Annotated in this window: 51 protein-coding genes and 1 pseudogene (1 of these 52 only partly in view); 31 read left to right on the forward strand and 21 right to left on the reverse strand. The window is 33.1% G+C overall.

The window, feature by feature from the left end:
* The 5 genes in view from AAGD53_RS00250 to coxB are tightly spaced (at most 10 nt apart) and all read right to left on the reverse strand, a layout consistent with a single transcriptional unit that may run on beyond the window.
* Positions 1 to 61, reverse strand: the 5' end (the start) of a protein-coding gene (locus tag AAGD53_RS00250) for a gamma-glutamyl-gamma-aminobutyrate hydrolase family protein (protein ID WP_341763365.1). Its footprint begins 701 nt before the window's first position; 61 of the gene's 762 nt are visible here — the first part of the coding sequence; its start codon is at positions 59 to 61; the stop codon falls past the left edge of the window.
* A 10-nt stretch (positions 62 to 71) separates the two neighbouring features.
* Entirely contained in the window at positions 72 to 512 is a 441-nt protein-coding gene (locus AAGD53_RS00255) for an RDD family protein (protein ID WP_341762832.1), read from the reverse strand.
* A 4-nt stretch (positions 513 to 516) separates the two neighbouring features.
* A complete protein-coding gene (gene ctaD, locus AAGD53_RS00260; RefSeq protein WP_341762833.1) occupies positions 517 to 2,133 on the reverse strand; it encodes a cytochrome c oxidase subunit I in 1,617 nt (538 codons plus the stop codon).
* Between the two features lie 8 nt (positions 2,134 to 2,141).
* Positions 2,142 to 2,759, reverse strand: coding sequence for a CatB-related O-acetyltransferase (locus AAGD53_RS00265; protein ID WP_341762834.1), 618 nt, complete (start codon positions 2,757 to 2,759; stop codon positions 2,142 to 2,144).
* A gap of 10 nt (positions 2,760 to 2,769) precedes the next feature.
* Positions 2,770 to 3,579, reverse strand: a complete 810-nt coding sequence (gene coxB, locus AAGD53_RS00270; RefSeq protein ID WP_341762835.1) for a cytochrome c oxidase subunit II — start codon at positions 3,577 to 3,579, stop codon at positions 2,770 to 2,772.
* A 184-nt stretch (positions 3,580 to 3,763) separates the two neighbouring features.
* Here coxB and AAGD53_RS00275 point away from each other — a divergent pair, with 184 nt between their 5' ends.
* The 3 genes from AAGD53_RS00275 (at position 3,764) to AAGD53_RS00285 (ending at position 5,916) form a co-directional block, all read left to right on the forward strand.
* Positions 3,764 to 4,516 (forward strand): YebC/PmpR family DNA-binding transcriptional regulator, encoded by a 753-nt coding sequence (locus tag AAGD53_RS00275; RefSeq protein WP_341762836.1) that lies wholly within the window; start codon positions 3,764 to 3,766, stop codon positions 4,514 to 4,516.
* A 1-nt stretch (position 4,517) separates the two neighbouring features.
* A complete protein-coding gene (locus AAGD53_RS00280) occupies positions 4,518 to 5,252 on the forward strand; it encodes a sugar phosphate nucleotidyltransferase (RefSeq protein ID WP_341762837.1) in 735 nt (244 codons plus the stop codon).
* A 358-nt stretch (positions 5,253 to 5,610) separates the two neighbouring features.
* Positions 5,611 to 5,916, forward strand: a complete 306-nt coding sequence (locus tag AAGD53_RS00285; RefSeq protein WP_341761934.1) for a hypothetical protein — start codon at positions 5,611 to 5,613, stop codon at positions 5,914 to 5,916.
* A 46-nt stretch (positions 5,917 to 5,962) separates the two neighbouring features.
* Here the strand turns inward: AAGD53_RS00285 and AAGD53_RS00290 are convergent, their stop codons facing one another.
* The 5 genes from AAGD53_RS00290 to AAGD53_RS00310 form a co-directional block, all read right to left on the reverse strand.
* Positions 5,963 to 6,190 carry an HU family DNA-binding protein gene (locus AAGD53_RS00290; protein WP_341761935.1) on the reverse strand — a complete coding sequence of 76 codons (228 nt, stop codon included), beginning with the start codon at positions 6,188 to 6,190 and terminating at the stop codon, positions 5,963 to 5,965.
* A gap of 3 nt (positions 6,191 to 6,193) precedes the next feature.
* Positions 6,194 to 7,108, reverse strand: coding sequence for a signal peptide peptidase SppA (gene sppA, locus AAGD53_RS00295; RefSeq protein WP_341762838.1), 915 nt, complete (start codon positions 7,106 to 7,108; stop codon positions 6,194 to 6,196).
* A gap of 67 nt (positions 7,109 to 7,175) precedes the next feature.
* Positions 7,176 to 7,634 carry an SsrA-binding protein SmpB gene (smpB, locus tag AAGD53_RS00300; protein WP_341758213.1) on the reverse strand — a complete coding sequence of 153 codons (459 nt, stop codon included), beginning with the start codon at positions 7,632 to 7,634 and terminating at the stop codon, positions 7,176 to 7,178.
* Positions 7,621 to 8,517 carry a 4-hydroxy-tetrahydrodipicolinate synthase gene (gene dapA / locus AAGD53_RS00305; RefSeq protein ID WP_341762839.1) on the reverse strand — a complete coding sequence of 299 codons (897 nt, stop codon included), beginning with the start codon at positions 8,515 to 8,517 and terminating at the stop codon, positions 7,621 to 7,623. Before dapA ends, smpB begins: the two co-directional genes overlap by 14 nt.
* Before the next feature lie 25 nt (positions 8,518 to 8,542).
* A complete protein-coding gene (locus AAGD53_RS00310; protein WP_341762840.1) occupies positions 8,543 to 9,445 on the reverse strand; it encodes a branched-chain amino acid transaminase in 903 nt (300 codons plus the stop codon).
* Positions 9,446 to 9,507: 62 nt separating this feature from the next.
* On the opposite strand from AAGD53_RS00310, the gene AAGD53_RS00315 reads away from it, so the two are divergent.
* From AAGD53_RS00315 to AAGD53_RS00350, 7 genes are all read left to right on the forward strand, one after another.
* Positions 9,508 to 10,188 carry a response regulator transcription factor gene (locus AAGD53_RS00315; protein ID WP_341762841.1) on the forward strand — a complete coding sequence of 227 codons (681 nt, stop codon included), beginning with the start codon at positions 9,508 to 9,510 and terminating at the stop codon, positions 10,186 to 10,188.
* The gene (locus AAGD53_RS00320) at positions 10,172 to 11,473 is read left to right on the forward strand and encodes a sensor histidine kinase (RefSeq protein WP_341762842.1); all 1,302 of its coding nucleotides are present in this window, start codon (positions 10,172 to 10,174) and stop codon (positions 11,471 to 11,473) included. Before AAGD53_RS00315 ends, AAGD53_RS00320 begins: the two co-directional genes overlap by 17 nt.
* A gap of 487 nt (positions 11,474 to 11,960) precedes the next feature.
* On the forward strand, positions 11,961 to 13,841 hold the full coding sequence (locus AAGD53_RS00330; protein ID WP_341762843.1) for an LTA synthase family protein: 1,881 nt from the start codon (positions 11,961 to 11,963) through the stop codon (positions 13,839 to 13,841).
* 195 nt (positions 13,842 to 14,036) lie between these two features.
* On the forward strand, positions 14,037 to 14,336 hold the full coding sequence (locus tag AAGD53_RS00335) for a hypothetical protein (protein ID WP_341762844.1): 300 nt from the start codon (positions 14,037 to 14,039) through the stop codon (positions 14,334 to 14,336).
* A gap of 203 nt (positions 14,337 to 14,539) precedes the next feature.
* Entirely contained in the window at positions 14,540 to 16,576 is a 2,037-nt protein-coding gene (locus tag AAGD53_RS00340; protein WP_341762845.1) for a ComEC/Rec2 family competence protein, read from the forward strand.
* A 30-nt stretch (positions 16,577 to 16,606) separates the two neighbouring features.
* Positions 16,607 to 17,449 carry a hypothetical protein gene (locus AAGD53_RS00345; protein WP_341762846.1) on the forward strand — a complete coding sequence of 281 codons (843 nt, stop codon included), beginning with the start codon at positions 16,607 to 16,609 and terminating at the stop codon, positions 17,447 to 17,449.
* A gap of 159 nt (positions 17,450 to 17,608) precedes the next feature.
* Positions 17,609 to 18,199, forward strand: coding sequence for a ribonuclease HII (locus AAGD53_RS00350; protein WP_341762847.1), 591 nt, complete (start codon positions 17,609 to 17,611; stop codon positions 18,197 to 18,199).
* Between the two features lie 136 nt (positions 18,200 to 18,335).
* Here the strand turns inward: AAGD53_RS00350 and AAGD53_RS00355 are convergent, their stop codons facing one another.
* Both AAGD53_RS00355 and lipB read right to left on the reverse strand, forming a co-directional pair.
* A complete protein-coding gene (locus AAGD53_RS00355; RefSeq protein WP_341762848.1) occupies positions 18,336 to 19,664 on the reverse strand; it encodes a DUF2748 family protein in 1,329 nt (442 codons plus the stop codon).
* A gap of 18 nt (positions 19,665 to 19,682) precedes the next feature.
* Positions 19,683 to 20,306, reverse strand: a complete 624-nt coding sequence (gene lipB / locus AAGD53_RS00360; RefSeq protein ID WP_341761903.1) for a lipoyl(octanoyl) transferase LipB — start codon at positions 20,304 to 20,306, stop codon at positions 19,683 to 19,685.
* A 1,197-nt stretch (positions 20,307 to 21,503) separates the two neighbouring features.
* Between lipB and AAGD53_RS00365 the strand changes: the two genes are divergently transcribed.
* Positions 21,504 to 23,657: a hypothetical protein gene (locus AAGD53_RS00365; RefSeq protein ID WP_341762849.1), complete on the forward strand. Its 2,154-nt coding sequence runs from the start codon at positions 21,504 to 21,506 to the stop codon at positions 23,655 to 23,657.
* Between the two features lie 165 nt (positions 23,658 to 23,822).
* Here AAGD53_RS00365 and cyoE read toward each other — a convergent pair whose 3' ends face one another.
* Entirely contained in the window at positions 23,823 to 24,698 is an 876-nt protein-coding gene (cyoE, locus tag AAGD53_RS00370; protein ID WP_341763366.1) for a heme o synthase, read from the reverse strand.
* Positions 24,699 to 24,757: 59 nt separating this feature from the next.
* Positions 24,758 to 26,968, reverse strand: coding sequence for a DNA topoisomerase IV subunit A (gene parC, locus AAGD53_RS00375; protein WP_341763367.1), 2,211 nt, complete (start codon positions 26,966 to 26,968; stop codon positions 24,758 to 24,760).
* Between the two features lie 813 nt (positions 26,969 to 27,781).
* Here parC and AAGD53_RS00380 point away from each other — a divergent pair.
* Positions 27,782 to 33,385 carry an autotransporter domain-containing protein gene (locus AAGD53_RS00380; protein WP_341762850.1) on the forward strand — a complete coding sequence of 1,868 codons (5,604 nt, stop codon included), beginning with the start codon at positions 27,782 to 27,784 and terminating at the stop codon, positions 33,383 to 33,385.
* Positions 33,386 to 33,486: 101 nt separating this feature from the next.
* Here AAGD53_RS00380 and AAGD53_RS00385 read toward each other — a convergent pair whose 3' ends face one another.
* Complete coding sequence (locus AAGD53_RS00385) at positions 33,487 to 34,203, reverse strand: ComF family protein (RefSeq protein WP_341762851.1); 717 nt, start codon at positions 34,201 to 34,203, stop codon at positions 33,487 to 33,489.
* 18 nt (positions 34,204 to 34,221) lie between these two features.
* Complete coding sequence (locus AAGD53_RS00390) at positions 34,222 to 34,401, reverse strand: DUF2706 domain-containing protein (protein WP_341761563.1); 180 nt, start codon at positions 34,399 to 34,401, stop codon at positions 34,222 to 34,224.
* A gap of 187 nt (positions 34,402 to 34,588) precedes the next feature.
* On the opposite strand from AAGD53_RS00390, the gene AAGD53_RS00395 reads away from it, so the two are divergent.
* The 10 genes from AAGD53_RS00395 (at position 34,589) to AAGD53_RS00440 (ending at position 43,721) form a co-directional block, all read left to right on the forward strand.
* On the forward strand, positions 34,589 to 35,875 hold the full coding sequence (locus tag AAGD53_RS00395) for an MFS transporter (protein ID WP_341762852.1): 1,287 nt from the start codon (positions 34,589 to 34,591) through the stop codon (positions 35,873 to 35,875).
* An 89-nt stretch (positions 35,876 to 35,964) separates the two neighbouring features.
* Complete coding sequence (gene ndk / locus AAGD53_RS00400; protein WP_341761565.1) at positions 35,965 to 36,387, forward strand: nucleoside-diphosphate kinase; 423 nt, start codon at positions 35,965 to 35,967, stop codon at positions 36,385 to 36,387.
* Between the two features lie 10 nt (positions 36,388 to 36,397).
* Complete coding sequence (mnmG, locus tag AAGD53_RS00405) at positions 36,398 to 38,245, forward strand: tRNA uridine-5-carboxymethylaminomethyl(34) synthesis enzyme MnmG (RefSeq protein WP_341762853.1); 1,848 nt, start codon at positions 36,398 to 36,400, stop codon at positions 38,243 to 38,245.
* The gene (rsmG, locus tag AAGD53_RS00410) at positions 38,245 to 38,844 is read left to right on the forward strand and encodes a 16S rRNA (guanine(527)-N(7))-methyltransferase RsmG (protein ID WP_341761566.1); all 600 of its coding nucleotides are present in this window, start codon (positions 38,245 to 38,247) and stop codon (positions 38,842 to 38,844) included. The genes mnmG and rsmG overlap by 1 nt, the downstream gene beginning before the upstream one ends.
* Positions 38,819 to 39,583 carry a ParA family protein gene (locus AAGD53_RS00415; RefSeq protein ID WP_341762854.1) on the forward strand — a complete coding sequence of 255 codons (765 nt, stop codon included), beginning with the start codon at positions 38,819 to 38,821 and terminating at the stop codon, positions 39,581 to 39,583. Before rsmG ends, AAGD53_RS00415 begins: the two co-directional genes overlap by 26 nt.
* On the forward strand, positions 39,580 to 40,452 hold the full coding sequence (locus AAGD53_RS00420; RefSeq protein WP_341761568.1) for a ParB/RepB/Spo0J family partition protein: 873 nt from the start codon (positions 39,580 to 39,582) through the stop codon (positions 40,450 to 40,452). The genes AAGD53_RS00415 and AAGD53_RS00420 overlap by 4 nt, the downstream gene beginning before the upstream one ends.
* The gene (gene fsa / locus AAGD53_RS00425; protein ID WP_341762855.1) at positions 40,453 to 41,103 is read left to right on the forward strand and encodes a fructose-6-phosphate aldolase; all 651 of its coding nucleotides are present in this window, start codon (positions 40,453 to 40,455) and stop codon (positions 41,101 to 41,103) included. It begins immediately after the preceding gene.
* A 216-nt stretch (positions 41,104 to 41,319) separates the two neighbouring features.
* Entirely contained in the window at positions 41,320 to 42,987 is a 1,668-nt protein-coding gene (gene ettA / locus AAGD53_RS00430) for an energy-dependent translational throttle protein EttA (protein WP_341762856.1), read from the forward strand.
* Between the two features lie 49 nt (positions 42,988 to 43,036).
* Positions 43,037 to 43,381: a DUF2672 domain-containing protein gene (locus AAGD53_RS00435; RefSeq protein ID WP_341762857.1), complete on the forward strand. Its 345-nt coding sequence runs from the start codon at positions 43,037 to 43,039 to the stop codon at positions 43,379 to 43,381.
* Positions 43,359 to 43,721 (forward strand): TfoX/Sxy family protein, encoded by a 363-nt coding sequence (locus tag AAGD53_RS00440; RefSeq protein ID WP_341762858.1) that lies wholly within the window; start codon positions 43,359 to 43,361, stop codon positions 43,719 to 43,721. Before AAGD53_RS00435 ends, AAGD53_RS00440 begins: the two co-directional genes overlap by 23 nt.
* Positions 43,722 to 44,087: 366 nt before the next feature.
* Here the strand turns inward: AAGD53_RS00440 and AAGD53_RS00445 are convergent, their stop codons facing one another.
* Positions 44,088 to 44,804, reverse strand: a complete 717-nt coding sequence (locus AAGD53_RS00445) for a hemerythrin domain-containing protein (RefSeq protein WP_341762859.1) — start codon at positions 44,802 to 44,804, stop codon at positions 44,088 to 44,090.
* 254 nt (positions 44,805 to 45,058) lie between these two features.
* Between AAGD53_RS00445 and mltG the strand changes: the two genes are divergently transcribed.
* The gene (gene mltG, locus AAGD53_RS00450) at positions 45,059 to 46,027 is read left to right on the forward strand and encodes an endolytic transglycosylase MltG (RefSeq protein WP_375333235.1); all 969 of its coding nucleotides are present in this window, start codon (positions 45,059 to 45,061) and stop codon (positions 46,025 to 46,027) included.
* Positions 46,028 to 46,029: 2 nt separating this feature from the next.
* Positions 46,030 to 46,341, forward strand: a complete 312-nt coding sequence (cyaY, locus tag AAGD53_RS00455) for an iron donor protein CyaY (RefSeq protein ID WP_341762861.1) — start codon at positions 46,030 to 46,032, stop codon at positions 46,339 to 46,341.
* A gap of 35 nt (positions 46,342 to 46,376) precedes the next feature.
* Here cyaY and AAGD53_RS00460 read toward each other — a convergent pair whose 3' ends face one another.
* Positions 46,377 to 47,918 (reverse strand): Npt1/Npt2 family nucleotide transporter, encoded by a 1,542-nt coding sequence (locus tag AAGD53_RS00460; protein ID WP_410521106.1) that lies wholly within the window; start codon positions 47,916 to 47,918, stop codon positions 46,377 to 46,379.
* Positions 47,919 to 48,357: 439 nt separating this feature from the next.
* The gene (locus AAGD53_RS00465; protein WP_341762862.1) at positions 48,358 to 49,398 is read right to left on the reverse strand and encodes a transposase; all 1,041 of its coding nucleotides are present in this window, start codon (positions 49,396 to 49,398) and stop codon (positions 48,358 to 48,360) included.
* Between the two features lie 222 nt (positions 49,399 to 49,620).
* Between AAGD53_RS00465 and AAGD53_RS00470 the strand changes: the two genes are divergently transcribed.
* Positions 49,621 to 50,967 (forward strand): hypothetical protein, encoded by a 1,347-nt coding sequence (locus tag AAGD53_RS00470; protein ID WP_341762863.1) that lies wholly within the window; start codon positions 49,621 to 49,623, stop codon positions 50,965 to 50,967.
* A gap of 8 nt (positions 50,968 to 50,975) precedes the next feature.
* A pseudogene (locus AAGD53_RS00475) lies at positions 50,976 to 51,795 on the forward strand (DNA adenine methylase).
* A 105-nt stretch (positions 51,796 to 51,900) separates the two neighbouring features.
* Here the strand turns inward: AAGD53_RS00475 and AAGD53_RS00480 are convergent.
* On the reverse strand, positions 51,901 to 52,878 hold the full coding sequence (locus AAGD53_RS00480; RefSeq protein WP_341762864.1) for an Rpn family recombination-promoting nuclease/putative transposase: 978 nt from the start codon (positions 52,876 to 52,878) through the stop codon (positions 51,901 to 51,903).
* Positions 52,879 to 53,119: 241 nt separating this feature from the next.
* Here AAGD53_RS00480 and AAGD53_RS00485 point away from each other — a divergent pair, with 241 nt between their 5' ends.
* The 5 genes from AAGD53_RS00485 to AAGD53_RS00505 all read left to right on the forward strand — a co-directional run bounded on the left by AAGD53_RS00485 (position 53,120) and on the right by AAGD53_RS00505 (position 56,958).
* Positions 53,120 to 54,010: a hypothetical protein gene (locus tag AAGD53_RS00485; RefSeq protein ID WP_341762865.1), complete on the forward strand. Its 891-nt coding sequence runs from the start codon at positions 53,120 to 53,122 to the stop codon at positions 54,008 to 54,010.
* A 24-nt stretch (positions 54,011 to 54,034) separates the two neighbouring features.
* A complete protein-coding gene (locus AAGD53_RS00490; RefSeq protein WP_341762866.1) occupies positions 54,035 to 54,550 on the forward strand; it encodes a hypothetical protein in 516 nt (171 codons plus the stop codon).
* Positions 54,480 to 55,019 (forward strand): lysozyme, encoded by a 540-nt coding sequence (locus tag AAGD53_RS00495; protein ID WP_341762867.1) that lies wholly within the window; start codon positions 54,480 to 54,482, stop codon positions 55,017 to 55,019. Before AAGD53_RS00490 ends, AAGD53_RS00495 begins: the two co-directional genes overlap by 71 nt.
* A gap of 4 nt (positions 55,020 to 55,023) precedes the next feature.
* Positions 55,024 to 55,533 (forward strand): hypothetical protein, encoded by a 510-nt coding sequence (locus AAGD53_RS00500; RefSeq protein ID WP_341762868.1) that lies wholly within the window; start codon positions 55,024 to 55,026, stop codon positions 55,531 to 55,533.
* Between the two features lie 96 nt (positions 55,534 to 55,629).
* Positions 55,630 to 56,958, forward strand: coding sequence for an MFS transporter (locus tag AAGD53_RS00505; protein ID WP_341762869.1), 1,329 nt, complete (start codon positions 55,630 to 55,632; stop codon positions 56,956 to 56,958).
* Here AAGD53_RS00505 and AAGD53_RS00510 read toward each other — a convergent pair.
* A complete protein-coding gene (locus AAGD53_RS00510) occupies positions 56,938 to 57,603 on the reverse strand; it encodes an HD domain-containing protein (protein WP_341762870.1) in 666 nt (221 codons plus the stop codon). The two genes, AAGD53_RS00505 and AAGD53_RS00510, sit on opposite strands and share 21 nt — an antisense overlap.
* Positions 57,604 to 57,671: the final 68 nt, after the last annotated feature.

The following is a 57,671-nucleotide window of genomic DNA, read 5'->3' on the forward strand; positions in this document are numbered from 1 at the left end:
CATATTTTTCAGAATTATTAGCCAAATCTAGAGTGATTCCTATTACTGGTTTTTTCTGTATCATAATAACCTTATCTTCTTACCATCCGAGTACCACAAATTATGTCATGTAAACACTTTTTTTCATCAGTACATATCATGCAGACAATACTTATAATCCCCAATATTACAGTACTACTTATTAGTGCTAATATAATAAATCTAATCAACGCTTTTAAAAAGCTTATTCGTGTACCATCCTCGTTTATGATCTTCATGCCCAATATATAACCGCCAAGAGTTGCTTGCATTGAAGATGACTCAAATATTGCCTCATATATAATTGTTAATGATAGCATTATTAATGTCGGAATGGAAGAATAGGCTAGTGCCTCGGCTATTACTGCACCGTCTAGTAGAGAGTTACTTACTAGTATCATAGTCACACAAATTAGAAAAAAAATAATTAAAATTCGATCCAAAACTACAGCAATAGATCTTCGCCAAAAGCCACAATAGATATATCCATTCATAAAATTAGTTTCCTTTATGTGATGTTTCAAAAGTATGAAATGGTGGTGGAGAGGAGATGGTCCATTCAAGAGTATCTGCCCCATCACCCCAAGGATTATTTGGGCATTTTTTCCCATATTTCAGAGTATAAATAACAATAAATACAAAATAAAGAGCTGCAATAAATGAAATACTAGCTCCGATAGATGAAACCATATTCCAGCCGGCAAACGCATCCGGATAGTCCGGTATTCTTCTTGGCATTCCAGCTAATCCCAAAAAATGCTGAGGGAAAAATGTCAAATTAACACCAATAAAGGTAACCCAAAAATGAATTTTGCCCATCATCTCAGGATATTGCCGTCCGGACATTTTACCAAACCAATAATAGAACCCAGCAAATGCAGTAAATAACGCCCCAAGCGACATAGTGTAATGGAAATGTGCTACAACATAATATGTATCATGTAAAATTCTGTCGATTGCTGAATTTGATAATATTATGCCAGTAACTCCGCCAATAGTAAATAGCAAGATAAACCCTATGGAAAATAACATAGGAGTTTCAAAAGTAATTGATCCTCCCCACATTGTGGCAATCCAGCTAAAGATTTTGATACCAGTAGGTACAGCTATAATCATAGTACCAGCAGTAAAATAGATTAATGCATTGTACGAAAGCCCAACCGTAAACATATGATGAGCCCAAACTATAAAACCAACAAATCCGATAATTACCATAGCTACCACCATACCAAAATAACCGAATATTGGCTTACGGGAGAAAGTAGAGATGACCTGACTGACTATACCAAATCCCGGTAATACTACAATATATACTTCTGGATGACCAAAAAACCAAAATAAATGCTGAAATAATACTGGATCTCCGCCACCATCAGGCTTAAAAAAAGTAGTACCAAAATTTCGATCAGTCAGTAACATGGTTATTGCACCCCCTAACACAGGAATTGCCAGTATCAACAAGAAGGCAGTAACCAAAATTGACCAAACAAATAAGGGCATTTCAAATAACCCCATACCATCAGTTCTCATATTAAAGATAGTGACAATCATATTAATTGAACCAAGAATGGAGGAAAGCCCTGTAAGATGTAAGCTTAAAATAGCCATATCCACAGCAGCCCCAGGATGTCCTACTAGACTACTTAGAGGAGGATAAAATGTCCAACCAGTACCAGCTCCTCCATCAACCAAACCTGACAGCATTAATAATATAAAAGCAGTGACAAGTAGCCAAAAACTTATATTATTTAGCCTGGGAAAAGCCATATCCGGGGCACCTATTAAAATTGGTATGAAGTAATTACCAAATCCGCCAAATAAAGCTGGCATAATCATGAAAAATACCATAATTATAGCATGAGCGGTAATTAATACATTGTATAGCTGATAATTACCACCTAGTAGATGCCCGCCGGGTACTGCTAGTTCTAACCTAAAAATAACAGAAAATAATCCACCAACAAGCCCAGCAAATATGGCAAATATAATATACATTACGCCAATATCTTTGTGATTAGTGGAAAAAATCCATCTTTGTAAACCCGTGGGGGGTTCGTGATGATCAGATATTACTTCTGCAAGAGGTCTAGTAGAGGCTTGATCTTTAAGTGTCATAATGGTTACTATTTACATTCTTTAAGTTGATTAATATCTGCCCCTACTATGACCTTGATATTTCTAGTAATTTTATCATAATCCCAATCCCACCATTTTATTTGTACTAACTCATTGATTATATCATCGGAGAATCTTTTTCTAATAATTTTACTAGGATTACCTGCAACGATAGAGTAGGGGGGTACATCCTTGGTAACCACTGCATATGCTCCGATAATTGCTCCATCTCCTATTGTTACTCCTGGCATAATGACTGCATTCGTACCAAACCACACATCATTACCAACGACGGTATTTCTTCTTTTATCAAGAGTTGGCGTATAATTGTTCCAATTCTCGAAAATAAAAAATGGATAAGTAGAAAAGCCATCCATTGGGTGATTCACATCATCCATGATGAAAATGGTTCTCATGGCGATAGAACAAAACTTACCGATAATTAATTTACACTCATGGCATCCTATGATATTATTACGCTCAAAATATTCTGGGTGCTGGTTATCATGATAGTAAGTATAATCACCTACCATTATGTTAGGATTGTGAATAAAATGTTTTAAAAATACGGTTTCTTTAACCTGTTTTGCGTAAAGATGTGGATAATGCTTGTTGAAATGTACCATAGTAACTCCTTTATTTAATTGATTTTAAGGCTAATTTTTTGTTAGTCTTCATATTCATAGAAAATTTTGATTTTGCCATAATCAACCAGTTTTGAAATTCTTCCTTACTTACCACTTCAATGGCAATTGGCATAAAACCATGATTAACACCGCAAAGTTCTGAACATTGACCATAATACACGCCTTTTTTGCTAATTTTAGTCCAAGTTTCATTGATTCTTCCAGGAACCGCATCGATCTTTATACCTAACGCTGGTACTGCAAAACTATGTATGACGTCTCCTGCCGTAATTAGAAATTTCACAGTAGTATTTTCTGGTATGATAATACGGTTATCGACATCTAATAAGCGTTTTTGACCAAGTTTTAATCTTTCATCGGTAATTAAATAACTATCAAATTCGATATTATCGTGATCAGGGTATATATAATGCCAATACCACTGATAGCCCACGACCTTAACAGTCATATCTATTTCAGGAATTTTTTCTGCAAAACGTAAAATACGAAATGATGGTATGGCAATAATAACTAAAATTATTATAGGGATTATCGTCCAAATAACTTCAATTAAGATATTATGAGAAAATTTTGCTGGAATAGGGTTGGCTTTTGCATTAAATCTAATACAAACATAGACTAGTAAAATGGTAATAAAGACAACTATTCCTCCTGATATTAACAGTAGGAAATTGTGAAACCCGTGAAGCTCTTCCATCAGAGGGCTTGCTGGAGTTTGCAACAACATTTGCCACGCCTGAGGTTCTGAGGCTAAGCAATTGTGAGCAAATAAAAGATATAAAATTACAAATTTTTTCATATTTGGTATTAGTGGGTTTGATTCTATATGCTATAGTTAGACAATATAAGACGATATATAGTTTTATTAAAGTAAAAAATAGGGTATAGTGCAAAAACTTGAGGAATTTATCATTGACTTTAAGCTGCCTTCTGATACGATTCGGCTTACTAATAAGTATACTCAAATGATTTAAGATTACAATATGGCAGGTCATTCAAAATTTAAAAATATTCAGCATCGAAAAGGTACGCAAGATAAGAAAAGGGCGAAAGTTTTTACTAAGCTAATTAGAGAAATTATCACTGCTGCTAAAATGGGAACTGATGTAAGCAATAATCCACGCCTGCGGAGTAGCATAGCTGCAGCACGCAGTCAGAATTTGCCAAAGGATCGAATAGATAAGGCAATAAGTGCAGCAAGTGATTCGAATAATAACGAACATTATACAGAGATTAGATATGAAGGCTTTGCTCCGGGTGGTATTGCAATAATAGTAGAGGCTTTAACTGATAATAAAAATCGCACAGCTGCTGAAATTAGGTCGGCTTTTACTAAATTTGGTGGTAATTTAGGTGAGACTGGAAGTAGCAGTTATATGTTTGACCATCTTGGAGTAATACAATACCCAGTGGAATTAACATCGGCAGAATCTATATTGGAAAGTAGCCTAGAGGCTGGGGCAAAAGATGTGATTTCTGAAGAAGATGCGTATTTAATCTATACAGATATTGAGGATTTTGTACAAACTCTTGAATCTTTGACTAATAAATATGGACCTCCTGAGGAATCCTATATCGGTTGGATCCCTCAGAATATCATGATTATAGAAGATAAAGATAAGGCAGAGAAGCTATTAAAATTAGTGGATCTTTTGGAAGAAAGCGATGACGTACAAAAAGTTTTTGGTAATTATGAATTATCTGATGCAATTTATCAAGCTATGAAGGATATTTAATATGGATTGCCAAATTATTGTTCTAGCTGCTGGTAATGGTAGAAGAATGGAATCTTCGTTACCAAAAGTAATGCATGAAGTTGGTGGTAGACCTATGCTTGATAGGGTGCTAACAAATGCCAAAAAAGTGACTAACGATGTTATCTTAGTTCACTCATTGCAATTAGAAAAATATATTTCTTCTTATAAAGAGGTTTGTAAATTTGCATTGCAGCTAGAACGATTGGGTACTGCTCATGCGGTATATACTGCTTTAGACTTAGTTGATGACAATAAAATTGTAGCAGTGCTTTACGGAGATAATCCTTTAATCACCGCAAATATTATTAACGATTTATTAGACCACCTAATTTCTACAAATTCAGCCATTACAACGTTATGCTTTAGACGTGATAACCCCGGACAATATGGACGAATAGTTACTGATGAACTAGGAAATTTTTTAAAAATTGTGGAATTTAAAGAAGCAACGAGTGAAGAACAAGCTATGACAATTTGTAATTCTGGTATTATGGCTTTTGAAGCTGGTATATTAAAAAAATATTTACCTTCTATTTTTTTAGAAGAAATTGATAGAACAAAAGAGTTATATTTGACCGCCCTTGTAAAAATAGCTAAGGATAGCGGAGAAAAAGTATCATATTTGCTATCTTCAGACCACGACATAGTGCTTGGAGTAAATACTAAACAGGAGCTAGAAGAAGCTAATAAAACTATTGCTAAGTTAATGGGCTAGGTAATACACACAAAATTCTTCAACGTCATTGTGAGGAGTCGCGAAAAAGCGGCGACGCGGCAATCTAGGATACGCGAAGCGTATTAGAAAAAACAGCTTCGCTGTTTACCTAGATCGCCACGGCACCTAACGGTGTCTTGCGATGATGGTTATACAAAAAATGTAGGGTGCTATGCCATGTGAGACGCGATACTAAAACATTTTCAATACAAACATATTTCTAAAAAATATAGTTTTTATTGAGTGTTTTAATGTTACAAATTAACCTCAAACGTTAAATTAATTGGCAACTTGGGTTAAAGAATTAGATGTAGACGTTGATTACAGCCTAATTTGAGTAAGTAAAAAGTCAAAAAATATGCCAAACCCAATAACTTACACAATAGAAAACTTAAGCGATGCACGAGAGTTCTTATCCAAATTCCATAATCCGGTTATTTTAACTAACAAAAGTGGTAGCACGAGATATTATGGTATGCTAGTGTGGGATTATATTTTTAAAAAACTAATTGAAGAATTTCCCCAAATCGTAAAAATTATTGTTAATGTAGGAAACGATCACGCAGCTTTATTTACCGCTATCAAACTTAATTACCAAAATATAGTTTATACTGGTAAATCAGCAGAGGCTAGAAAGTTGGCTTTGGCTAATAGTATAACATGAGAACGCGAATTCGGGATAAGAATTATTCCCTCCCTTTTCCAAAAGCCTAGCGATGTCCACGATAATAGACAGTTTTATATGACCGCTCACTATTGGGAAATTTCCGCTCCCTAATTGAGAAGCTACCGAAGCCTCTAATTTCAATACGATTTTGCTCAGCGAGGCTAGACTGTAAATAATCAAATACCAAATCTATAGAATCTTTTATATCTTCCTTAGAAAGATAATTAAGTTCCTTAGATATTTTATCCACTAAATCAGACTTTCTTGCCATAAATTAAAAAATTGCCTTTATCCCTTGAAATTTATTTTTAAAAAAACTTGGTAAAACACTATCAAAATCCTCCATGATAATTTCAAGAAATTTTGATTTCGGTTTTATTTTAAATTCTTTTACCTTCAAATCTTTATCAATTTTTTTGACTTCCTGTAACCATTTAATCGCATCATCCTCAGAACCCAGAGCATCAACAAGTTTTAGTTTCAAAGCTTGGCGACCAGAATATATCCGACCATCAGCTATTTTTTTAACTTCTTCAATTGCTAATCCCCTTCTTAAAGCAACGAGTTCAATAAAATAATCATAAGTATCCTGTACATTAGACATTATAGCCTGACGAACAGCTTCTGTAACTTTCTCAGTAGGATTAGGAGCGGCTTTTAATTCCCCGGATTTAAAATTATTGAAGGTAATACCTAGTGTCTTTGCTAAATCTGTGACTTCTAGAGTTTGGAGAATCACACCAATTGAGCCAGTAATCGTTCCATTATGACTAATTATGTAATCCCCTCCTAATGATATCAAATATCCTCCACTCGCTGCCAATGTACCCATAACAATCACTACCGGTTTTTTTGCTGATATTTTTCTGAGTATATTGTAAATTTTCTCTGATCCAACCACAGTTCCACCAGGAGAATTGACATTAACAATTAGAGCATTAATCTTATCATCATCAATGATTTTCTCCAATCTTTTATCACGTTTTGTATCCTCAAAAATTATATCTTCTATTGAAACTGCAGCTATATAGTTACTATTAGTAGTTACATATTCAGAACTTGACAAATCAAATTTCTTAATCATCACAACAATTAAAACTATAAACATTAAAATTGTTGCTAACTTCCACAGCCTTAATTTTAATTTATTTTGCTTTCTTTCAATTATGTAGTCAGGAGTTATTGTCATTAACTTTACCTATTTGTTTATATGGAAGTATAATGGGCGCTTTAGGCTCTAAGAAGTCAATTTTATCCTACTTCGCACGCATAATCCGCCCCTGATCCCTCTTCCAATCTTGTTCTTTAATAGACTGTCTTTTATCATGTAATTTTTTACCTTTTGCTATGCCTAACTCAACTTTTACTTTATTTTTTTTATTGAAATATAAAGAAAGAGCAACAAGAGTGTAGCCTTTTAGGCGAATTTTACCAATTATTTTCTTTATTTCACTAGAATTAAGAAGCAACTTACGAGTCCTTCTAGTCGAATGATTAAATCTGTTAGCTTTGTCATATTCCGCAATATGGCAATTATATAAAAACACTTCATTTGCAGAATTTTCTGCATGACTATCTTCTATACTAGCTTTTCCTTGACGCAGCGATTTAACTTCACTCCCGGTTAATATTATGCCAGCTTCAATTTTTTCTTCAATAAAGTAATTGAAATATGCTTTTTTATTTTGTGCTATTATTTTCTTATATTCCGACATAGTCCATAGCTTTATTTACTTTTTCCTCAGTAACTTTCAACGCTGAAGTTAAAGGAAGCCTTAACTCGTTAGAACATAATCCTAATCTGCACGCTGCATATTTCACTGGTATAGGGTTTGTTTCTGCAAATAATGCTTTATATAAGGGTAGTAACTGCTGCTCTATTCGCAGAGCTTCTTTATAATTACCAGCATGACAATTATCCTGTAATTTCTTGCACAAACTAGGTGCTATATTAGAGGCAACAGAAACGCACCCTACTTCTGATTGAGCATTATAAGATAACGCTATTCCATCATTACCACACAATAAGTTAAAATCTTTGCTTACAGCAGCCTTAATTCTCAAAGGACGTTCTAAATCATTACCTGCATCTTTAAAAGCTACAATACGTGGTAGTTTACTGAGCCTAACTATCGTGTCATCTGAAAAGTCAACCACAGTTCTACTAGGTACTGAATACAGCATTATGGGCAAATTACTTGCCCTATCTATAGAAGCATTATGTATAGCTTCAAAATGTAAATAAATTCCTTCTTGCATGGGTTTTACGTAAGAAGGAATACTACACATAAGCCCATCAACAGGAATTTTTGTACATATTTTTATCATATCTATGGCTATACTGGTAGTAATAGCGGAACAACCTGCTATTATTTGGGTACGGTTTTTAGTAATTTCTACAGCTATTTCTAACAAAGATTGATATTCCTGTAAACTTAAGCTAGGCCCTTCACCAGTAGAACCAGCAATCACTACTCCATCAACTTTATTATCAATTTGATAGTTAAGTATTTTCTCCAAAGAAACAAAATCTAATTTATTATCCTTAAACGGGGTTATAATGGCTGTAATAAGACCTTTAAATATATTATTGTTCATCGCATCAATTCCATTATATCACTATTTATTTACGCACTAAGCTATTATATTCTTTTTTTAACAAATTAGTAATTTTACTATCTTCAAAGATAATATTTTGATCACCACGGTTAATCGATTTAATCCCCTTAACTTCTGCAGCTGTACCAGTCATAAAACATTCATTAAACTCCCCTAACCTATCTAGAGTTATGTACTCTTCCTTGACCTCAAGATTTAACTCTTTAGCAAGTTTTATAACTGTTTGACGCGTTATGCCATTTAAAAAACTATCAGCTATCGGTGTAAATAATTGCTCTCCTTTTACAAAAAAGATATTTGTAGTAGTACATTCAGCAATAAATCCTCGCCAATCTAATAGAACTGCATCACTATAACCCAAAGACTTAGCTTCTTTTTGGCATACTATCATCATATTGTAATGTCCTGATGATTTACACTGTGGCGGTAGTGAGTTTGGATGGCATTTCCGCCAACGTGCAATATGCAAACTTAAATCATCAGAAGGTCTAGGAGTTGATGGAACAGCAGCAATTAATAAATTAACCGATAAATTTACATTAGTTAGATTAAGAGATTCACTACCATACCAAATTAAAGGACGAACATACGCATCTTTAATATTATTTTTTTCTATAAGTAAGTGATGAGCTTTTATAATATCTTCAAAACTATATGGTATTTCCATAGCTAAAGTTTGTGCCGATTCTATCAAACGCTGTGTATGTTCTTCTAATTTAAAAATTTTTCCATCATAGGCTTTTTCTCCCTCAAAAACTCCACCAGAATAATGTAAACTATGAGTAAGAACATGTATGTTAGCTTCTTGCCAAGCAATAAAATTACCATTAATCCAAATATAACTTGATAATTGTTTAAGGTTTCTAGGTCGCTCTTCTACAATTATATTTTCTTGTGTTATTATCATTGTCAACCTTCCATTATTAAGTTAATATATTTTCACTACTTATAAATACCGAAATTTTATTTATGCAAAGCCCTAAGCCTCACATTCTTGTAGTCGATGATGATACTAGAATACAAAAACTTTTAAAACAGTTTTTGTATAAAAACGACTTTTTAGTATCAACAGCAGCTTCTGTCCAAGAAGCTGAGGAACTATTAAAATCCTCTATCTATGACTTAATTATTCTAGACGTTATGTTGCCGAATGTTACAGGACTTGATTTTGCCCATACTATAAGATCAAGTAAAAACCTTATACCAATTGTTATGCTAACTGCACTATCACAACCAAGTGATCGTATCAAGGGATTAGAATCCGGTGCATCTGATTATCTGACCAAACCTTTCGAACCGAAAGAATTATTACTCAGGATTAATAACCTATTAAATAGCTACAATAATTATAAAAAACAAGATAAAATCAAGCGATTCGGCAATAATTATTATAATTTAGAATCAAAGGAATTTATAAAAAATAATCAACCTGTACAATTGAGTTCTACAGAACAAAAATTGCTAGAAGTATTATTAAAACACAATGGACAAGAAATGAAACGTGATGAGTTGTCAAAAATAATGGGAGGGCTTAGCCCTCGTTCTATTGACGTACAAATTGTCAGAATAAGAAGTAAGATTGAAGATGACCCTAAAGAACCAAAATATCTAAAAACCATACGGAATAGCGGTTATGCTATTTATACATAAACTTATACCACAAACTTTACTGGCTAGATTTGTTCTCATTATTATTGTTCCAACATTAATAGGACAAATTCTAGCAGTGTTTTTGTTCTATGATCGTCACTGGTATAATGTTTCTTATTATACTAGCAATATTATTGCTAATGAAATTATTTCCCTTCTTGAACAAAACGACAATAATCTATTAGAAAAAAACACAACAGAGACAAATTATTTAAATTTGTCGTATCAGTTTCATCAAGAATTAAACTTGCCACGCAAACAACCTAGAATTAGTGAAGAATTAGAGATTTTTAAAAATATTATTAACGTAAAAATTAATAAGAAAAATATAGTAAAGATTAATGATTCAAAAAGAATTGAAGTATTACTCCAATTAACCGATGGTTTACTAAAAATAACTTTCCCCGCAAAATTATTGATGAATCCAACTGCTTACATTTTTGTTCTATGGTTAATCTTCTTAACTATTTTACTACTTTCTGTTTCCTTAATCTTCTCTAAAAAGCAAATTAACTCCATTTTAACTCTTGCAGATGCTGCTGATCAATTCGGACAAGGAATTACAAGATTACCAACATTTAAACCTTCTGGTGCAAAAGAAATTAAAAAGGCTGGTATTGCTTTTCTTAAAATGAAAGAACGAATTGAAAAACAAATCACTAAAAGAACTAGAATGTTAGCTATGATTTCACATGATTTATGTACTCCTTTAACTAGAATGAAATTACAACTGGAGTTAATGAACAAATCTGAAGAAACAGAAGGTCTTAAGGAAGATATACTTACCATGCAACAAATGATAAAATCATACCTTGACTTTGCTAAGGGTGAAAATGGTGAAGAAGCTCAAATAATTGAGTTATCTTCTTGGCTGTCTACTATCATAAATAAATGGTCTGTTGCCAATATTGAGCTGCTTGCAACAGAGCAGATAATAGCACAAATCAAGCCTATCAACTTTGAACGTGCAATATCTAACGTAATAAGTAATGCTATAAAATATTCTACAAAAATAAGAATTACTGTATATTCTAGTTCTACTAATGCCATAATAAAAATTGAAGATAATGGTATTGGCATAAAGGATGCAGAGAAATTATTAGTGTTTAAAGCATTTTATCGTTCAGATAAGTCACGCCCACTTAATAATTCAGGTAATGTTGGACTTGGTCTTGCTATTACTAAAGAAATAATCATTGATCATAATGGAACAATATCCTTGCAGGATAGTAAAATTTTAGGTGGTTTATTGGTTGAAATTTCGCTACCTAACCTCAAGTGTTGATGTAATACCAATTCCCAAAATTAATTTATTCTGAGGAATTTGAAGGAGACAAAGGAAGCACAAAACCGCAGCGTACAAAGACGTACGTGAGGATTTGAGTACCGGTATCACGTACAAATTACCAAAAGAAATTAATCTCGGGAATTGGTATAAGACATCGGTTTAATAGCCTAGGGTGTCAATCCCTGCGTAAGCAGCTTACTATTACCCATAAGTTTTTCTTGACATTTATGGTAATAGGAAGACTAATAGCTAGGGAGATAAGTTAAAATCGTCCCTTTAAAGGAAAGAAATAAACCGTCTATTAGCGAGAAGACCGTAGGTCGACGAAGCAATTGACAAGCTTCATGGATTGCCACGCTCACATACGTTCGCTCGCTAATAGACGGCTTAAGCCTTATAACAACACTTCACTAATAGACGATTTTTTAACTTTCAACAGTTGTGACCTTACGACCTCCTCGCAATGACGTTAATTTAGATATATATGATAAAAATACTGTTTCATTTTCCTATTGTTAGAATTTACCTAATATTTCAGTTTATTACTCGTATTCTATTAAGCTCATATGCTTTATGGCAACAACAAATAACCATATCTGATCTAGTGTCAATTTTTGTTATTGGTACATTTAATGATCTAATATCTCTTTGTTATTTTTTACCAGTAATTTCGCTTGTTATCATTGGCTTCTACAAGTTATTGGCTCGGTATAAATTTTTGTATGTAAGCTGCTCTTTTATCGCTTATTTTTGTACTATTGCACTACTAATATTTATTGCCATCGCAGAGATTACTTTTTGGGATGAGTTCGGTGTTAGATTTAATTTTATTGCTGTAGATTATCTAATTTACACTCATGAAATCATTGGTACTGTAAAAGAGTCTTTGCCCTATATAGAAATATTACTAGGCATTATAATTATTACACTATTAATTGTTTTTTTCTTGAGAAAATACATAATTAATCAAGCAAGTACTCTAAATGGCAAGAAACATATTTTTTGTGTGATAATGCTATTTTTGTTTAGCCTAGTTGCTTTTAATTTCTATAACCCTAATAAAATTGCTTTTAATTCTAATAAATATGCTATCGAACTTGCTAAAAACGGTTCATATGAGTTTTTCTCTGCCTATCTTAATAATAGCTTAGATTATAATAAATTTTATCCAGTAGTTGATAAAAAACAAGCTTTAGATACTGTTCGCACTAGTTTATCAAAAAACAAAGAACTATACTTAGATGATTCTACTATAGCACGTTATATCAAAGCTAATTCTTCTAATAATAAAAAACATAATATTATTTTTATTACTGTGGAGAGTCTTAGTAGTGAATTCATGGGTAAATTTGGCAATCAACAAAATATTACTCCAAATTTAGATAGATTAGCTGATGAAAGCATATTTTTTACCAATCTATATGCAGTAGGCACTAGAACAGTAAGAGGTTTGGAAGCTATTACTTTATCAGTACCACCAACTCCTGGTTCTTCCATTATCCGTAGACCTGATAACCAATCGCTATTTAATATAGCTACTATTTTTAAGAATGCAGGTTATGTTATTAACTTCATAAACGGTGGCTATAGTTACATTGATAATTTGCAAAATTATTTTCATGGTAATGGTTATAATATAGTTGATCGAGGTAATCTAAAATCAAATGAAATAAGTTTCTCTAATATTTGGGGAGTAGCTGACGAGGATATATTAATAAAATCACTAGAGTTAGCTGATCAAAATTATAAGGAAGGCAAAGCTTTTTTCTCATTAATTATGACTACCTCTAACCATCGTCCTTATACTTTCACCGAAGGTAGAATTGATCTAGCGTCTGGTAGTGGACGTAATGCAGCTGTTAAATATACTGACTATGCTATTGGTAAGTTTCTTGAATTAGCAAAAACTCGCCCTTGGTTTAATAATACTATCTTTGTTATCACTGCTGATCATTGTGCATCAAGTGCTGGCAAAACTGATTTACCGATTAATAAATATCACATACCTCTATTAATATACGCTCCTAATATATTAAAACCACAGATAATTGATAGTTTAGCAAGTCAAATTGACATTGCTCCTACTATTTTGGGATTATTAAACTTTTCCTATAATAGTAAGTTTTTCGGTCAAGATATGTTAAACATACCGGCAAAAAGAGCATTTATCAGCACTTACCAATTGCTTGGTTTTATGAAAGATAATCACTTAGTTATCTTAAGCCCACAGGGACAGCCAAAAACTTATAAATTAGTTGGTAAAGATAAAATAGAGACTGAGAATATTCCTAACTTAGTAGAAGAAGCTATTAGTTTTTATCAGATAGCTTATGATTTATATATTCAGGGTGAAATGAGGGAATAGATATTTTGTGCTACTTTTTGGTTATCTTCCGCTGCATACTTACCACGTAGTGTAAAGAGAATTGTTGAATTACAACAATTATTATGTTGACATTTGGAATAAATTATATATAATTTGTCACTAAATATTATTAGTGCTTAAGTTGAGCAAGCATATGAAATATTTAAAACAATCAAATTAAATAAGGAGTATATAATGAAGGATAAGGAGTATATAATTAAGGATATCGTTACCTTGATCAAAGAGCAAAAGCCAACATGGGATGATAATTTAGATTATGAGGATATAATTCAATATAATGAAGCTGTCTGGCAGCATAATACACAAGTTGAAGAGTATATACAAATAGGATATTTTGATAGAATTTCTAATAAAGTATATGAATCGTCGGAGGAATTCTCTCATACAAAAAACTCTGATGGGGAATCATCTAATAATGATGATTCTGTGAATGTTGTAGGTGATCTCGATGTTTCTGGTATCAGTTCGCACTAAAGATTTTTCAATTTTGGATTAAAATGTTATAGTCCAAATATGTGTTATCTTCCTATACAAACAAAAATTACAGAAATTGTGGGGAGATAGTAGTTTTTATCAGGTAGCTCATGATTTATATATTCATGGTGAAATGAGGGAATAGATTTCTTGAATTACATCTAATAGTAGCTTATTTTAAATAAAAACCTACTGTTAGATGAATGACCCTAAGAGATTATAAATTAATTTTTAAGCTTGCCAAAAGCATTTTAGAACAGGAATATCACAATCTCAGCCTTTGGTATTTCGTTAGTTTCATTTATGGTATCGTTATTTATTTTACTTTAAGTAACGAACCTTCCTTTATATCTATTCTAGCTATTTTCACAATTTCTTTATCACTAATAATCTTAAGAAATAACATATTTGGGCGATTTATTTCGGGCATAATTATTGCTTTTTCATGCGGTATGTTAGTGGGCAAATATCGTATATCAAATTTACATGTTGTTGGTATTAAAAAGCCGATAATTTCACAAATAGGTGGCACTATAGAATCGATGAAACCGACCACTCATGGTATGCAAATTATCTTACATCAGGTCAAAATTCAAAAACTTAATAGGTCTAATCAGGTTTTAGAGAAAGTTAGGATAAGCATGCCAGCAAAATATGCTCAAGAAATTAATATTAACGATAGCATTAACCTAGTGGCTCAGCTTTATAAGCCTCAAAGTAGTATTCTACCAGGTGGCTATGACTTTGGCTTTTATGCATATTTGGCAGATATCAACGCCACTGGCTATGCGCTATCACCCCCCCAAATTATAGCACATAGTAATCTCTACACTAATAGTTTTATCTATAAAATTAAAAAAAATATTTACAGCCGCCTAATCCAAATACTTGGTTCTATTAAAGGTAATTTCGCCGCAGCAATATTACTAGGAGAAACAAAAGCCATCGATAGAAAATTAATGAAAGAAATGAGACAAAGCGGTATATCTCACATACTTTGCGTCTCCGGTTTACATTTGTCATTGGTAGCTATGCTGTTTTTCATATCAGCAAGATTCTTATTAAATCTATCAAATTATATTGCTTATAATTACAACATAAAGTCAATTGCAGCAATTTGTTCTTTAATAGGCAGTTATGGTTATTTGGAGCTAAGTGGCATGCAAATTGCTGCCACAAGGGCATTCATTATGACGGCAATTTTTATTTATGCAGTTATGATAGGACGGAAGCCCTATCCCCTAAGATCGCTCGCGATTGCAGCTTTCATAATATTATCGGTAAATCCCGAATATATATTTCATCCAAGCTTCCAATTATCTTTTGTGGCAGTATTATCGCTAACTGCTGGTTACGAATTTTATATAAGAAATCAATGGATTTTAGGTAAAAGCAAGGGGATATTTTCTTCCATAAAATTTTATATTGCCTCTAATATTTATTCAAGCTTCCTTGCAAGCATAGTAACTGCTCCTGTAGTAATAAACCAATTTTATACATTTCCTACTTATTCTATTCCCATGAACCTTATTGCTGTACCTATAATGTCTTTCTTTCTGATGCCGTTATCTATTATCTCATTATTCTTAATGATATTTGGTATAGATCAATATTGTTTAAAATTAATAGGTTTTTTCATTGATATAATTATTGCAGCAGTGAAATTTACTAATACCTTACCATTATCAGTATGGTATTTTGGTTATATAACCAAAATTAGTTTAATTACTTTCTTATTTGGATTTTTTTGGACTTGTTTATGGAGAACAAAGTGGCATTTCTTAGGTCTGATTATAATGATTATATCTGTAATCTTAATGCTAAATTCTCCTAAACCTAATTTCATATTTGATATAAATTTAAATGCTATTGGTATAAAAAATAACAATGGTGAACTTGACATTTATGTGAATGAGATACCAGAGTTTAAACGTATATATTGGACCAACTGGTTTGGTCAACAGGATGCTAAAATATTCCCTATAGAAAAAAATATTTTTACTTCCGATGGATACACAATTTTGATAAACTATAAGCCAATTGCTCCAAATAAAATATGTAAAAATGTCGATATATATATTAACATGTCGAGTAGAAACCAATGTAAAGGTAACAAAATTACTATTACTAAAGAATTTCTAAGAGAGTTTGAAGTAATAATGATATTTTGTAATCAGCACGAATGTACAATTAAAACAAATAATAAAAAAAGATGGCAGGGTAACTGCAAGAGTTTTTAGTGATTGCTAACATTAATTAAAGATATTTTTATGCCCAAGTTAGAGAAGTTTAAATCAGATATAGCTAATATTGTTGGTGAACCAAAGGAAGGCTTTGTACAGGATATAGATAGATTCAAAAGTCTACTCAACTTTAGCTTTGATTCGAAATATACTCCTGAACTTGCTGAAGCTATGGAAAGCATGGGAATAGAGAAAGAAGTAAAAATACAGGTGTCGTTGAATGATGACACAACAAATGTACTTTCACAAACTGTTGAAGCTACTAGCCAAAAATTTGGTGAATTTAAAGGCAATATTAGCACCACCCTTAATGCTCATGGTGAACTTGCTAAAGGATATTCTGCCGAATATGTTAAAGGACAACCTAATTTAGATAAATTCGGTCAACAAGCTAAACAAATGGATACATTGATAGAAGAGTTTCCACATAAATCCTTACAGAAAACTGAACAAATTGATACAATTGCAACTATAGGAGCTGGTACAGAAAAAATGTATTCGGCATTGGAATTTTCACCAGCTGATCCAATGCATGTCAGAACCATTACAGATTTAGGTGCAAAACTGAGGCATTATATTAAATCATTTGTTAAATCACCTGAGGAACAGAAAGAGGCTTTTATTGAAAATGGTGCTGGGACAATCCAAGCTATTGATAAAGCAAATAGAAGTGATGGATTGCAAACTAGTAAGACTGCATTAGAAAAGATATTAAGCAAACTTGAGGGTACAGCCGGATCTCAAATATATCACCGTCTGAGAAAGACTCTCAATAAAAACGATATATCTATGGGAGATGGTAGTAGTACTATTAAACCTAATACCACCCCTTCTAACACAAAGCATTCTAATAAAGATAAGGGACGGTAGATCCCCGCCGTAGCCGTAACTCATGGGTGTCAATTTAAGCATTTTAAGTAACCTGATTTTTTTATTTTGAGTTCATAATGTCTGTTACTACAGTAACAATAGATGATAGCGATGATGAAGAACTATATATAAGGCGGAAGTACATAGAGTGTCATTTTTATGGGAGGCATGATGTTTAAATTAGAACAAAAATATTCAGGATTAGTAGCTGGAGTAGATGAAGCCGGCAGAGGACCGCTAGTTGGTCCTGTAGTAGCTGCATCTGTTATCATTGATCAAACAAAAATCATACACGGTATCAAAGATTCTAAAAAACTTACTAAAACAATGAGGGAGTTGTTATATAAACAAATAACCCAAAATTATATTTGGTCTGTTGGTATAGTGCATCACGATGAGATAGATATAATTAATATCCTTGAAGCAACTAAAAAAGCTTGTACTATATCAGTAGCAAATCTTGCTGTTAAACCGGATACGGTATTAATAGATGGTAATATGAAATTTCACGATCCAAGATTTATTAGTATAATAAATGGCGATAATTTATCAATTTCTATTGGAGCAGCATCTATTATTGCGAAAGTTACTAGAGATCGCTTAATGCTTGAATATGCCAAAGAATTTCCGGAATATATGTGGCACAAAAACTCCGGTTATGGTACTAAAGAACATCTAAATGCTATAAGCCTTCACGGTCTTTCGCCTTATCATAGAAAAAGTTTTAAGATAAGAAGTTCTACATTATAGGCTATAGAAGGGCTATTTAAAAAAACTTGATTATACTCTTCTGCTCCTACGAATTGTTTTTTGAAAATATCATGGAAAGGAAAAATGCATTCTTAAAGTGGTTTTGCGAATGCATTTTAAACCTTTTTAAAGCTAATTATACTTCTCTGATTTGTTTAAATATTAATTTTTTTTTACTAAATATGTTTATTTTACGAAAAAAATTAGTTAGATATCTTGGCTTTGACATATCACGTTTATAGCTTTGCTTAGTCATTAATACATAGTTAGAAATTAAGGAAGGTATAACTTCGGAATAATATACTTTATATAATCCTTGCATTGTTGCCATAGTCGTTAAATATCCCCATTTCATCACCTGTTGGGGTACTCTTGCTAGAGCTTCTATACAGGCAATTGTTTCTTCGATCTCAGGGTCACTATTTTTATAAACATCTGCGACTGGTGCTAAATTAAACTTCATATCTTCAATCATAGCTCTAATCATCAGCCCCATATATTGCTCTTTTATGAATCTCTTAATAAAAAACAATTTTCTTCTATTAACGGAAAATAAAAATTTCTGTTTATATATAAAGCCAAGTAATCTTGCCCAATAAGCCCTTATACCCCGTATCTTGTTTTTATTATAAAATTTTACCTTTTCTTCATAAGTAATCATTTGCCTCATCCCTATAGAGAGAAGCTTGGCTAATAGTTTATCACAATTAATAATATCATCTATTCTAGCCTGTCTTACATGGGGGGTTGCTTTTGTTCCAAAAAAATTTGCTGAATGACGACTAATTTGACTACCACTTGCATCTCTTTTAATATCAGCAAAATGCCCAAGTTCTTGCCCAGCTATAATTTGCAATCTAGCAGCTGCTGCCCATCCATCACCATAAGTTGGGTGATTTTTATCATTTTCAGCAAATGGATTTCCATCGCAGGAAACAAAGACTGCTACATTCTTACCGTCAGTACTTTGCATACCACTATTAGAACCCGAACGTTGCCAATCAACTATATCCATCATATCACCGATATTATGGGAATAAGTAATAAATACCTGAACCTTATCATGCAATAACCACCTAATAACTATAGGATGGGCTGACTGAACAAAAAGCCTTGTTAATTTTTCAGTAACGGATTGGTCAACTGGTTGTAATTTCTGAATTTGTTTTTTCAAATCTGTATAAATCGATGCCAGTTTTTTATCTGATATAGAAGATTTGTATAGAGATCTTAATAACTGATTAGTTTGTTCAATTAAATTTGGCTCGGTTATTTCCTCTTTACTTATCATCAAACTAATATTGAACTTTGGATCAGAAAATCTTGCAAAATTACAACTATTATCGGTATCTATCCTAAGTTTTCCTGATTTGATTAATTGCTGAGCTAATTGTTCATATTCTATTTGCATGTCCTCAGGATAAATAGCAGGAATCTTATCAAGTATATGATAAATTGAACTCATAGGGGTATACTGAATATTTTAAAAAACCTCAAAGACTTTATCCTTAATAACTTCATCAAACTGATCTAACGTTATATCAATACCAAGTTTCTTAAACGAGGTCACAGGCATATCTCTCAAACCACAAGCAATAATTCCGGAGAACATATCAAGATTTGTTGAAATATTTACAGCAACACCATGATATGTAACCCATTTTTTAACTCTAATACCTATTGATGCAATCTTTGCGGGTACACCGTTTTCTTTTACCCATATCCCCACTATACCACTTATAGTAAAAGCTTTAATCCCAAAATATAACAGGCTATTTATAATCCATTCTTCTAGTAGTTTAATATATAGTTTTAAATCCTTTTGCCTTCGTTCTGAGGCTAAATCAAGAATGGGATATATTACTCTTTGTCCACTACCGTGGTAGGTAAACTTCCCCCCCCTACCAGTATAAATTACCGGTATATCTCTAGGATTTAACAATTCATTTGCCTTAAAACTAGTACCTGCGGTATAAATATCCTTATATTCAACTAAATAAACAATCTCTTGTGAAGATTTATTGATTAAACTTGTAACCTTATCTTCCATCAACTTTATTGTGTCTTCATATTCTGAAAAGCCTGATAAGGTAACAAATTGAACCATAATATTAACCAAGGGTGAGCGAACGCAAGCAGTACATAAGTACGCGAAATCCCCGCAATTATTTGCAAAAACCAATTCCTCAAAGCAGAAGAGTATATTATAATAACCTAAGTTCAATATAAGCACCAAACAAAATGCTACGCATTATGTAAAAACATAAACAAACTATTAGAACAGTTTGTTAGAAGAATTATTAATTCTTCTATAGAACTGGCTTTGTCATAAGGAAAAATGCACTCTTGAAGCAATTCTGCGGGTGCATTTTAACTTTTTTCATCATTCAATATGTGATTTTAATAATTAAAATCACATATTGAATGGAGTATTATATTTTAACAATCAGGTGTAGAACTCGATAATCAAGCTTTTCCTTAACCGTCTATTAGCGAGGAGGCGATGGAATCGCCGACGTGGCAATCCTTCGAAGTAGCAACCCTTACTTCACAAGATCGCCACGGCATCTAACGCACAACTGTCGAAAGTTTACAAATACCTATACTACAGCGTCATTGCGAGCGAACGTATGTGAGCGTGGCAATCCATTTTGCTAAAATAAAAACATGATTTTAAAAGATTAAAATCATGTTTCTAGCTTTAGAAAGGTTTAAAATGCATTCGCGTTAGCCGCTTTAAGAATGCATTTTTCCTTATATTAAAACCGCTTCCTCTTCTAACTTTCAACAGTTGATGACATCGGAGCTATTAAACCGATGTCTTACATCAATAGTTGAGGTTAACTATACTGAAAAACTTGAAGTATTTGCAAAAATATCATAAGTTACAAAAAAGTTACTATTTATTAGGGTTGTTAATATAATTTTCATGATGTTATTTGATATTACTTGATTACTGGCTATAAACCTGTCTTAATCTACTGAAGACGTCTTGTATCGCTAAATTATGAAAGAGGAAGTTTTGAAAAAAAATTAAGTAAGGAGTATAAGTGGAACAAGATATGTATAATTCCTTACTTAATTTTGACAATAAGATTACCTTACAAGAATGAAGTTATGCAAGAGCCTATTTCTACATACTAAAGTTGTAATACTGGAGTACCAGTAGTACAAACGCTGTCATTCCCACCGTAGCTCGGATGACAGCTATGTGTGTAGTACAACTAAAGTTGTACAGCAGGTTTAGATAATATAAAATCTAACTGATTAAATAATAAAACAATAAGTATACTAGGAGGGTATTATGTTTAAGTTTAAGAAATCTAGTCCAGATAAGAGTGTTAGTCCAAATAAGAGTGCTAGTCTAAGTAGGAACTCTATCCTAAGAACTAATGGTAATGATACTAGTACTGATCCTGTTTTAGAGGCTAGATTTAAATCTTTACAAGATATGCTTGGAGCTTTTCTAAGGAGTATTAGTAATGATACTAGTACTGGTACTGATCCTATTTTAGAGGCCAATTTTAAATCTGCTCAAGTACGGCTTGGAGCTTTAAATAAAGAATATGGTGATGTACAAAAGATCGGTATGGATCTCGATCAATTCAATTATAGTAAGGCTCAGAAGGAATATAAAAAATTACATGACGATATCAAAACCCCTAAGTTTTCTCTAGAAAAGGAACAAAAAGACTCACTATTGTTTGGAATATACCACGGTCTAGCTATTAGTGCCTTCCGAGCAGGTGAGTTTACAGAACATAATAAATATTTATTACATGCGTATAACAGGTATAGTCCTGATAGAGATAAATCTATAATAGGACTAGAAATATGGGTAAAGATATATAAAAATCTTGATAAAGATGTACAAACAAAAGTACCAAGCATTTCTTCACAATGCGATAAGTTATTAAAAGAGGTCGAAACAGACGTTCAGTCACTAATTGAGGCTGGAGAATATGACCAAGCTCGTGCAAAAATGAAGTATTTGAATGAAAATAGCAACAATTTCCAAATATTTGAGCTATACGCTAGTACAATAAAAGATACAAAGGAAGCTTTTCAGTATCTTAAAGACAAATCAGATAAATATAATCCTATACAACGTCAAGAGACTTATAATATCTTTAAAACATTGCAAGAGAAGTTTAACAAAGCTGAAGAGACAAAACTTGCTGACACAGCTGCTACCTATGCTTCAAAGCACAACCCAAATCCAACAGTTGCTACGGCATCTGCAGCTCCAGTTGTAAGACCTGAGGTAAAGAAAGCTGAAAAAGACGTTGAAAAACTTCAAGAGCAACTTGAAAAAGCTTCCAATAAGTTAGAGACGGCTCTAACTCGTGCTGAACATCAGGAACAGATAGAGAAACTTGAAGCTAAATACAAAGCTGAATTAAAAGCTGAATTAGAGAAAGCTAACGCTGAATTCAATGCTAAATTAGAGACAATTAAAGCTAAAGCTTCACCTACAAAAGATACTAAAGTAGATGAAGCCGGTGAATCTTCTACTCTTTCACCTCCACCAGCGTATAGCAGCATTTCACCGTATAACATTGCCGATATAAGTAATTATTCATATTTGGACATTGGTAAAAATGCCCCCACAACTCCCACAGCCCCCAAAGCTCCCGTAGTTAAGGTCGTTACTCCTCTTGACTCAAAGGTTTTAGCTGAGTTAACTAAGTTAGCTCATTTGATTCCGTCGCTTAATTGGCAAGATTCAAAATATAACACTACTAAAGACAAAGCTAAAAAACTTTTGAATGAAGCTATTACAAAAGAGCCTGCTATACATGAAACTATTGATGATCCTAAAATTTTGGTGCTTCTTGCTGACGTTCTTTTTTCTTCAAATAAAATGGAGGAAGCAAGAATAGTTTGTAAAAAGGCTCTTGACGCTGATCCAAATATATGGCAAGCTACCGATAATAAGATAGTTTTGCTAAATTTAGCTAGAGTTTTTTTTCCTTTAAATGAACTAGAAGCTGAACAAATTTATAATAAAGCTATTATGCGTCTTTTTGCTAAAAATGAACACGGTAACAATATACTTGATACTAATACGATTACAGTATCCAAGAATGTTGCTCAAGATGGATATAGTGCTAAAGAAAGGGATTGCTTAGCTAAGGTTTGTTTATCTTCCCCTAAAGCATTTCAGATTGCACAAGCTCTAGATTGTTATCCATATACAGATGTTGCTAAAAGACAAGAGATTGCTAAGCAATTACAACAGTTAGCATGCAAACCGGAGTTAAGGCATGAATATAAAAGCTATATGTTATATTCAAAGGCTTTTTCTGTTATAAAAGACGATCAAGCATTATTGCAGAATATGAAAACAGCATACCAAAGTAGTGGTCTCAATATGTATCCTACGCAGTTTCCTTATCCCCCTACTGAAGACTCTACTTACGACCTCCTCGGTATGTGTGCTATTAACGATTATTAAGGCTACTCTTAAGTAGTGAATAAAGTCCCATAATTTATTCCTCCTACTTCAAAGCCATTAACAGCTTTTGAGGTAGGAGGGATAGCTGCTCAGGGTAATTTTAAAATTGGGCTGTTTAAACAAACAGCCCGGCTTTTAAATTGTTCTGTTGCTATCCACAAGCGGCTAGTTTCGAGAGAAGTCCAATATTAAAAAAATACTAAAAAGATAAAATATCGAGTAGGCAAATAGTTTTTTAGCTTGTTTATGATCTTTATCACTAAACAGAGAGGTGGCATAGTATAAAAAAATTAGACCCAGTATAAATGCAGTTACTAAATATACAAAATTACTTATTCCTAAAAAAAAGGGCGTAAATGTAGTAATAACCATAATTATACTATAGGCAAGAATTTGCTTTTTGGTATAATATTCTCCCTTTACCACCGGCATCATCGGGACACCACAATTTTTGTAGTCTTCTGAGCGAAAAATTGCTAATGCCCACGAGTGTGGTGGTGTCCAGGTTAGAATAATCATAAATAAAGAAAAGGAGAAAAGTGAAATCTCATTAGTTACTGTTGCCCAGCCAATCATAGGAGGCAATGCACCTGCAACCCCTCCAATAACTATATTTTGCATTGTTGAACGTTTTAGCCACATGGTATAAATGAAGACATAATACAATATGGTTATTAGTAATAATAAAGCAGATAGTAGATTAACACAAAGTCCCATCAAAAAAACTGAAAAGAACCCCACAACCACGCCAAAAGCTAAAGCATCCTGTGGTTCTATAACCCCAATAACTAGAGGTCTGTTTTGTGTACGTTTCATTATCGCATCAATATCTCTGTCATACCACATGTTAATAGCTGCACTACTACCAGCTCCAAGTGTAATACAGAGCATAGCGATGCAAGCTATAAATGGATGGATGGGGTATGGAGCAAGCCATAGACCAGAAAAGCTAGTAAATACCACAAGTGCCATAACTCGTGGTTTCATGAGTAGGATATAGTCCATAACTGAGCTATTAGAGCTTTTTTTCGTAGTATTCATCTCTAGTTTTGCAAGAGGTCTATTAATATAATTAGAGGAATTATTCATATATCTTTATCTTAAGAAAATTTATTATTTCTAGGGAATCCACTAGGAGGGATTTTACCAACCGAACCTCGTCGTCCAAGAAATGGTAAAAGATCTTTCTCTACCCTAATCTTTTCTCCTACTTTCCAGCTTAGCCCTAAACTACTATCAAATATCTTGACATCCATAAGTTTAGCATTTTTGAACTTTTGTAGAATTACCCCTTGTCCTCGTTTCATTATTGGTATTTCGTCTAGTTTAAATACTAGTAGTTTCCGGTTCTCACCTATACAAGCTATACAATCACCTTCTACAGGCACACAAGCAATACAGGAATGATTTGCAGGAATTTGCATAATTTGCTTACCGAGTTTAGTTTGTGCTACTACCTCATCTGCATCAATAATAAACCCTTTACCAATACTACTTGCCAATAAAAGTTTTTGGGTAGGCCTATAGACCAACATGCTTACTATTTCTTCATTACCTATATCTATCATCAATTTTATAGATTCTCCATTGCCTTTGCCTTTAAATATATTATCGGCTAGGATAGTGAAAAAACGCCCCGCTGCACTTAATATAAGAATTTTGTCAGTAGTATAGCCTTCTAGAATAAAATTTTCTGCGTCTCCTTCCTTATATTTAACAGTTGATAAATCGTTACTATGACCTTTTAAAGAGCGAATCCACCCCATCTTGGAACATATTATGGTAAGAGGTTCTTTGGCTATGAAAGCTGAAATATCAACAATTTGAGCAACAATATTAGCTTCTTCAAAACTAGTTCGGCGTAACCCCAATTTAGTGCTAAAACCAAACTTTGTTTGTACCATTTTAACTTCTTTCTTAACTATCTTTTTTAATTCACTCGGATCTTGTAGAATTTTCTGTAAATGTGCATGCTCTTTTTCGAGTAGATTATGCTCGTTAATAATTTCTTGTTCTTCCAATTTTCTTAAAGATCGCAATCTTGTATTAAGAATTGCTTCAACTTGCACATCAGTTAAACCAAACTTAGCTATCATTACTTGTTTAGGCTCATCTTCTTCACGAATAATTTTAATTATTTCATCCAAATTTAAGTAAGCTATCCTTAGACCTTTGAGAACTTCCAACCTATGTTCAATTTTGCCAATAAGAAATTTAGATCTGCGAGTAATAATATTTTGTCGGTGTAATAAAAATTCCTGCAATATTTCCAGTATATTAGCTACTTTAGGAATATTATTTGAACCTATAACATTCATATTAAGCTGAATTCTATTCTCTAAAACTGTCAGTTTGAATAATGACTCCATAATTACATTAGGATCACAATTACGATCCCTAGGTTCAATAATTAATCTTATATCTTCTGTAGATTCATCTCTAATATTGCTTATTAAAGGAATTTTTTTGTCTTTTAACAATACAGCTATTTGTTCGATAAGTTTAGATTTTTGTACTTGATAAGGTATTTCAGTAATTACTATCTGATATAAACCATAACTTAGGTCTTCCTTTGCCCATCTTGCTCTTACTCTAAAGCTACCACGCCCTACGCTATAGGCTTGATGGATTGAATCGATTCTATTAACAATTATTCCACCCGTTGGAAAGTCAGGACCTTTAACAAATTGCAAAATATCGTTAACATTTGATTGAGGATGGTCAATTAAATGTATTAGTGCATCACATAATTCATGTAAATTATGTGGTGGTATACTGGTTGCCATTCCAACTGCTATACCTTCTGAACCATTAGCCAGTAAATTAGGAAACATAGCGGGCATAACTACTGGTTCGGTATCGGAATCATCATATGTAGCCCGAAAATCAACAGTATCTTGATCTATATCTGACATTAATAAGGTACAAATTTCTGTCATTCTTGATTCTGTATAACGCATAGCTGCTGCGTTATCTCCATCAATAGAACCAAAATTTCCTTGTCCATCAATTAGTGGATATCTGAGAGAAAAATTTTGTGCAAGACGTACTAATGTATCATACACTGCAACGTCACTATGTGGGTGATATTTACCCATTACATCACCGACAACTCTTGCACATTTCTTATAGGCAGAGGTTGGGTCTAACCTTAATTGGAGCATGCCGTACAATAATCTGCGATGCACTGGTTTTAACCCATCACGAACGTCAGGCAAGGATCTTGACATAATTGTTGATAAGGCATAAGAGAGGTAACGCTCTGATAATGCATTACCAAAGTCTATATTTTCTATTTTAGCATTATCTATCATACAAAACTTTTTATTATTATTTATTCCATGTTTAGTATAATATCCTAAATATATGCTAGCACTAATAGCAAAATGGTATTAAATAATAAAAATTATACTTTTGCTTTTAATCGTTCTATTTCAACAATATATTTATCACCTTGCTGGTCTTCAACCCATAACTGTTGAAAGTTAAAAAACCGTCTATTAGCGAAGTACTATTGTAAGGCTTAAACCGTCTATTAGCGAGCGAACGTACGTGAGCGTGGCAATCCATGAAGCTTGTTATATGGATTGCTTCGTCGACCTACGGTCTCCTCGCAATGACGCTAGGCTGTTTTTCCTATGACTTTATAAATGCCACGCGTAAGGTGAATTAGTTACAAAAAGAGTTTTTTTGGGGTTGTCTTTCTGCAACTTTAGTGTAAAATCAACAGAAAATCAACTTATTTTAGACCGCTGCCTACGCAGGGCAGTTTAAAAGTCATAACTAATGATAGAAAATACTAAGTTATAAAAACAAATAGTTGTCATCGCGAGCCACAAAGTGGCACAACTGTCGAAAGTTCAACAAACGTCTATTAGCGAGGAGACCGTAGGTCGACGAAGCAATCCATATCCATATGACAAGCTTCATGGATTGCCGCACTCACGTACGTTCGCTCGCAATGACGGTTTAGGGCTGACAACGCTCCTCGCTAATAGACATTTATGCATTTTAAAAAACAAATTTTCTATCATTAGTTAGGACTTTTAAACTACCCTAGTGACATAATGATGGCAGGGATATAGACATGAATTATTTTTTTTAATTATAGATATGGTGAAATGATGGCAAAAAAACAAAAATTCTTTAAAAATTTGCTGGCTAGTAGTGCAATCGCCTCGATTGTAGCTAGCCTAGGCAGTAGTAGTGTGGCATTTGGTGGGGCTGTTCCTGATGCTGTTTTGATGATAGACAATGCGGCGTTGACTGATACTGCAGCTGGAGGTCAAAATCATTGGAATGAAATTGATCAGAATGGTTTGCCTGTCAATCCAGGTGCTTTTGTTGATGCACCTCAGGATAACGAGGCATTTACCTATGGTGGTAATTTTATACTTAATGCTAACAGACCAGATGCTATTATTACAGCTATCAACTTAGTTAACCACCAGCCCGGCGATCTTACAGTTAATGAAAATCTGTCAATCGGTTCTATAGTGCGTAATGTTGGTGGTGCTAATACGTTAACTATAAAGATAGTAGCTGGCCACACCGCAACTTTAACTGGTACTCCAGCTGCTAAGGATAATCATGGCTTCAATGCAGACCCCAATACCTATACCGGTTTAGGTAATGTAGAGCTTGGTGGTGTAGGATCAACTCTTATAGTTCGTTCTTTTAATAATGAGGATATAGCTGTCGGCAATGTCTCGACTGCTGTGCATCAGCAGGGCGTATTAACCTTCGTAACAAGTGGTAGTGTTGGGGCAATTGGTGCGGATGATCATAGATTACTGACAGTGAATATAGGTAATGTAGGACCAAGAGGGGGTGGTGCAACAGTTACATTAAATGGTGATGTTTATGCTGGTGAAATTAAGTTTACCCGTGCAACTTCTATACTTAAAGTGGGTGGTGGTAGTACAATCAATGGTAACATATTAAACGCTGTTGGTCGAAATAACAGGGGGACATTAACCTTCCTAGGAGCTGGTAGGGTAATTGGGAATATCGGTGTTGATGGTGCTGCTTTAGAAAATATAAACATAGGCAATGGAGAAGTGACATTAAATGGTAATGTTTATGCTGAGAATACTAACCTTACCGATGCAGCTTCTATACTTAAATTGACGGCTGGTCATACAATCACTGGTAATGTCGTTACTACGGTTGGTGATGGTGAAGGAGTATTAACCTTCGAGGGAAGTGGTGGAGTAACTGGCACTATTGGTGATGGTCATGCTTTAGCAGAGGTTAATTTCAATGGAGCTGGTGAGGTACACTTACGGCAAGCAGCTAGTGCTGAAACTTTTACTTTTAATCAAGCTGCTACGTTACATGCCCATGATGATATTACTGGTAATGTGCATTTCAAAGGTTATAATGGTATAATTAAGCTGGAAAATGCCAAGAAAGTCACTGGTGTTATCACTACGGCTAGAAATGGTGAAGGAACATTAACCTTCGATGGAGAGGGTGAAGTAACTGGGAATATTGGTACTATTGATGTTGATAATCCTGCTAATGATAAGCGTATTGCTCTAATTAATACTGGTGGTATTACTAGATTAAAAGGAAATGTCTATACTAATGATCTTCACTTTGGTAATGCTGCTGGTCATGCTGTAACAATTGGTGGTAATTTTGCAGGAGGAGTTACTTTTGATGCTGTTAATGATGGGATACTGACATTTAACGGTGTTGCTGGACCTTATGATTTCGACTCAACAATAGCAAATGGTGATCATGGTACTTTAAATGTTCATGCTGACCTTACAGCCACAAATGCACAGATTGGAAAGATTAAAACCATAAATATAGGTACTATTGCTCCTGCTCCTCACACTCTAAAAATAGATGCTTCAAATGGTAATGTTAATCTTCTTGGTCGAGTTAATGATCCTGCTGCTCTTGTTGCTGTTGATCAAACTATTAATTTCTTGGACGCAGATTCGGTTTTGCATTTATATTCATCAAATGCTGTTAATAATACCATAACCTTTGCGAATAACTTACTAGGAGGAGGTGGTAATGAAGGAATCGTGTTAATGGAGGGTAATGGGGTACTATTAACTGTGCAATCTGTCGGCGGAAAAAGCCTTGGTACAGCTGGTCAAGAGCTAAAGGAATTGCAAATTAAAGGTCCAGTCACTATCGCAGGAGGTGTTGCTAATGGACTTGATGTCCATGAAACGGACGCGTTGAACATTATGAAAGGGGCAAGATTTACCGATGAAAGTACTACCTCTGCACAGATTGCCAATATTCATATTGGGGCAGATGATGGTTTTGGTGCTGGTATCGGTCCAGCAACTTATATACTTGATGCAGAACACATTGATTTTAATTTAAATGCTCATGCTGCTAATCAGATTGTTTTTGACCATGCAGATGCTCAGTTAACCTTACGGAATAGTGCTGCTGCAAATAAAACTATAACTTTGCGAAACGATCTAAATCCAGGTGCTGGTGCTGATGGTAAGGGTATAGTTGAGCTTCATTCTGCTATGGCTGGAAACACATTGACGATTGCTGGAGCAGGTAGGCATTTAGGTACTGCTGTTAATAACCTAAAAAAGGTAATTTTTTCTGGTGCTGGTAAATTTAACACTCGGCAGATTACCATTCATAGCAAAAATATAGAATTAAATGTAAATGAACTAACATTGGGTGATGTTAATAGCAATATTTTATTTGCTACAAATACTGTACTTACCGTTGGTAATATTACAGGTAATGTAGATTTCCAAAATCATGATGGTACAGTTAGTTTGGAAGCTGGTAAGAGAATCAATGGTAGTGTAACTAGTACTGGTACTGGTGATGCTAAGGGAACATTAGTATTCCTAGGAATTGGTGAAGTAACAGGTTCGATTACTAAATTAAAGATGTTAAGAGCTGGGGCAGGTGAGGTAAGATTAGCAGGTGTCAATCATAATATTACTGAAATTCAAGGTAATGGTGTTGGTAATTTAACTTTTGCTAATAACTTTAATTTAGAAGGTTCTATTAACTCAACAGGAGGAGCTGCAGTTGGTTTAATATTCAAAGGCAACAGTAGAGTTACTGGTGTAGTTGGAACGGCAAAAAATCCTGTTGGTACTATAAAAGTCCAAGCTGGTACTAATATCTTTAGTAACACAGTTCAAACTGCTAATGATCAGGACATCATAATATCTAATGAAGCAACTGCTAAGTTTGCTAACAGCGTGACGACTCGTAATATTAAGGGAGAGCTAGCTGGCAAAGGTACGGTTCAATTTAGTAATGCTGAAGCTATAACCGTTAATAGTGCAATAGGTGCTACTAATGCAGTATATACTCTAGACATAGCGGGAGCAGATGTAAAGATTACCCAAGCAGTTTCAGCGAATTATATTAACTTCTCTAATGCTAGTAAAGAGGCAACTTTAACTTTAGAAGGGACAAGTACTGTAGGTGGTATTAGGACTAATGGTAATAATGTTCATACTCTTGCATTAGCTGCAGATTTTACCACTGAAATACAAGATATTGGGTCAGAGAATAACAGGTTAAAATCTATTAAATTACTGGGTGATCATAAAATTACTATTAATAGTGGTGTCTATTCCGATATATCAACTAAAACTGATAATACTGGTAAAGTAGTTTTCAACTCGGATAGAAGCTTTGCTTATAATTTAGGAACAGATAAATTAAGATTGTCTGATGTAACCTTTGCTAATAATGCTACGGTAAAAGGTGATGTTTATTCTAAGCAAATAACAATTGCTAGTGATAAGACTGCAACTTTTGCTGGTACTACAAACAGAACTATATCTGTGCCAAACTCCACTGTAGATGGGTCTAGCCTGTCAAGATCATTGAAAAGTTTTGCCTATAGTACACAAATTGTTTCGGATGAAATAAAAAATGAAGGTATTGCAAAATTTGATAAGGCAGTACTGGTTGATGCCAAAATTACTGGTGGTAAGGTAACGTTTGCCGATAATGTTTGGTTTAAACAAACTGCTGATGGGAAAGAAGTAAATTTTGCTGCAAATAAGTATGTAATATTAGAACAAAATATTAACTTTGCTAATATTAAAGCAGATCAAGCTAAGATAATTATATTACCTAAAACAGCCTCTATAACTGGTAATTTAGCAGCTAAAGATTTTACCGTAGATCTTGCAGCTAATCAATTAAAATATACTGGTCAGGCACAGCTGACAGGAAAGATAGAACTAGTTACTGCCTACGACACATCAAGTGGAGCAGGTGGTAATATAGAGGTTCAGACAGGTAGTAAATTGGATTTATCGAAAGCAGACGAGCTGACTATAAAAGTGAAAGCTCAGACTGATATTAACAAAATTCCTAAGGAGGGGGCTAAATATGTTGTGATTTCGTCAGTTAATGGTAATGGTCTTGTTGCAATTGATCATAGTAAAATTAAGCTTGACCCAACTGGTGAACAAAACCGTTTTGTACAGTGGTCCATGGATTCTAGCGATCTAACACTATATATAACTGACATTTCTAAGGAAGTTACAGCTAAAGAAATTGCTGATACATCCCTACCACAGGAAGATCGGGAATTTTATACACAGTTGAATAATGTAACAGATCGTAATAGTTCTGCTGCTCAGTTCATGAACAATATAGGTCGGATGGATAGAGAGCATGCCCTTCAAGCGATGGATAGAATATTGCCTGGTAATGAACATCCAATAGGAGAGAGCCTTGTAAGAAATCCAACATCTGAAATAATTGGAGGATTGATTGCTCAAGCTGATACCCAAATTACTGCAACAAGGATGGGAAATTCAGTACCTATGCAAAATGCTGCATCAGCTGTAGACTCTGAAAATGCTACATCAGCTATAGGCTCTGGTGATGATGATACGCTAAGGTATGGAGTATGGGGTAGTCCATTCTATGGTACTGCTTGCCAAGAAACGTATAAAGGAGTTAGTGGTTATAAATCGAAATCAGCTGGTGGAATAGTTGGATTTGATGGTTTAGTAAATGATAACCTGCTACTTGGTGCAGCTTATAGCCGAATTAACACACAAATGTCTCATCAGGATAAGAAAATTGGTGATAAAACTAACGGTAAGACTAATATCTTCTCCTTATATAGTTTATATAATCTTACCAATAATTGGTTTACTGAAGCTATAGCATCATATGGTATAACTAGGGTTAAGAACTCAGAAGGACGCCTAATCGCCACAACGAAGAGAAATGTTACTGCTCTAGAGACTGCGGCTGCTAAGTATAAATCTATCTCTTATAGTGGTCAATTACTTACAGGGTATAATTATATAGCTTCTGAAAAGTTAATGATTACCCCAACAATTGGGTTCAGATATTCGCAATTTAAGGATGCTGGCTATACGGAAACTGGTACAAAATTCCAAAACCTAGTTGTTAAGAAAAGGTCGTACAATAAATTTGAAGGTATTTTGGGGTTAAGAACTGCGGCAACCCTGAAGGCTAACAAAGTATTGTTAATACCAGAATTGCATGGTTACGTTAATCATGACTTCAAAGGAAAAGCACCAATTATTGATGCAAGGTTAGATGGGATAAATGAACCATTACCGACTAAATCAGTTAAACCTGTTAAGACCTTCTTCACTGTTGGTACTGGTTTCACTGCGAAATATAATATGATGGAATGTGGTATTATCTATAATGTTAACATTGCCAGCAAATATATTGGTCACCAAGGTAGTTTGAAGGTTAAAGTGAATTTTTAAGTAGCTTATCCTCAATTTAATGAGTGCAAAATACGCGAATTCGGGATAAGAATTAACTAATTCTTATCCCGAATGGGGGTAAAATGGGGATATAAGAGTATTTATGTCATGGCAATTGTCATAACATAAACACTCTTAGCCCCGGAATCCTTCAAGATTTTAGCACATTTGTTAATGGTAGTGCCAGTTGTCAATACATCATCTACTAATAATATTTTTTGACCTATAATTTGATATTTTTTATTGAATATAAGGCTATTTGATAAGTTTTTTTCTCGTTCTTTTTTAGATAAAAAAGTTTGGGATTTGGTCCATCTTGACTTAATTAATACGTCAGGACTTACCGGTTTTTTTAGTAGTTTGCTGATTTCTTGAGCCATAATCAAAGCAGGATTATACATTCTAAACAATCTTTTGAATCTATTCATTGGAACTGGAATAATCAGGTCAATATCTTGAAATTCGCTGTGATATTGTCTATAAAGTAATTTGCTGAAAGTTTTGGAGAAAATAGTTTTATCTTGATATTTAAAGGCATGAATTATTTCTTTGCTATGCTCATTAAATTTAATTAAGCTACGAGATACATCATACCAAGGTTTATGTTGAAAGCATTTTGCACAACACATATTATCTAAAATTGATATATCTAATCTACAACCACAAATATTGCAGTAAGGTTTTGTAATAAAATCAAGTTTCTTCCAACAATTTAGACAAAAACCCTCTTTAGTGGCAGTCATTTCAGCACAAGACAAACATCTTGCTGGCAAGATATAATCTATTAGGTAATTATACAATCTACTAATTTTGTACATTATTATAAAAGTAAACCTTTAGGCAATATCTCTAGTTAAATTTACCGGTCTACGAACACATGGGTTGCCAGTACTCGAAGAATCTGTTGATTCAATAGACACACAAGGGCTTTTAATCTCGTAAGGAGGACCAGGAGTGCATGATAATAATTGCAAGAGTATAACAAAAAACAGAGAAAATCTTAATAATTTTGTCATAATTGTCGTTTGGAATTAATTTTATTGTCTTAGATTCTATAGGAGGTTAACCTAGTTCGCAATATATCTCAAGTACATTTAATAAAAAATAAGTTTTAGATACAAAATACATAATAGCTTGTGGCATTTTTCCTGACAAGCATATATACTCTCTTCAAATGTTTGCAAGTAATAACCTAAGGAAACGATGGTAAGTACATCCTTCAAAGAAAGACCTCCTTATGCTAGAAAGTATAATAGCTGGCGTATTAGAATTTTATATTCAATAATTATTGGTTATTCAACATTCATATTTTGTCGTCAGAATTTTAATATTGCCATGCCTGCTTTAATGGATAATTTTGAGGTAACAAAAACTCAACTTGGCTGGATTTTAACAGCCTCTTCTATAGTTTATGGTGTAGGAAAATTGTGTAATGGATTCTTTAGCGATAGATCAAATGCTCGTATATTTATGGTGGTTGGTCTTGCCCTTGTAGGCATCATAACATTGTTATCGGGTTTCGCTTCTAGTATAACCTTACTGGGTCTTTTATGGATTCTGAATAATTGGTTTCAATCCATGGGATGGCCGCCTGCAACACGTATGTTGACTTATTGGTACGCTTCTAAGGAATTAGGAATGAAATGGTCTTTAGGGGCTACTTCTAATCAAATTGGCGGAGCAACTACTATGATAGTGTGTGGCTATTTAATAGACGTTTATGGTTGGAAAGCAGCATTTATAATTCCTGGAATAGTGGCATTATTAATATCGTTATTTTTATTTAATAGATTACGTAATTCTCCCAATGAGGTTAATTTACCCATAGTAGAAGAGTATAAAGAATGTGATATATCTCTTGGAAACAATGGTGATAATTTATTAACGCGTCAACTAATAAAAATTGTATTTTGTAATAGGTTAGTGTGGTATGTGTGTTTTGCTAATATGTTTGTTTATATTGTACGGTCAGGTGTAATTTTTTGGGCACCCGTATTTTTACGTGAACTAAAAAACGTTACTATTGCTCAAGCTGGTCTACAAGTTGCTTCTTATGATATTTTAGGTTTAATTGGTGGTGTTGTTGCTGGATGGATGTCAGACAAGCTATTTCAAGGACGACGTGGTCCAGTTGGTTCAGTATTTATGTTTGTTTTGGCTTTTACTCTTATTTTATTTTGGCAAATACCAAACGAGTATGAAATATTTAGCATGATTATTCTTGCTTTGGCTGGTTTTTTTGTATCTGGACCGCAAGTCTTAATAGGTGTTGCTACAGCAGATTTTACTAATAAACAAGCAGTTGGTACAGCTAATGGTCTTTCAGGCTTATTTGGTTATCTTGGTGCTGCATTGGCTGGGGTATGTGTTGGTTGGATTTCTGATAATTTAGGTTGGAATGGTGTTTTTTTATTTTTTATCTTTTCTGCTTTCTTGGGGGCAATACTTTTTTCCTTAACTTGGAATTATAGTTCTAGAAAAATTGCATAAAGTACCACTTTAACCATGCTATCAGAATTTGCTTGCCAAAAATATATAAATTTATATAAATATTAACAATAAATTAATAAAGGTTTACTGTGACTCAAGAATATACATTTTCAATGATTAAGCCAGATGCTACGAAAAGAAATCTAATTGGTAAAATTATTTCTTACTTAGAAAATACTGGACTAAAAATAGTAGCTCAAAGAATGACTATTTTAACTAGAGATCAAGCAGAAAATTTCTATGCAGAGCATAGGTCAAAGGCATTTTTTAATAGTTTAGTGGAATATATCATTTCTGGTCCAGTCGTCTTGCAGGTGCTTAAAGGGGAAAATGCTATTTTAAAAAATCGTAGAATAATGGGAGCTACTAACCCAAATGATGCTGAACTAGGCACAATTCGAAAAGATTTTGCAGAGAATATTGAGGCTAATAGTATCCATGGTTCTGATAGTTTAGAAAGTGCAGAAAGAGAAGTGAAATTATTCTTTACTAAAAAAGAAATTGTAGAATAACTTAAGTCTTATGAAATATAGCGTTGTAGTTATTGGTGGTGGTCATGCTGGTTGCGAGGCAGCTTCGGCTTCTGCACGTTGTGGTGTAGATACTCTTTTAATTACTCTGAAGCTAGATAATCTTGGTGAAATGTCTTGTAATCCTGCAATAGGCGGAGTGGCGAAAGGTACTCTAGTGAAAGAGGTAGATGCACTTGATGGGCTTATGGGTAAAATTATAGATCAAGCTGGTATACATTATAAGATGCTTAATGAAAGTAAAGGACCAGCAGTTTGGGGACCAAGAGCTCAAGCTGATAGAAAACTTTATAAAAAAGCTATGTATAATGCTTTAATAAATCATCCAAATTTGACAATTTTATATGCATCTGTAGAAAATATTGAAATCCAAGACTCTAGAGTGAAAGCATTGATTTTAGACGATGGTACGAGAATTGCATGTCAAAAAGCTGTGTTGACTACAGGTACGTTTTTATCTGGACTCATTCATATAGGACCTAAAAAAATCCCATCTGGTAGAGTGGGTGAAAGGCCATCATACGGCTTATCTAACACATTGAAATATCTAGGTTTTTCCCTTGGTAGGTTAAAAACTGGTACACCTCCAAGAATAGATGGGAGAACAATTGATTATAACGAAGTAGAAGTGCAGACTGGAGATGCCGTGCCACGCCCTTTCTCTGAACTTACAGATTCTATTAAGGTAAAGCAAATAAATTGTTTCGTTACTAGAACAACTGAACAAACTCATGAAATTGTTAGAAATAATTTAGATAAATCAGCTATGTATTCTGGACAAATCGAGGGCATAGGACCAAGATATTGCCCATCTATTGAGGACAAGGTTACTAGGTTTGCTAAAGCAAGTCATCAAATATTCTTAGAACCTGAAGGTTTGGATGACCATACGATATACCCAAATGGTATATCTACATCATTACCTGAAGATATACAACTAGCATTACTAAAGACAATTCCTAGTCTTAAAAAGGCTACAATGTTAAGACCAGCCTATGCAATAGAATATGATTATGTTGATCCTAGAGAATTAAAAGCAACTTTAGAAACAAAAAAAATTGAGGGGTTATACTTTGCTGGTCAAATTAATGGCACCACTGGTTATGAAGAAGCGGCGGGGCAAGGAATCATAGCAGGTATTAATGCAGCTTTATCACTAAAAAGTCAATCAAATTTTATTTTGACTAGAGCAGATGCCTATATTGGTGTTATGATTGATGATTTAATTACTCTTGGTACAGCAGAGCCTTATAGAATGTTTACTTCTAGATCTGAATATAGGCTTTCAGTTAGGGCAGATAATGCAGATTTAAGACTAACTCAAATGGCTATAGATTTTGGTATTGTATCTGATTTACGCAAAGAGATTTTTAACAAAAAATGTGAAGATATTCATAAGGCAGAAAATATTGTAAGAACTCTTTCTCTAACAACCACTAAGTTAGCTAATCTAGGCGTGTCTATCTCACAAGATGGTTCACACAAAACAGCCTTTGATTTGCTGGGATTACCAAATTTTGGTATCGATAAAACAATAGAAATTTTTCCAGAGCTTGTTTCATTAAATAGAAAACTTCTTCATTATCTTTGTATCGAATCAAGATATTCCTCTTATTTGACTAGACAAAATGCAGATATTCAATTATTTAAAGAAGAAGAATTAGAATTGTTAGATGATGATATTGATTATTTTAAAATACCAAGTTTGTCTACAGAGGTGCGAGAAAAACTACACCATCATAAACCAGCTACTATTGGTGCGGCTAGAAGAATATCCGGTGTTACTCCAGCTGCTTTAATAGCAATTATAATTTATATGAAAACAAGGCATAGAAATTAATGTATGACTGTGATAATATTTCACGTGAAACAATAGATGCTCTAGGAAAATATCAATCGTTAACATTGAAGTGGAATAAAACTATTAACCTCGTTTCTTGTAATACCGAACATGAGTTTTGGGTAAGACATATTTTAGATTCTTTGCAACTCATGAAGTACATAAATGACCACAATATCCATTTAGTAGATGTTGGTTCGGGTGGTGGATTTCCAGGGATAGTATTGTCTATTGCAGGGATAAAGAATGTTACTTTAGTGGAATCTGATATAAGAAAGTCTATTTTTTTATTGCAAGCTTCTAAAATTTCTAGTAACAAAGTAAAGGTGGTTAATCAACGAATAGAAGATGTTAAATTAGATTGTGATATATTAACTTCTAGGGCATTTGCTCAGTTAGAGAAAATATTTGTTTATACCAAACATATTAATGTAAAAAATAAATATTTATTATTTAAAGGTGAGCAGTATCACGAAGAAATTGAGAATGCCAAAAAGAGGTGGTCTTTTTGGTATTCGGTATATGATAGTGAGACTTCTAATAATAGTAAAATTCTAGAAATTAGTAATATACATGACAAAAATAGTTGCGATAGTTAATCAAAAAGGTGGAGTTGCTAAAACTACGACTACTGTAAATTTATCGACAGCTTTATCTGTAATGGATAAAAAAATTTTAGTAATAGATTTAGATCCTCAAGGAAATAGTAGCACTGGATTTGGTATAAGTCAACAAGATAGAAAGGTTACTATTTATCAGGTATTAACAGGTTCAAAGCCTATTGGAGAAGCTATAATACAAACAAATATTCCAAATTTACAATTAATTACATCTAATACTAATTTGTCTGGTGCCGAGTCGGATTTATTAAGTATAAAAAAGCGAGAATATTTATTATCAGAGTTATTAAATAACTTAGTCGGTGACTATGATTATGTTATGATAGATTGCCCTCCATCTCTTAATCTGCTAACAGTCAATGCGTTAGTTGCTTGTGATAATGTGTTAATTCCCATGCAGTGCGATTTTTATTCATTAGAAGGGTTAAGTCATTTACTAAAAACAATTGAAATTATAGAGAAGAATCTAAACCCAAAAATAAAAATCGCTGGTATTTTATTTACTATGTACGATAAACGCAATCTATTAACTGAACAAGTGGAAGAGGACGTTAGAAAATGCTTAGGAAGATTGGTATTTAAGACAGTTATTCCAAGGAATATAAAACTATCTGAGGCACCATCTTATGGTCAGCCAGCAATTATTTACGATCATAAATGTGCTGGCTCTATTGCTTACATGGAACTTACTAAAGAGATTTTAGGTAGAAATATATGAAGAACAAAGGTTTAGGTAAAGGGTTGTCAGCTTTGCTTGGAGAAGAGGTTTTTACTATAGAGAAAGATGAATTAGTAAAAATTATAGATATCGACAAAATTGAAGCTAGGAATAATCAACCAAGGAAAAAATTTGAGTATGATAAAATAAAAGAATTAGCCGATTCCATAAGTAATAATGGTTTGTTACAACCAATTATTGTTAGTTCAATTAGCGAGGGGAGATATAAAATTATAGCTGGTGAGAGACGTTGGCGTGCTTGTAAGATAGCTAAGATTACTGATATTCCTGCGATTATAAAAGATTTAAATGATAAAGAGATTATAGAAATAGCTCTAATTGAAAATATTCAAAGAGAAGAATTATCGGTTATAGAAGAATCAGAAGGATTTGAGCGATTAATAAAAGAGTTTGGTTATACACAAGAGCAACTAGCAGGAAAACTTAGCAAAAGTCGTAGTCATATAGCGAATTTATTAAGGCTAAATCAATTGCCACAATCTATCAAAGATAAAATAAATGATGGTTTTTTAACTATGGGACATGCAAGATGTTTAATTAATCATGAGCAGGCTGAGATAATAGCTAATCATATTATTGAGAATGATTTAAATGTTCGTCAAACTGAAGATATGGTAAGAAACTGGTCCAAAAATGAATATACAAAAGCACCAGAACATGAGAAACGTGTAGGAAAGAAATTCCTAAAAGAAGGTAGTAAAGATAATGATTTACAGTTATTAGCTAAATCATTGTCAGAAAGATTTAATATAAAAGTAACTATTGAAGACTATCCAATTGGTGGAAAATTAATATTTCACTATAATAGTTTAGAGGAACTTGATTCAATTTTGTCGAGGTTAAATTAAATGCAAATTTTTTTAGATAGTGCTGATATTAAAGAAATTGATGAGATTAACCAATTGGGTATCATTGATGGTATAACTACTAATCCTTCTTTGATGTCTAAGACAAAAGATGATTTTGGATCAACCATTATTAAGATATGTAAGATAGTACGCTCTGATGTTAGTGTAGAAGTAGCTGCCAATGATGTTGACACTATGATTAGCCAAGGTAACAAAATTTTAGGAATATCAAGTAATATTGTTATCAAATTACCTATGACATGGAATGGTATTAAAGTGTGCCAGTATTTTGCAAATAAAGGCAAGAAAGTAAATATGACACTATGCTTTTCGGTTAATCAAGCTCTTATCGCTGCAAAAGCTGGAGCATATTATGTATCACCTTTTATAGGTAGGCTTGATGATATAGGTCAGAATGGTATGAGTTTAATAAGAGATATAAGACAGATGTATGATAATTATCAATATCAGACAAAAATCTTAGCTGCATCTATAAGAAACCCGAACCATGTTTATCAATCTGCTATGTATGGAGCTGATGTTGCTACAATGTCTAGTAAAATTATCAAACAATTATTAGATCATCCACTAACAGATTCAGGTTTAGAGGTTTTTAATAGAGATTGGGCTAAATCTAGATTAAAGTTTTAATAATTAAAAAGGTGAATATATGAAAAAAACTCAATCTAGTTCGCTTGCCCCTCATTTTCAAATCCAATTCTTCAAATCATTCGAGTATACTTTATATTACAAAAACTATAAAATTAATTCATGTATATTAAGGTTAATTTTTCCACCAACTATTTATAAAGTTAAAAGCTACAAGTAAATTATAAGAAATAATCGACAATAAAGGAATTAAGAGTTATGTCATATCAATATGTTTATGTTATGAATGGTCTAAGTAAGACTATCAACGGTAAACAAATCTTAAAGGAAACGTATTTATCCTTCTTACCAGGGGCAAAGATTGGTATTATTGGTCCAAATGGTGCTGGCAAATCTACTCTTTTAAAAATTATGGCAGGTATTGACAAAGAATATGACGGTGAGGCGTTTGTAGCGAGTGGGGTTAGAGTTGGCTATTTAGCTCAGGAGCCGCATCTTGATCCTACTCGAAATGTTTTTGATAATATTATGGAAAGTTTAAGTGAGAAGAAAGCTTTAATCGATGAATTTAATGAAATAAGCTATAAATTTGCTGAGGAAATGTCAGATGATGAAATGAACGAACTTCTAGCAAAACAGGCTGATCTACAGGAAAAAATAGATAGTTGTGATGCTTGGAGTTTAGAGAGGGAAATAGAGATTGCTATGTTTGCATTAAGGTGTCCAAATAAAGATGCCGATGTTACAAAAATCTCAGGTGGGGAAAAAAGACGAGTGGGGTTATGTAAACTTTTACTAGAAAAGCCTGATATGTTATTACTCGATGAACCGACAAATCATTTAGATGCTGAATCGGTATCTTGGCTAGAAAATTATTTAAAAAATTATAAAGGTACTGTAGTAGTTATTACCCATGATCGATATTTTCTTGATAAGGTAACGGATTGGATATTAGAGGTGGATCGTGGTAGATGTGTTCCATGGCATTCTAATTACACTACTTGGCTCGAGCAGAAGCAAGCAAAATTAGAGCTTGAAGATAAAGAAGAAGATGATAGGAGTAAACAATTAAAAAGAGAACTTGAATGGATACGTCAATCACCAAAAGCTAGACAATCAAAAAGTAAGGCTAGAATTAGTGCTTATCAGGATTTGTTGACTAAACAAAAAGAACAAAGATCCGGCATTGCACAAATTATTATACCTAATGGTCCACGCCTAGGCGATTTAGTTATAGAGGCAGAGCATATAGCAAAGAGATACGGTGATAAGGTGTTGTTATCAGATTTTAGCTTTAAGGTTGTTCCAGGAGCTATTGTTGGTATTATAGGTCCAAATGGAGCAGGTAAATCTACTTTATTTAACATTATCACTGGCAAAACTGATCCAAATCACGGCTCTATTAAATTAGGACAAACTGTTAAACTTGGTTACGTTGATCAATCAAGAGATGATTTAGACGATAACAAGACTGTGTGGGATGAGATTTCCTTAGGTCTTGAAGAGTTACAACTTGGTTCTAGATCAATGAAAAGTCGAGCTTATTGTGCAGCCTTTAATTTTAGGGGTGGAGACCAACAGAAGAAAGTAGGGCAACTTTCTGGTGGTGAACGCAATAGAGTGCATATAGCCAAATTACTAAAAGAGGGAGCTAACGTTATATTACTTGATGAACCATCGAATGATCTTGATGTTGATACGTTACGAGCCTTAGAAGATGCGATTTTGGATTTTGCTGGATGTGTATTAGTAATAAGCCATGATCGTTGGTTTTTAGATAGAATAGCAACACATATTATTGCTTTTGATAAAGATGGAAATGCTACATGGTTTGAAGGAAATTACCAAGATTACCATGATTATATGATTAATTTAACAGGGGAAAATATTATTAATCCTAAATATCGTCATAAAAAGTTAGTATAAACCTCAATTTTGGATTAAAAGCAGAAGAGTATACAGCAGAAATAGAATTATGAAGAGGTCTATTATGTCTCTAGGAGAAATATTAGTGGTTATGTTAGTAGCACTGATAGTAATGAAACCAGAAGATATTCCAAGCATTATAAAAAAAATCCAAGAATTTAAATTATACTGCTCAGCTATCAAAAATCAAGCATTAGCCTATATTACGAAAGACTTAAAAATTGATAATAATATTTTAGAGAATAAAGCTGAGCTGTTGAATTTTTATTTAGAAAGAATCATTAATATCCAAGGATATTATGATGGTAATTATTCTCTAGATGAGCTTAAAGCAAAGTATGATGAGCTTATAAAAATAAAAAGTACAAAATATGTACAAGATTGTAAGAAATAATGAATTTATTGAGTATATAAAAGATATATTAGCACCTTTCGGTCAAATAACTACTCGTACGATGTTCGGTAGTTATAGCATATATAAAGATAGAGTGATAATAGGGATTATTGCAGAAAGTGAGCTATATTTTAAAGCAGATAGCTTCACCGCTAAATATTTTAAATCTTTTGGCTCACAGCCATTTACCTATAATAGCAAAAATAAGCTGGTAACTATATCATATTGGAAAGTATTACCTGAGATTTTAGATCAAGAGGAAGAACTTGGAAAATGGGTCTCTATGGCATTTAATGTATCTATTAATTCCAAGAAAATACCTCATGCTTTAAATCATTGAGGTAGAATTGTGAATTATGAAGGACACCAAAAATCTGATATTGTATTTACTAACCTCAGTTTTGGATTAAAATTAAAAATATTAATTTAACAATCAGATGCAGAGCCGTCTCAAATCTGATTGTTTCTATAATTTCACCGAATTTGGTATACTCAAATGATTTGAAGAATTGGATTTGCAAATGAATGGTGAGCATGCTAAGCGTACATATAGTATAGTTACGCATGCGAATCCATGATATTTTCAAAAAACAATTCGTAGGAGCAGAAGAGTATATAAGAATTGACAAATTCTTATTCCAAATTCGCGTAAGTGGCAAACTGCTGTATTAAATGCAGCATAAATATGTTGAAATCACTAAATATATTACAGTTTTACAAGTTCTGTACTGTCTGCAGTAGTGCCTTTTAAGGGCAAATCAAACTCCATGGCGAAAGTGGATTTTTCATCATTAGTGAAACAGCCTTCTGAGACTAATGTACGCTTCCAAATTTCAAGAAACATTTCAGGTGAGCAAGCTTCTTTAATATCTTGTAAATAAGTACGTTTTTCAAGAAAATTCAAAACCGGGAAGAAGCTCGAGCTATCTAATAAAACATGTTTAGGCAGACCTCTATAACTATCTACGGTAACCTGCTGCAACTCTTTATCAGAATAAAGATGCCATAATTCAGGCATTAATATGGTTTCTTCTTGATAAAAATGCAGAAGATTGTTAGACAAAAACTTATCATATAAGGAGCAGATATGGCAGCCTTGTATAACCCGTTCTTCATCATCCACTGTTTTTATCGCATTTTCAAAAATCCCCTGAAACTCCATCAGCTCATTTTCCTGGTCGTAATGTACTTGTTCAACATGCTTATGCACGGTTGATCCTTTTTCATTAAACAATGGGGTAAAATATTTTTCTTCTTTTTGTGCATGCATTTTTAGATCAAATGCAATATTATTAAAAGAATCTTTAATACCAATTACAGCTGCTATTTTTCGAAAATCTGTTTTACCTAGCTCCTCTCCGAACTGGTACAGCTTCTTACGAATGAACTTATGTACACTTCTATACAGATCATATCTTAGCATTTGATTATATTCCTTAACTAAATTAGAGGATTAGATTGATCATAGGTTTGAAAAATAACGCGATAGCATTTCTGTATTTGCATATTAATAATTTTTATGAATGTTAATTATCTGCATCATAACATATTATTTAAATGTTATCACTACCTATATTACTGTTCCGCCTATTATTAATTTATTACATCGATAGTTGAGGTTATGTTATAATCTTCTGAAATCATCTAATTCTAATTAGGTATAGCTTGTTTAAGAAAATACTAAAAATAAAATTTGTTTTTGTAACTATTACATTGATTTTGCTGATCAGCGGAATCAATTTTTGTATATTTTACTTATTTGTACCTGGTTTACTTGCAGAAAGTAAAACTCTAATAATTAAGCCTAAGTTGTCGATTGATCAAATTACTACGATATTAAATGATAACAAAATCATTAAATATCCTTATTTATTTGCATTTCTTACAAAAATATATTCATTAAAACATCCTATAAAAAGTGGGGAATATACTTTTACTCAAAATATTTCTCCAATGCAAACTTTAAAAATATTGTCCAGTGGCAAATCGATTATTCATAAAATGATTATACCTGAGGGTCTGCTTGTACATGAAATAATACAAAAGATTAATAATGAAGAACGCTTAATTGGTGAGATTCTAGGAACAATTCCTGAAGGATTTTTAATGCCATCTACTTATTTTTTTTCATATGGTGATCAAAAAGAGCAGATCATTGATAAAATGCGAAAATTAATGTCCCTGCATCTTGACAAAGTCATGGAAAAATTATCACCCAATTCCCCATTAAAAACCCGTCTTGACGTCTTAATTTTAGCGTCCATTGTGGAGAAGGAAGCTAGCTTAGACGCAGAAAAACCTTTGATTGCTGCTGTATTTCTAAATCGCCTTACCAAACATATGAAATTGCAAGCAGATCCAACGACGATTTATGCTATAACACTTGGGCAAGATAAACTAGCAAGGCGATTAACTAAAAAAGACTTAGCTATCCAATCACCCTATAATACATATTATGTCTTTAATTTACCACCTGGAGCTATTTCTTGCCCTGGAATAAAATCTTTAGAAGCTGTAGTAAATCCTGCTAAAATTGATTCATTATATTTTGTTGTTAACATTATGGGAGGGCATAATTTTTCCAATAACCTTAACGATCACAATAAGTACGTTGAGATGTATCGCAAAAGTTTAAAGGAGCATTAAGTATGGACAATACTGAATTTGCCAAATTGGCTGAAAAAACAATATCTTTAATTGCCGATACAATTGAGGCAGAAGATAAGAATTGTCTTATCGATATTGATTTTCAAGGTGATATTCTAACCCTAACTACTAACCAAGGAGTATTTGTTATTAACAAACACTCAGCTGCTAAAGAAATTTGGTTATCTTCACCGATTAGTGGTCCTTACCATTTTTATTATGTTGCTGGTAAATGGAAATCAAAATCCTCTGATGATCTAATTGTTATTTTAGAGCAGGAGTTAAAAATTAATATGCTAGATTATATCTATTAGTTGTTATCTTAGATTTAAGGAATAATGTCTAAGATTCATGATGTTATATTATTGTACTCTTTACTTAATTCTCTAACTGTCCAAATCCATATGATACAGATTATACCAAAGACTACCATTAAATAGATAGAGATGGATTGAAAAGTTGCAGAAGGCATAATAATAAATATTAAAGATTGGAGAAATGCACTTGTTGACTTTCCAAGCTTAGTGCCGATTATGTCGGCAGCTGCCTTACCTTTTGTTTTAAGTTCAGTATCTAAAGGAACATATGACATTTCTTTAGTAGAATCAAATAAAGTATACTTACTTGATTTACTTAGCACATTATTGATTAGTCCCATTGTAATAGCAATCAAAGAAGGGTCGGTTAACATAAAGCTAACCACAATTAAGGCAGCAAATCCATCAAAGTCGGATACTGCAAAAAATAACATACCAGTTACAAAAACCATTATTGGCGTTATAATTGCTGCTGTAAACCAACCCAACCTTCTTACAATATTAGAACCAAGAATAACAAATAGAATAGTAAATATGCCAGTAATACTTAGATAGTTGCCAACAAAAGCAGCGAATTCAGTTGGCGTTTTATAAATTTTTGCAGCTGATGCCTTCCAAGGTCCTTCAACTAAATTTATAGCTATGCCATAGCAAATAAGTAGTGTAGCAATTAGTCTAATATATCTTGAAGCGATAATCATTTTAAAACTTTCCACAAGAGTTATTGATTGCTTCTTGACCGAAAATTTCAGTTGTTCTACCTGATCTTTAGCTAATATTTTATGGTTTAACATCCAAAAAGTTGCCACTGCTATTATACCAAGAACAAGTACACAGACTAAGATAATTTGTACTGAAAGTTCTGTATTTGTATGTTTTAAGTCAAAATTTCTAATTAAATATTGATTGAAATAAGCTAAATTTTCTAAAAACTTGCCTGATATGTAAATACCTGTTTGTGCCAAGAGTCCAAATAAAGGATAAAATCTTTTCGATTGTTCTACCGAAGTGATATTATTAACAAACTGCCAAAAGAGTAATGCAAACATCACACCTGGCCATAATTCTGCTATAATATAGAATAGGGAAAAACTCCAATTAGATAAAAGTAATATAAACCACTTCAAATTAGGATAAGACTTTATTAAAATGCTTGCATGCTCACTACTCAAATGAAATATTGTATGATTAGGAAAAATATAAAAAGCAAATAAGGCAAAAAATATTAGAAAAATTGACAGTATAAGGTAGAAGATATTTTCACCTTTCATGTTATTTACTAATTTTACATAGATCATCATGACTAGAAATGAAGAAGGAAGAACACCCCAAAATTTGAGAAATGATACAGTTTCAGTACCAATCATAGTATTAACAAGGCTGTCTTTTAAGGCTCTGATAATGTTTTGTATAAACAAAATACAAAACATCAATAATGTTATATATAGAAATTTGGATAATTCATGTCTTTCAACAGGCCAAATATATTCTAATAATTTATTTGTTAATTTTGAGGGTGAGGATGTATTGTGAGTTATAGAAAAATACGAAAGAATTCTAGAAATGACTGCCATATAAGGCCTAACCTACTTATTTATTGGCTAGGGCTACATATTAAAGCTTATTGTCTTTAGTGTCAAGAAGAATAAGCACGAATTTGAGCAGGGTAATTAAAAATTATAATCAATAGTTGATATAAACATAAGTTTAACCGCTCCTGATATCATTCTTATACTAAAAACGGGAATCCATAATATCTAATAGCCTTTGCAGGTTATTTTTTAGATTCCCGCTTTTAGCTAGGAATGATCGTTTTTGCCTAAAACCTTCTAGAATTAGATATACGTGACTACGGCTCATCCATGCTACTTTCAAAAAATAATTCTTGAAAGCAGCGAAGAATTGATACTAATATTAGACCTCTTGCAGAATTCGCTTCTGCTAGGGAATTTGTAGGAGGACCGGAACCTCGACCCGCAGCGTACTCAAACGTCACACTACTGGACAAAAAGGTTAGGTTGGTTGCACAAAGTGTAACTTAAACAATTTTATGATTAAGGAATCAAAAAATTGCTTAGAACGACTATAAGCTTGTTTAATTGATCTTATACCTAACTGTAGTACAGAATAACTCCTACATCCTAGCGTTTTCTTCATTTTTATCGGTTGCTCTTGCTCTCCAATTGCTCCTATTTTTATTGCCATTGCATATGCTATAAATAAACATTTTATAAAATTCTCTAATCGCACTTTACTCTTTATATGCGTATCTTCCATTCTAAAACCATTACTTTTGCACCCTTTAAAGGCTGCCTCGATATCCCATCTCTTCCGATATATTTCAGATCCGTTTGACATGTTCTTACTATACACTATCGATAGATATTCTCCGCTTGCTAATTTGATATGATCAAATTTCACTGGGACAGAATAAAACCTTGTAGAAAAATTTCTTATCTTTATTTCTTTCATGCTATCGATCCTAATCCATTGACCTTCTTTATTAACTATTCTATTTGTCCTTCTCACCCTTAATGCATAATTAATATTTTTATTGTGAAGATAGGTAATTAATTTCTCATTATCAAATTCCCTATCTCCTAATATTCCCTCTATCTTTTCCTTACCAAATTCCCCTATAAATTTCGATATTACTGCAATTTGATCGTCTGCCGTACATGCTCCTTTATAAGGAATTATTTTATATATTAATGGCATAGCAATTTTATTATATGATACCGACAATACTAATATATTTCTTATCTCCTGTCCTAATTCCCAAGTGGTTCTATCTATTGATAAAACCACTTTCCCTTGAGGAATATAATTTTTCATATACTTATAATAATCATCAATATTGATATTGTCTTCTTGAAGAAATCTATATACCGCTTTTATTTTTGAATCTAATAATTTATCTCCTTCTATTTCTTCTGCCATATTTTTATATTTGCTTCCTCGACACAACATTAATGATTTTATTATGCCCTTGAACGTGTTTAGTCTTGTATCTTTCATCTCAAAATGATTATATAGTAGTTCGGCTAGTAACATAGAGTACCACAGATTTTTTTGTGTTCAATCTAAAATACTCTATTTACTAGCTCTTGCAACCACCCCATCTCTTTTGTCCAGTAGTGTGACTCTAATGTACGTGAGGATTCGAGTACCGCATCGACGTACAAATCACCAGCAGAAGTAGAGTTTCGAAGCAGGGCTTTAAGGCAATTAGCGGTACTTAGTAATTCCAACAGTTTTACTAATCAATTAGACCTAATGCTAGGAGTAAAACCACAAATACCATCAGTTGACCGTATCTTTGGAGCTTATCGTGCTTGGAAATGTATGGTAAATCTTGGCAAGGTGGTACTTTCTTCAATCCCTGATATGATAAGTTTTGTCAGTGAGTTACAGAACAATGGCATACCACTACTTCAGTCTTATGCTAATTTATTACAAGTGGCGGCTACAGGCTTTAATGGTAAAAAGAAAAAAGAGCTTGCTAGTTTGCTTGGTGTGGCTGTAGATTCACTGCTTAGTCACAGTCATTCTCGTTTTGCAGGAGAGTATCCAGTATCTGGTAGCATATTTAAACTTACCAATGCATTTTTTAAACTAAACTTTATGGAATGGTGGGATAATACTTGGAAATCTACAGTTGGTAATTTGTTATCGCATAATTTAGCATCACAAGTCAATAAGCCCTTTAATTCGCTATATCATAATTTACAAACTTTGCTTAATAGATATGGGATTAATGAGAGTAATTGGCATCTTTATCAGCATTTAGTACAGCAAATAGACAATAAGCCATATTTAATACCCGATATGGCACTACTACCTGATCATTTACTAGAGCAACATTTACAACAACAAAGTGCTAAAAGTACAATTAATAGTCTCGATATAACTAGATTAAAGCAGGATTTGACCAATAATTTACGAAGATATTTACTTGATCGGGTTGATATAGCTATTGCCACTCCGCATACTGCCGAGAAAAATGCCGTGTTACTCGGTAATTTAGGCATTAAGGCAGGTTCGCCAGCTGCCGCGGTGATTCAGTGTATAATGCAATTCAAAACTTTTGCCTATACTTACATTACTAGACCGTTAAAATCAATAACCATCGATCAAATACCAACCCACCAACAAATAGGTAGTGGCAATTTGTTGGATTTAGCAACATGGAAGGATATTGCTAAATCAATGAGAAACCCGACTACTATTAAAATGTTGTTTCAATTATTGCCGGGTTCTATAGGACTTGGTTACTTGTCGATCAATGCTAAAAGGTTGGTAGAAGGGAAAGAATGGATTGCACCAAACGAAGAAGGAGTATTTATAGCGTCCTTATTACAAGGCGGAGGTCTTGGATTATTTGGGGATTTTTTCTTTAATGAGTATGATAGTTATAATAATCTGCTTAAAGCTTTAGCAGGAACTATGGGTAGTGATATTATTGATTTTGGCACAATAGTTACTTTAATCAAAAATGGTGAGCTGGATAAGGCAGAAAAGTTGCTTAAAAAATATCTTCAAAGAAACATCCCGGGTCATAATTTATTCTACCTACAACCCGCTCTCTGTGGCTTCCATGACTGTCATAACTTGAATTGGTAGGAAAAAGAATGCACATAATAATTGAAAATGACCATAAGGCAAAACCATTTGTAAAATGGGCAGGGGGAAAAAGACGTTTAATAAAAGAATTATCTTCAAGAATACCGCAAACTTATAAAAGCTATTATGAGCCATTTGTAGGAGGTGGAATCCTATTGTTTGCTCTTGCTCCAGCTAGTGCGACTATATCAGACATAAACCGAGATTTAATCACTACATATGCTGTGATTAAACATAAACCTCAAGAATTGATAAAGCTATTGGCAAAACATAAAGTAAACCATTGTGAAGAATATTATTACAAAATCCGAAAACAATTTAATGGTTAATGATATAGAAATTGCTGGACATTTTATATATCTTAATAAAACCTGTTATAATGGTTTGTATAGAGTCAATAACAAAGGGGAATTTAATGTGCCTATAGGGAAGTACAAAAATCCAGCAATAGTTGATGAGACAAATATAATAGCTTGTAGTGAATTTCTACAAAATGTTGATATCAAACATCAAGATTTCAGCAAAATTTCTCCCAATAAAGGTGATTTTGTTTTTTTTGACCCTCCCTATTATCCTATAAATAATAAATCGTTTACTAAATATACAAAATCTGATTTTACAGAAATAGACCAAATAAAACTTTATCAAAAATGTAAAGAGTTAAACGATAAGGGTGTATATTTTATGCTTTCAAATTCCAATATTCAGTTTATAAGGCAGATGTATAAAGATTTTCATATAGAAATTATCGAAGCACCAAGAAATATTAATTGTAGAGCTAATGCAAGGAAAGATGCAGAAGAGGTTTTGATTAGGAATTATATTTAGCTAGTTACTAATCTGTACTAATTGAGCTTTATAGTTTCAATTTAACAGATATTGATTACTTGCCAAATAGCTCCTCTTCCTCTGAAGCATTTCTTATTGTTTCTATTATTCCGGACTTTCATCTTGAATATCTATTTTTAATAGCTCGTTAATTTTACTGATAGGTAAGCCAGTCATTGTAGCGATTTCCTTAACAGCCCTTCCTTTTCTCATTAACATTCTTATTAATTTAGCTTCTCCTCTAGCTTCTCCTCTAGCTTCTCCGATTTGGATTCCCTTAGCCTCACCAATTTCAAAGCCTTCTAGAATGCCTTCTTCTTTCCAATGTTGTGCCAAACTACCCATAAGACTTGTACCTGTTTCCTGATTTAACTTACTTGTTAATAGCTTTTCTAATTCTAGTTTATCCTCTTTATTTATTCTTGTCAACGTATAGCATAGTAGCAGCTCTATATAGTTATAGCCAATACTTACCTTGACTAGTTCAGGTAACATATCGGCTATTTCTTGCCATTTTTTAAGTAGATCGCGTTCTCTTATATGTTTTGCAAAAAACTCAAATATCCCAGACCACACCCTTTGCTTTAACTGCTCATCAGGAATATCATTAACATTAACTATTTGATAATCATTTGTCCAAATCTCTTTAGCTAGTAGGTTATCTTCAAAAAGTTCCCACAAATTACGAGAGGCATTATAGTTCCCCGCACCATTAAAAAATATTAGTGGGTATATTAATGGCAAAGACTTTGCCTTAGGATTTGCAGTTAAATATCTATCACAGATATTTAACATATATCGTAACAAACGGAATGCCATAAAATGATCAGCCGAACTTTGATGCTCAATGAGGAGAAACAGATAACCGTCCTTACCATCAAACTTAGCAGAAAATAACACATCAGAGATAGAATCTCTTAGATTTTGCTCTATAAAACTGGTGTTTTCAAATTTTAAACTAGGAAAATCTATCAGAGCTTTAATATGTTTAGGCAAATGAGCGTTTAAGAATTCATGTGCTACTAGTGGATTTTCCATTACTTTGCGAAAAATTTGGTCATGCTTCAAATGTTTAGTAGTCATTTTACCTACCTAATTTTAGAGAGTTCCTTAATGTGTTTTGACATAAAAACTTTTAACAGGCAACAGTTTTTTCGTTTTGTTATATAGTTTTTGAGTAACAAATATTTGCTAAGTTAAGTTGAAAAACAATTTAACTTATATTAGTGAAAATATGATGTAAAAATATCACAAAACTTGATGCAAATTGTGATTTTTTATGATATAATAACTCCCCTACAATACAGATACTACAGGGGATTATATGGGAAAAATACGAAAAATTGTTGTCGAATTTAACAGATCACAAGATATCGATAATCTTAGAACAATCATGAAAAATGTTCATGCAAGTAATAGTGATCATTTACCGGATATCGCTAAATTTCACTTAGGCGATAAGATTTTTATACCAAATCAAGTAGAAAAAGCAGAGCTGCACATAGTAACTGCGAGCGGCACTGAGATTAGAACATTTCCTAAAGCATCACTAAGCTTTTATTTGGGTACTGGGCATCCTTTCACTAAAATATCCATGAATTCTAAGGATGAAGGTAATTATATCGTCCTGCCTTGGAATTTAGGCAACCGAGTTGGTAGAGATAATCTGAAGAACCTAAATGAACGTCTTCGAGCCAGCAATATTAAAGGGCTAAAATATATCATCTGTGTTAATAGTTCTGACAACCTAAATAGCCTTAGTCTTGAGAATAGTAAAGATTTAAGCCAAAGCCTAACCTCGCTAGCTAGTTTACACCTATCAGATATTGCAGCAGAAGATGAAACTGAAGGTTTGCTTAATAAAATAGGTGATTTAGAACAACAGCTAGTTGCACGAGATAACGTTGTTAATCAAAAACAAAATGAGAATACTAATTTACTCAGACAAGTTGAGCAAAAACAAGTACAGATTAATAGTTTAACTACGCAAGTTAATAACTTCACTAATCAGATTTATTACAAACAACAAGAGATTAATGGTTTAAATAATCAAATAACAAATTTAAATAACAAAATAACACAATTAAGTAAAAATGAGGTTTCTTGGGATAGTAGGGTTAAAAATCAGACTCTCTTTGAATTCGTAGGTTTTACCGGGCAGTTAAAAACTGTAATCGATCCCGTTAATGGAACTATGACCTTTAACGTAATTTAACTGTAATAATTTAAGTATATTAATATGTTAGCACTAATATCAGGCTTGTTAGGATTTTTCAGCAGTTTTATACCGGAAATTTTGCATTTTCTTAAGGATAAGAAAGACAAGGAACATGAGCTGAAATTAATCGGTCTGCAAATCAAAGCTTCAAATACTGTCCATAGTGCTAGACTTGAGGAAATCCAAATTCAGGCTGATAATGATGAGAGTAAATATCTGTATCAATATGCCGGTATGCAAATAGCCAATAACAGCAATAATAATTGGGTAGATTTTTTATCTACCAGTGTTAGACCCATGATTACTTATATATTTTTTCTGCTCTATGTAGCATTAAAACTAGCGATCTTCATAAAATTTGGTGCATCAGACACTATATGGAGCAGTGAGGATCAAGGTATATTTTGTGCAGTTATTGGTTTTTGGTTTGGTCATCGGGCTTTTGGCAGATCTAGAGTTAATGGTTATGGTAACAATAACGGTTACACCTATAGCAATGGCAGTGGTAATGGTAAAGTTAATGGATACAAATATTAAACTTGCTGCAAATGATAGCAATAGTAAAGCAGAATATATCATTAAAATCTTTGAAGGCTTGAAGCTACAACCATATTACTGCCCAGCTGGTTTAAAAACTATTGGCTGGGGGCATGTGATCAAAGAGTACGAACAACAACAAATGTCTGATGGTATATCGCGAGAACACGCTGATTACTTGCTAGAGCAGGATATAGAACAAGCCAAATATGCCATTTATCGACATTGCCGTGTACCATTAAACTGCTCACAAGAAGGGGCTTTGATATCATTTATCTTTAACTGCGGAGCTGGTGCATTTCAAGCTTCCAGTTTACGACAGAAGCTGCTACGAGGTGAATATTTATCAGCCGCTGATGAATTTCCTAAATGGGTTTATGCTAGAGGTATCAAGCTTAAAGGTTTAGTTAGAAGACGATTATTAGAGAGAGAAATATTTTTACAAACAGTATCATATCAACAAGGATAAAAAAATGAAAGCCGCAAGGATCAAAATAGAAAGAAATCAAGATCAGTATCAAAACATTGTTAGTTTAAGCAAAAAGAAAAATAAACCTCAGGAAATTGTTTTAAACGATACTGTAAAACAGACTTCCACTACCCCTGAGGTAATACCGCAAACTGTGTCCCAAACTATGCCCCAAACTGCCCAGCAGGCAAGAAAACACTATGCTATTTCTAGCAATAATGTTGATAGCCAAAATATTATTGAAGCAAATGACGCAATAGCTGAAAAAGTAAAAGAGCTGAATCAGTTGGAAGAGATACATCAACAGCTACTCTGCAAGGAAGATAGCTTAAAGTTAGAAGTGATGAATTATATGCAATTCCATATTTACCTAAAAAAAGGTGATAATATTCTTGTATCGTGGAAGCAAGCTACCCGCAAAACCTTTGACCTACCAAAGTTCAAAGGTGATTATCCTGAAATGTATAGTGAATATGTCAAAGAGGTATCTCCTAGACTATTTAGGCTTTATTAAATATTCGGTGATATTGTCAACTAAAAATTATCATTTCACTTTTAATATTATTTTTTCTTGCTATCATTAATAACCAAGCTACCGATGGTAAGGAAAATGATAGGGTATCCTCAAGAACAAAGAAGTTTAAACAAAGAACAAAAAGAAGCTGTGGGGTTACTATCAATAGGCACTTTCCTTGAATATTTTGATTTGATGATTTACGTTCATATGGCAGGGGTTCTTAATGAATTATTTTTTCCCAAAACTGATCCACACACTACTGCTTTGTATTCTGCAGGTGCTTTTTGTACAACTTACCTACTTAGACCATTAGGGGCTTTAATATTTGGATGGATAGGTGATAATATAGGGCGTAAATCAACAGTTATCATCACAACTTTTATGATGGCATTTGCTTGCGTTGTTATGGCTAATCTGCCTACTTACGAACAAGTAGGAATCGTAACGGTTTGGATAGCGATTACCTGTCGGGCTGTTCAAGGTATGTCTTCTATGGGCGAAATAGTAGGGGCAGAACTTTATTTAACTGAAATGCTTCACCCACCAATACAATATGCAAGTGTTGGATTTATAGGGGCTTGTGCTGTCCTAGGAACAGTAGGAGCTTTGGCAATTGCCTCACTTGTTGTTTGTTATGGTATTAATTGGCGTATGGCCTTTTGGATTGGTGCAATAATTGCATTTGTTGGTTCTGTTGCAAGAAAAAAACTTAGAGAAGCCCCAGAATTTGCTGATGCCAAACGTCGAATAAAAAGAGTTTTTAAAACAACTAATACAGATATAAATATTTTAAAAAACGATCCTATTTGGCAAGAAAAAGTTAATAAAAAAACTATAATAGCTTTCTTTTTACTACAATGTGCCTTACCGGTATGTGTTTATTCCATTTATATATATTGTGGTAATATTTTAAAAACTAGCTTTGGTTACACAGTACCCGAAATTATTAAGCATAATTTTATTGTTTGTATAATGGAGTTGTTAACCATATTAATATTATGTTATTTAAGTTTAAAAGTATATCCATTATTAATCATGAAAATTGTACTGTTAATATTTTCTATTTTTATGATATTTTGTCCGTATTTATTGAATAATCTTAATTCTCCTTATCAGTTATTTTTTATTCAATTTTTTATAGTCTTATGGAAACAATGCTTAAACCCCGCTACTCCTATTTGTTTAAAAAGCTTTCCTATATTTAAACGTTTTACTTGTGCCAGCATAACATTTGCTGTATCTCGTGCTTTAATGTATGTTATTAGTGCTTTTGGTTTTGTCTACCTTGTTGAGTGTTTTGGCAATTGGGGAATATGGTTTATTATGATTCCTATAATCATTGGTTTTACTTACGGATTATTGCATTTTGAAAACCTGACGAAAATAGCTAAAATCATCCACTCAGAAAACTGTATAGTCTAGAGCCGGTATGGAGTTAATAGGCAAATTTTTGTAACATAGATTTACTAATTGTTGCTCGGCTGTTGGTATTTCTAAGCGAATACAAAGAGTTATAAAATATCCTATAGTTTCCTTAACTATCTTCAGTGCCTTTTCAGGTGATTTAGCTCCTAGAGTTTGTAAGTTGTGAATGCGATCAAAAATTTTAATCAATGCTACATCATATTTTTCTTGTTGAATTAATAACTCTAGAGTCTCTTTAGCACTAATCTTGCCGTAAGGCTTGATTCTTGTTAGAGCTTCCACTTGGCTAGCAATTAGACTCCCAAAAATTTGAGCAATCATCTCTTCGGTAAGTGTTGTATCTTCGATCGTGTCGTGTAGTAAACTGGTAACGATCATGTTAGTGTTAAACAATTGGTGAACTGCTTGAGTTGTATAGCTAGCAAACATATAAGCTACTTCAATCGGGTGTGAGTAATATGGTTCACCCGATTGCCGCATTTGACTACCATGATATTTCTTAGCATAATAGAGAGCTTTGATAATTTCTCTGATATCTACTGGGTGAGTTACTTTTTCATTTAGTAAAATCAATTTACTAAGTAATTTAGCAGAATATTCGCAAGATTTAAACTTTATCTGCCAATTGTCAATATCTTCCATAAAATGCCTCTTTCGTTATTTTAATTCTACATTAAATTACACTAATATTGCCAATGATTTTGTTATAT

The sequence above is a fragment of the Candidatus Tisiphia endosymbiont of Melanophora roralis genome (assembly GCF_964026575.1).
In the GTDB taxonomy this organism is placed as follows: domain Bacteria; phylum Pseudomonadota; class Alphaproteobacteria; order Rickettsiales; family Rickettsiaceae; genus Tisiphia.

What these genes read in the sequence shown, in the direction of transcription:
- AAGD53_RS00480 (WP_341762864.1), bottom strand. Translation starts at nt 52,878, where the DNA reads ATGACTACTAAACATTTGAAGCATGACCAAATTTTTCGCAAAGTAATG.
- AAGD53_RS00350 (WP_341762847.1), top strand. Translation starts at nt 17,609, where the DNA reads ATGGGAGGCATGATGTTTAAATTAGAACAAAAATATTCAGGATTAGTA.
- AAGD53_RS00440 (WP_341762858.1), top strand. Translation starts at nt 43,359, where the DNA reads ATGTACAAGATTGTAAGAAATAATGAATTTATTGAGTATATAAAAGAT.
- AAGD53_RS00280 (WP_341762837.1), top strand. Translation starts at nt 4,518, where the DNA reads ATGGATTGCCAAATTATTGTTCTAGCTGCTGGTAATGGTAGAAGAATG.
- AAGD53_RS00445 (WP_341762859.1), bottom strand. Translation starts at nt 44,804, where the DNA reads ATGCTAAGATATGATCTGTATAGAAGTGTACATAAGTTCATTCGTAAG.
- AAGD53_RS00340 (WP_341762845.1), top strand. Translation starts at nt 14,540, where the DNA reads ATGACCCTAAGAGATTATAAATTAATTTTTAAGCTTGCCAAAAGCATT.
- smpB (WP_341758213.1), bottom strand. Translation starts at nt 7,634, where the DNA reads ATGTCGGAATATAAGAAAATAATAGCACAAAATAAAAAAGCATATTTC.
- AAGD53_RS00265 (WP_341762834.1), bottom strand. Translation starts at nt 2,759, where the DNA reads ATGGTACATTTCAACAAGCATTATCCACATCTTTACGCAAAACAGGTT.
- AAGD53_RS00290 (WP_341761935.1), bottom strand. Translation starts at nt 6,190, where the DNA reads ATGGCAAGAAAGTCTGATTTAGTGGATAAAATATCTAAGGAACTTAAT.
- sppA (WP_341762838.1), bottom strand. Translation starts at nt 7,108, where the DNA reads ATGACAATAACTCCTGACTACATAATTGAAAGAAAGCAAAATAAATTA.
- ettA (WP_341762856.1), top strand. Translation starts at nt 41,320, where the DNA reads ATGTCATATCAATATGTTTATGTTATGAATGGTCTAAGTAAGACTATC.
- AAGD53_RS00465 (WP_341762862.1), bottom strand. Translation starts at nt 49,398, where the DNA reads ATGTTACTAGCCGAACTACTATATAATCATTTTGAGATGAAAGATACA.
- AAGD53_RS00460 (WP_410521106.1), bottom strand. Translation starts at nt 47,918, where the DNA reads ATGGCAGTCATTTCTAGAATTCTTTCGTATTTTTCTATAACTCACAAT.
- AAGD53_RS00285 (WP_341761934.1), top strand. Translation starts at nt 5,611, where the DNA reads ATGCCAAACCCAATAACTTACACAATAGAAAACTTAAGCGATGCACGA.
- AAGD53_RS00415 (WP_341762854.1), top strand. Translation starts at nt 38,819, where the DNA reads ATGACAAAAATAGTTGCGATAGTTAATCAAAAAGGTGGAGTTGCTAAA.
- AAGD53_RS00395 (WP_341762852.1), top strand. Translation starts at nt 34,589, where the DNA reads ATGGTAAGTACATCCTTCAAAGAAAGACCTCCTTATGCTAGAAAGTAT.
- AAGD53_RS00330 (WP_341762843.1), top strand. Translation starts at nt 11,961, where the DNA reads ATGATAAAAATACTGTTTCATTTTCCTATTGTTAGAATTTACCTAATA.
- AAGD53_RS00390 (WP_341761563.1), bottom strand. Translation starts at nt 34,401, where the DNA reads ATGACAAAATTATTAAGATTTTCTCTGTTTTTTGTTATACTCTTGCAA.
- AAGD53_RS00495 (WP_341762867.1), top strand. Translation starts at nt 54,480, where the DNA reads ATGGTAACAATAACGGTTACACCTATAGCAATGGCAGTGGTAATGGTA.
- fsa (WP_341762855.1), top strand. Translation starts at nt 40,453, where the DNA reads ATGCAAATTTTTTTAGATAGTGCTGATATTAAAGAAATTGATGAGATT.
- AAGD53_RS00490 (WP_341762866.1), top strand. Translation starts at nt 54,035, where the DNA reads ATGTTAGCACTAATATCAGGCTTGTTAGGATTTTTCAGCAGTTTTATA.
- AAGD53_RS00320 (WP_341762842.1), top strand. Translation starts at nt 10,172, where the DNA reads ATGCTATTTATACATAAACTTATACCACAAACTTTACTGGCTAGATTT.
- cyaY (WP_341762861.1), top strand. Translation starts at nt 46,030, where the DNA reads ATGGACAATACTGAATTTGCCAAATTGGCTGAAAAAACAATATCTTTA.
- AAGD53_RS00365 (WP_341762849.1), top strand. Translation starts at nt 21,504, where the DNA reads ATGTTTAAGTTTAAGAAATCTAGTCCAGATAAGAGTGTTAGTCCAAAT.
- dapA (WP_341762839.1), bottom strand. Translation starts at nt 8,517, where the DNA reads ATGAACAATAATATATTTAAAGGTCTTATTACAGCCATTATAACCCCG.
- AAGD53_RS00505 (WP_341762869.1), top strand. Translation starts at nt 55,630, where the DNA reads ATGATAGGGTATCCTCAAGAACAAAGAAGTTTAAACAAAGAACAAAAA.
- AAGD53_RS00510 (WP_341762870.1), bottom strand. Translation starts at nt 57,603, where the DNA reads ATGGAAGATATTGACAATTGGCAGATAAAGTTTAAATCTTGCGAATAT.
- AAGD53_RS00380 (WP_341762850.1), top strand. Translation starts at nt 27,782, where the DNA reads ATGGCAAAAAAACAAAAATTCTTTAAAAATTTGCTGGCTAGTAGTGCA.
- AAGD53_RS00355 (WP_341762848.1), bottom strand. Translation starts at nt 19,664, where the DNA reads ATGAGTTCAATTTATCATATACTTGATAAGATTCCTGCTATTTATCCT.
- AAGD53_RS00315 (WP_341762841.1), top strand. Translation starts at nt 9,508, where the DNA reads ATGCAAAGCCCTAAGCCTCACATTCTTGTAGTCGATGATGATACTAGA.
- AAGD53_RS00275 (WP_341762836.1), top strand. Translation starts at nt 3,764, where the DNA reads ATGGCAGGTCATTCAAAATTTAAAAATATTCAGCATCGAAAAGGTACG.
- mnmG (WP_341762853.1), top strand. Translation starts at nt 36,398, where the DNA reads ATGAAATATAGCGTTGTAGTTATTGGTGGTGGTCATGCTGGTTGCGAG.
- AAGD53_RS00255 (WP_341762832.1), bottom strand. Translation starts at nt 512, where the DNA reads ATGAATGGATATATCTATTGTGGCTTTTGGCGAAGATCTATTGCTGTA.
- AAGD53_RS00485 (WP_341762865.1), top strand. Translation starts at nt 53,120, where the DNA reads ATGGGAAAAATACGAAAAATTGTTGTCGAATTTAACAGATCACAAGAT.
- cyoE (WP_341763366.1), bottom strand. Translation starts at nt 24,698, where the DNA reads ATGAATACTACGAAAAAAAGCTCTAATAGCTCAGTTATGGACTATATC.
- AAGD53_RS00310 (WP_341762840.1), bottom strand. Translation starts at nt 9,445, where the DNA reads ATGATAATAACACAAGAAAATATAATTGTAGAAGAGCGACCTAGAAAC.
- AAGD53_RS00335 (WP_341762844.1), top strand. Translation starts at nt 14,037, where the DNA reads ATGAAGGATAAGGAGTATATAATTAAGGATATCGTTACCTTGATCAAA.
- AAGD53_RS00345 (WP_341762846.1), top strand. Translation starts at nt 16,607, where the DNA reads ATGCCCAAGTTAGAGAAGTTTAAATCAGATATAGCTAATATTGTTGGT.
- ctaD (WP_341762833.1), bottom strand. Translation starts at nt 2,133, where the DNA reads ATGACACTTAAAGATCAAGCCTCTACTAGACCTCTTGCAGAAGTAATA.
- AAGD53_RS00385 (WP_341762851.1), bottom strand. Translation starts at nt 34,203, where the DNA reads ATGTACAAAATTAGTAGATTGTATAATTACCTAATAGATTATATCTTG.
- coxB (WP_341762835.1), bottom strand. Translation starts at nt 3,579, where the DNA reads ATGAAAAAATTTGTAATTTTATATCTTTTATTTGCTCACAATTGCTTA.
- AAGD53_RS00500 (WP_341762868.1), top strand. Translation starts at nt 55,024, where the DNA reads ATGAAAGCCGCAAGGATCAAAATAGAAAGAAATCAAGATCAGTATCAA.
- lipB (WP_341761903.1), bottom strand. Translation starts at nt 20,306, where the DNA reads ATGGTTCAATTTGTTACCTTATCAGGCTTTTCAGAATATGAAGACACA.
- rsmG (WP_341761566.1), top strand. Translation starts at nt 38,245, where the DNA reads ATGTATGACTGTGATAATATTTCACGTGAAACAATAGATGCTCTAGGA.
- AAGD53_RS00435 (WP_341762857.1), top strand. Translation starts at nt 43,037, where the DNA reads ATGAAGAGGTCTATTATGTCTCTAGGAGAAATATTAGTGGTTATGTTA.
- AAGD53_RS00420 (WP_341761568.1), top strand. Translation starts at nt 39,580, where the DNA reads ATGAAGAACAAAGGTTTAGGTAAAGGGTTGTCAGCTTTGCTTGGAGAA.
- AAGD53_RS00470 (WP_341762863.1), top strand. Translation starts at nt 49,621, where the DNA reads ATGCTAGGAGTAAAACCACAAATACCATCAGTTGACCGTATCTTTGGA.